Annotated in this window: 56 protein-coding genes and 1 other RNA gene (1 of these 57 only partly in view); 30 read left to right on the forward strand and 27 right to left on the reverse strand. The window is 66.1% G+C overall.

Annotated features, from left to right (window positions below):
* The 12 genes from lpxD to ssrA form a co-directional block, all read left to right on the forward strand.
* On the forward strand, positions 1 to 288 hold the final stretch of the coding sequence (gene lpxD, locus J7643_17860; GenBank protein ID MBO9542458.1) for a UDP-3-O-(3-hydroxymyristoyl)glucosamine N-acyltransferase. The gene continues 744 nt to the left of window position 1, outside the view; the window shows 288 of its 1,032 coding nt (coding positions 745-1,032); its start codon lies beyond the left edge, outside the window; it ends in the stop codon at positions 286 to 288.
* Positions 289 to 361: 73 nt separating this feature from the next.
* Complete coding sequence (locus J7643_17865) at positions 362 to 811, forward strand: hypothetical protein (protein ID MBO9542459.1); 450 nt, start codon at positions 362 to 364, stop codon at positions 809 to 811.
* 21 nt (positions 812 to 832) lie between these two features.
* Positions 833 to 1,717 (forward strand): UDP-3-O-[3-hydroxymyristoyl] N-acetylglucosamine deacetylase, encoded by an 885-nt coding sequence (gene lpxC / locus J7643_17870; GenBank protein ID MBO9542460.1) that lies wholly within the window; start codon positions 833 to 835, stop codon positions 1,715 to 1,717.
* Entirely contained in the window at positions 1,698 to 2,165 is a 468-nt protein-coding gene (gene fabZ, locus J7643_17875; GenBank protein ID MBO9542461.1) for a 3-hydroxyacyl-ACP dehydratase FabZ, read from the forward strand. Before lpxC ends, fabZ begins: the two co-directional genes overlap by 20 nt.
* Positions 2,149 to 2,973: an acyl-ACP--UDP-N-acetylglucosamine O-acyltransferase gene (gene lpxA / locus J7643_17880; GenBank protein MBO9542462.1), complete on the forward strand. Its 825-nt coding sequence runs from the start codon at positions 2,149 to 2,151 to the stop codon at positions 2,971 to 2,973. Before fabZ ends, lpxA begins: the two co-directional genes overlap by 17 nt.
* Before the next feature lies 1 nt (position 2,974).
* A complete protein-coding gene (gene lpxB / locus J7643_17885) occupies positions 2,975 to 4,156 on the forward strand; it encodes a lipid-A-disaccharide synthase (protein MBO9542463.1) in 1,182 nt (393 codons plus the stop codon).
* Entirely contained in the window at positions 4,153 to 5,094 is a 942-nt protein-coding gene (locus J7643_17890; protein MBO9542464.1) for an NAD(P)-dependent oxidoreductase, read from the forward strand. Before lpxB ends, J7643_17890 begins: the two co-directional genes overlap by 4 nt.
* Positions 5,091 to 5,693 (forward strand): dephospho-CoA kinase, encoded by a 603-nt coding sequence (locus J7643_17895; GenBank protein MBO9542465.1) that lies wholly within the window; start codon positions 5,091 to 5,093, stop codon positions 5,691 to 5,693. The genes J7643_17890 and J7643_17895 overlap by 4 nt, the downstream gene beginning before the upstream one ends.
* 20 nt (positions 5,694 to 5,713) lie before the next feature.
* Complete coding sequence (locus J7643_17900; protein MBO9542466.1) at positions 5,714 to 6,286, forward strand: transglycosylase SLT domain-containing protein; 573 nt, start codon at positions 5,714 to 5,716, stop codon at positions 6,284 to 6,286.
* The gene (locus J7643_17905; GenBank protein ID MBO9542467.1) at positions 6,286 to 6,855 is read left to right on the forward strand and encodes a DUF721 domain-containing protein; all 570 of its coding nucleotides are present in this window, start codon (positions 6,286 to 6,288) and stop codon (positions 6,853 to 6,855) included. Before J7643_17900 ends, J7643_17905 begins: the two co-directional genes overlap by 1 nt.
* A gap of 81 nt (positions 6,856 to 6,936) precedes the next feature.
* A complete protein-coding gene (locus J7643_17910; protein MBO9542468.1) occupies positions 6,937 to 7,839 on the forward strand; it encodes an FHIPEP family type III secretion protein in 903 nt (300 codons plus the stop codon).
* A gap of 171 nt (positions 7,840 to 8,010) precedes the next feature.
* Positions 8,011 to 8,402, forward strand: a transfer-messenger RNA (tmRNA) gene (gene ssrA, locus J7643_17915).
* Between the two features lie 86 nt (positions 8,403 to 8,488).
* Here the strand turns inward: ssrA and J7643_17920 are convergent.
* Together J7643_17920 and J7643_17925 are read right to left on the reverse strand one after the other, a co-directional pair.
* A complete protein-coding gene (locus J7643_17920) occupies positions 8,489 to 9,163 on the reverse strand; it encodes a hypothetical protein (GenBank protein MBO9542469.1) in 675 nt (224 codons plus the stop codon).
* A 103-nt stretch (positions 9,164 to 9,266) separates the two neighbouring features.
* On the reverse strand, positions 9,267 to 10,400 hold the full coding sequence (locus J7643_17925; GenBank protein MBO9542470.1) for a trypsin-like peptidase domain-containing protein: 1,134 nt from the start codon (positions 10,398 to 10,400) through the stop codon (positions 9,267 to 9,269).
* A 145-nt stretch (positions 10,401 to 10,545) separates the two neighbouring features.
* Between J7643_17925 and J7643_17930 the strand changes: the two genes are divergently transcribed.
* Positions 10,546 to 12,327, forward strand: a complete 1,782-nt coding sequence (locus J7643_17930; protein ID MBO9542471.1) for a tetratricopeptide repeat protein — start codon at positions 10,546 to 10,548, stop codon at positions 12,325 to 12,327.
* A 65-nt stretch (positions 12,328 to 12,392) separates the two neighbouring features.
* Here J7643_17930 and J7643_17935 read toward each other — a convergent pair whose 3' ends face one another.
* The 7 genes from J7643_17935 to J7643_17965 all read right to left on the reverse strand — a co-directional run bounded on the left by J7643_17935 (position 12,393) and on the right by J7643_17965 (position 18,744).
* Complete coding sequence (locus J7643_17935) at positions 12,393 to 12,698, reverse strand: HU family DNA-binding protein (protein ID MBO9542472.1); 306 nt, start codon at positions 12,696 to 12,698, stop codon at positions 12,393 to 12,395.
* 181 nt (positions 12,699 to 12,879) lie between these two features.
* On the reverse strand, positions 12,880 to 13,896 hold the full coding sequence (gene trpD / locus J7643_17940) for an anthranilate phosphoribosyltransferase (protein MBO9542473.1): 1,017 nt from the start codon (positions 13,894 to 13,896) through the stop codon (positions 12,880 to 12,882).
* A gap of 3 nt (positions 13,897 to 13,899) precedes the next feature.
* A complete protein-coding gene (locus tag J7643_17945) occupies positions 13,900 to 14,634 on the reverse strand; it encodes a sigma-70 family RNA polymerase sigma factor (GenBank protein ID MBO9542474.1) in 735 nt (244 codons plus the stop codon).
* Between the two features lie 167 nt (positions 14,635 to 14,801).
* Positions 14,802 to 15,716, reverse strand: a complete 915-nt coding sequence (locus J7643_17950) for an ABC transporter permease (GenBank protein ID MBO9542475.1) — start codon at positions 15,714 to 15,716, stop codon at positions 14,802 to 14,804.
* A 4-nt stretch (positions 15,717 to 15,720) separates the two neighbouring features.
* On the reverse strand, positions 15,721 to 17,316 hold the full coding sequence (locus J7643_17955; GenBank protein ID MBO9542476.1) for an ABC transporter substrate-binding protein: 1,596 nt from the start codon (positions 17,314 to 17,316) through the stop codon (positions 15,721 to 15,723).
* Positions 17,307 to 17,861, reverse strand: coding sequence for a DUF1997 domain-containing protein (locus J7643_17960; protein ID MBO9542477.1), 555 nt, complete (start codon positions 17,859 to 17,861; stop codon positions 17,307 to 17,309). Before J7643_17960 ends, J7643_17955 begins: the two co-directional genes overlap by 10 nt.
* 4 nt (positions 17,862 to 17,865) lie before the next feature.
* Positions 17,866 to 18,744: an ABC transporter permease gene (locus J7643_17965; protein MBO9542478.1), complete on the reverse strand. Its 879-nt coding sequence runs from the start codon at positions 18,742 to 18,744 to the stop codon at positions 17,866 to 17,868.
* A 207-nt stretch (positions 18,745 to 18,951) separates the two neighbouring features.
* Here J7643_17965 and J7643_17970 point away from each other — a divergent pair, with 207 nt between their 5' ends.
* Positions 18,952 to 19,812, forward strand: coding sequence for a D-alanyl-D-alanine carboxypeptidase (locus tag J7643_17970; GenBank protein ID MBO9542479.1), 861 nt, complete (start codon positions 18,952 to 18,954; stop codon positions 19,810 to 19,812).
* Positions 19,813 to 19,919: 107 nt separating this feature from the next.
* Here the strand turns inward: J7643_17970 and J7643_17975 are convergent, their stop codons facing one another.
* Positions 19,920 to 21,422 (reverse strand): alpha-amylase, encoded by a 1,503-nt coding sequence (locus J7643_17975; GenBank protein ID MBO9542480.1) that lies wholly within the window; start codon positions 21,420 to 21,422, stop codon positions 19,920 to 19,922.
* Positions 21,423 to 21,687: 265 nt separating this feature from the next.
* Here J7643_17975 and J7643_17980 point away from each other — a divergent pair, with 265 nt between their 5' ends.
* A complete protein-coding gene (locus tag J7643_17980) occupies positions 21,688 to 22,938 on the forward strand; it encodes an HlyC/CorC family transporter (protein ID MBO9542481.1) in 1,251 nt (416 codons plus the stop codon).
* Between the two features lie 91 nt (positions 22,939 to 23,029).
* Positions 23,030 to 24,025, forward strand: coding sequence for a tetratricopeptide repeat protein (locus J7643_17985; GenBank protein MBO9542482.1), 996 nt, complete (start codon positions 23,030 to 23,032; stop codon positions 24,023 to 24,025).
* A 59-nt stretch (positions 24,026 to 24,084) separates the two neighbouring features.
* Here J7643_17985 and J7643_17990 read toward each other — a convergent pair whose 3' ends face one another.
* The 5 genes from J7643_17990 to J7643_18010 form a co-directional block, all read right to left on the reverse strand.
* Positions 24,085 to 26,769, reverse strand: a complete 2,685-nt coding sequence (locus J7643_17990) for a pyruvate, phosphate dikinase (GenBank protein MBO9542483.1) — start codon at positions 26,767 to 26,769, stop codon at positions 24,085 to 24,087.
* 67 nt (positions 26,770 to 26,836) lie between these two features.
* On the reverse strand, positions 26,837 to 27,664 hold the full coding sequence (locus J7643_17995; protein ID MBO9542484.1) for a kinase/pyrophosphorylase: 828 nt from the start codon (positions 27,662 to 27,664) through the stop codon (positions 26,837 to 26,839).
* Between the two features lie 116 nt (positions 27,665 to 27,780).
* Positions 27,781 to 28,683: a hypothetical protein gene (locus J7643_18000; GenBank protein MBO9542485.1), complete on the reverse strand. Its 903-nt coding sequence runs from the start codon at positions 28,681 to 28,683 to the stop codon at positions 27,781 to 27,783.
* Positions 28,683 to 29,615, reverse strand: coding sequence for a hypothetical protein (locus tag J7643_18005; protein ID MBO9542486.1), 933 nt, complete (start codon positions 29,613 to 29,615; stop codon positions 28,683 to 28,685). The genes J7643_18000 and J7643_18005 overlap by 1 nt, the downstream gene beginning before the upstream one ends.
* A 23-nt stretch (positions 29,616 to 29,638) precedes the next feature.
* Positions 29,639 to 30,532 carry a hypothetical protein gene (locus J7643_18010; GenBank protein ID MBO9542487.1) on the reverse strand — a complete coding sequence of 298 codons (894 nt, stop codon included), beginning with the start codon at positions 30,530 to 30,532 and terminating at the stop codon, positions 29,639 to 29,641.
* A 222-nt stretch (positions 30,533 to 30,754) separates the two neighbouring features.
* On the opposite strand from J7643_18010, the gene J7643_18015 reads away from it, so the two are divergent.
* The 4 genes from J7643_18015 to J7643_18030 are packed head-to-tail and all read left to right on the forward strand — an operon-like array spanning position 30,755 to position 33,736.
* On the forward strand, positions 30,755 to 31,237 hold the full coding sequence (locus J7643_18015; GenBank protein ID MBO9542488.1) for a roadblock/LC7 domain-containing protein: 483 nt from the start codon (positions 30,755 to 30,757) through the stop codon (positions 31,235 to 31,237).
* Between the two features lie 4 nt (positions 31,238 to 31,241).
* On the forward strand, positions 31,242 to 31,823 hold the full coding sequence (locus tag J7643_18020; GenBank protein ID MBO9542489.1) for a GTPase domain-containing protein: 582 nt from the start codon (positions 31,242 to 31,244) through the stop codon (positions 31,821 to 31,823).
* A 10-nt stretch (positions 31,824 to 31,833) separates the two neighbouring features.
* Positions 31,834 to 33,426 (forward strand): sensor domain-containing diguanylate cyclase, encoded by a 1,593-nt coding sequence (locus tag J7643_18025; GenBank protein ID MBO9542490.1) that lies wholly within the window; start codon positions 31,834 to 31,836, stop codon positions 33,424 to 33,426.
* Positions 33,427 to 33,436: 10 nt separating this feature from the next.
* On the forward strand, positions 33,437 to 33,736 hold the full coding sequence (locus J7643_18030) for a DUF3817 domain-containing protein (protein ID MBO9542491.1): 300 nt from the start codon (positions 33,437 to 33,439) through the stop codon (positions 33,734 to 33,736).
* A 62-nt stretch (positions 33,737 to 33,798) separates the two neighbouring features.
* Here J7643_18030 and J7643_18035 read toward each other — a convergent pair whose 3' ends face one another.
* Positions 33,799 to 34,404, reverse strand: a complete 606-nt coding sequence (locus J7643_18035) for a helix-turn-helix transcriptional regulator (GenBank protein MBO9542492.1) — start codon at positions 34,402 to 34,404, stop codon at positions 33,799 to 33,801.
* A gap of 96 nt (positions 34,405 to 34,500) precedes the next feature.
* Positions 34,501 to 35,010 carry a hypothetical protein gene (locus J7643_18040; GenBank protein ID MBO9542493.1) on the reverse strand — a complete coding sequence of 170 codons (510 nt, stop codon included), beginning with the start codon at positions 35,008 to 35,010 and terminating at the stop codon, positions 34,501 to 34,503.
* Between J7643_18040 and J7643_18045 the strand changes: the two genes are divergently transcribed.
* The 4 genes from J7643_18045 (at position 34,991) to J7643_18060 (ending at position 38,924) form a co-directional block, all read left to right on the forward strand.
* Entirely contained in the window at positions 34,991 to 36,313 is a 1,323-nt protein-coding gene (locus J7643_18045; protein MBO9542494.1) for a hypothetical protein, read from the forward strand. The two genes, J7643_18040 and J7643_18045, sit on opposite strands and share 20 nt — an antisense overlap.
* Before the next feature lie 39 nt (positions 36,314 to 36,352).
* Entirely contained in the window at positions 36,353 to 37,567 is a 1,215-nt protein-coding gene (locus J7643_18050) for a hypothetical protein (GenBank protein ID MBO9542495.1), read from the forward strand.
* A gap of 286 nt (positions 37,568 to 37,853) precedes the next feature.
* Entirely contained in the window at positions 37,854 to 38,507 is a 654-nt protein-coding gene (locus tag J7643_18055; GenBank protein ID MBO9542496.1) for a hypothetical protein, read from the forward strand.
* Between the two features lie 75 nt (positions 38,508 to 38,582).
* Complete coding sequence (locus J7643_18060) at positions 38,583 to 38,924, forward strand: hypothetical protein (GenBank protein ID MBO9542497.1); 342 nt, start codon at positions 38,583 to 38,585, stop codon at positions 38,922 to 38,924.
* A gap of 46 nt (positions 38,925 to 38,970) precedes the next feature.
* Here the strand turns inward: J7643_18060 and J7643_18065 are convergent, their stop codons facing one another.
* The 3 genes from J7643_18065 to J7643_18075 are packed head-to-tail and all read right to left on the reverse strand — an operon-like array spanning position 38,971 to position 41,382.
* Positions 38,971 to 40,449 (reverse strand): glycine--tRNA ligase, encoded by a 1,479-nt coding sequence (locus J7643_18065; GenBank protein ID MBO9542498.1) that lies wholly within the window; start codon positions 40,447 to 40,449, stop codon positions 38,971 to 38,973.
* Positions 40,450 to 40,486: 37 nt separating this feature from the next.
* On the reverse strand, positions 40,487 to 40,741 hold the full coding sequence (locus J7643_18070) for a hypothetical protein (protein ID MBO9542499.1): 255 nt from the start codon (positions 40,739 to 40,741) through the stop codon (positions 40,487 to 40,489).
* 11 nt (positions 40,742 to 40,752) lie between these two features.
* Positions 40,753 to 41,382, reverse strand: coding sequence for an SPOR domain-containing protein (locus tag J7643_18075; protein MBO9542500.1), 630 nt, complete (start codon positions 41,380 to 41,382; stop codon positions 40,753 to 40,755).
* A 223-nt stretch (positions 41,383 to 41,605) separates the two neighbouring features.
* Here J7643_18075 and J7643_18080 point away from each other — a divergent pair, with 223 nt between their 5' ends.
* The gene (locus J7643_18080) at positions 41,606 to 42,643 is read left to right on the forward strand and encodes a hypothetical protein (GenBank protein MBO9542501.1); all 1,038 of its coding nucleotides are present in this window, start codon (positions 41,606 to 41,608) and stop codon (positions 42,641 to 42,643) included.
* Between the two features lie 53 nt (positions 42,644 to 42,696).
* Here the strand turns inward: J7643_18080 and gyrB are convergent, their stop codons facing one another.
* On the reverse strand, positions 42,697 to 44,664 hold the full coding sequence (gyrB, locus tag J7643_18085; protein ID MBO9542502.1) for a DNA topoisomerase (ATP-hydrolyzing) subunit B: 1,968 nt from the start codon (positions 44,662 to 44,664) through the stop codon (positions 42,697 to 42,699).
* Positions 44,665 to 44,776: 112 nt separating this feature from the next.
* Between gyrB and J7643_18090 the strand changes: the two genes are divergently transcribed.
* Together J7643_18090 and J7643_18095 are read left to right on the forward strand one after the other, a co-directional pair.
* Positions 44,777 to 45,925: an iron-containing alcohol dehydrogenase family protein gene (locus J7643_18090; protein MBO9542503.1), complete on the forward strand. Its 1,149-nt coding sequence runs from the start codon at positions 44,777 to 44,779 to the stop codon at positions 45,923 to 45,925.
* A gap of 127 nt (positions 45,926 to 46,052) precedes the next feature.
* Positions 46,053 to 47,228, forward strand: a complete 1,176-nt coding sequence (locus J7643_18095) for an LL-diaminopimelate aminotransferase (GenBank protein MBO9542504.1) — start codon at positions 46,053 to 46,055, stop codon at positions 47,226 to 47,228.
* Positions 47,229 to 47,331: 103 nt separating this feature from the next.
* Here the strand turns inward: J7643_18095 and J7643_18100 are convergent, their stop codons facing one another.
* The 3 genes from J7643_18100 to J7643_18110 form a co-directional block, all read right to left on the reverse strand.
* Positions 47,332 to 47,688, reverse strand: a complete 357-nt coding sequence (locus tag J7643_18100) for a single-stranded DNA-binding protein (protein MBO9542505.1) — start codon at positions 47,686 to 47,688, stop codon at positions 47,332 to 47,334.
* Between the two features lie 178 nt (positions 47,689 to 47,866).
* On the reverse strand, positions 47,867 to 48,616 hold the full coding sequence (locus J7643_18105) for a WbqC family protein (protein ID MBO9542506.1): 750 nt from the start codon (positions 48,614 to 48,616) through the stop codon (positions 47,867 to 47,869).
* A gap of 25 nt (positions 48,617 to 48,641) precedes the next feature.
* Complete coding sequence (locus J7643_18110) at positions 48,642 to 49,283, reverse strand: PIG-L family deacetylase (protein MBO9542507.1); 642 nt, start codon at positions 49,281 to 49,283, stop codon at positions 48,642 to 48,644.
* Between the two features lie 197 nt (positions 49,284 to 49,480).
* Between J7643_18110 and J7643_18115 the strand changes: the two genes are divergently transcribed.
* Genes J7643_18115 through J7643_18125 form a run of 3 tightly spaced genes read left to right on the forward strand, consistent with a single transcriptional unit; the run spans position 49,481 to position 52,276 of the window.
* On the forward strand, positions 49,481 to 50,230 hold the full coding sequence (locus J7643_18115) for a PHP domain-containing protein (protein ID MBO9542508.1): 750 nt from the start codon (positions 49,481 to 49,483) through the stop codon (positions 50,228 to 50,230).
* A complete protein-coding gene (locus J7643_18120) occupies positions 50,220 to 51,251 on the forward strand; it encodes an ATP-grasp domain-containing protein (protein MBO9542509.1) in 1,032 nt (343 codons plus the stop codon). Before J7643_18115 ends, J7643_18120 begins: the two co-directional genes overlap by 11 nt.
* Before the next feature lie 41 nt (positions 51,252 to 51,292).
* The gene (locus tag J7643_18125; GenBank protein MBO9542510.1) at positions 51,293 to 52,276 is read left to right on the forward strand and encodes a polysaccharide deacetylase family protein; all 984 of its coding nucleotides are present in this window, start codon (positions 51,293 to 51,295) and stop codon (positions 52,274 to 52,276) included.
* 105 nt (positions 52,277 to 52,381) lie between these two features.
* Here J7643_18125 and J7643_18130 read toward each other — a convergent pair whose 3' ends face one another.
* From J7643_18130 to J7643_18140, 3 genes are all read right to left on the reverse strand, one after another.
* A complete protein-coding gene (locus J7643_18130) occupies positions 52,382 to 53,590 on the reverse strand; it encodes a glycosyltransferase (GenBank protein ID MBO9542511.1) in 1,209 nt (402 codons plus the stop codon).
* Between the two features lie 65 nt (positions 53,591 to 53,655).
* Positions 53,656 to 54,777: a glycosyltransferase gene (locus tag J7643_18135; protein ID MBO9542512.1), complete on the reverse strand. Its 1,122-nt coding sequence runs from the start codon at positions 54,775 to 54,777 to the stop codon at positions 53,656 to 53,658.
* Positions 54,778 to 54,802: 25 nt separating this feature from the next.
* Positions 54,803 to 55,957, reverse strand: a complete 1,155-nt coding sequence (locus J7643_18140; protein ID MBO9542513.1) for a glycosyltransferase — start codon at positions 55,955 to 55,957, stop codon at positions 54,803 to 54,805.
* Between the last annotated feature and the right edge of the window lie 79 nt (positions 55,958 to 56,036).

Genomic DNA, 56,036 nt, shown 5'->3' on the forward strand with positions numbered 1-56,036 from the left:
TCTCAGGTGGGCATTTCCGGCTCGGTCACCGTCGGGGATCGGGTCACGATCGCTGGTCAAGCCGGCATCGCCGGGCACTTGACGATCGGCGCGGACACGGTGGTAGCGGCCAAGGCCGGTGTCACCAAGAGCCAGCCGTCGAGGGTCATGGTTTCGGGCTTTCCCGCGCGCCCTCACCGCGAGGAGCTGCGCCGCCAGGCGCAGATCGAGCGCCTGGGCGAGTTGGCGGATCAGGTCAAGGCCTTGCAGGCTGCGATTTCCGCCATCCAGGAGGGCCAGAGGGTCTAACAAAACAGCCGCCCACGGCGGCCAACGGTCGAAACATGCCTGGTTTTGTTAGATGCTCTGAAGGAGGGGCGACATGGCGTTCGGGCTCCGACAGGCGGCGATCCTCACCGGGCTTGCGCTCGCGCTCGGAGCCTTCTCCGTGCCGGTCCAGGCCGCGCCCATCCCCAACGGCGAGGTTCGCCTGCAGGAGGGGGGCTACGTCCGGGTGACGGCCATTGGTCTGCCTCCTTTGGGGGTCACCGAGCGCTCCGGCGCCCGCGAGGTCGCCCGGCAGAACGCCATGGCCCTGGCTCAGCGTCGCTTGCTCGCTGCTGTCCTGGACCTGCCGGTGGGACCGGGTAAGCCGACCGTGCGCGATCGCCTCGAGGCCAAGCCCAAGGCCCGTGAGCGCCTGCGCGACCTGATCGCGCGGGCCCGCGTCACCGGTCAGGAGCTCGCCGACGGCTCGGCCGAGGTCACGCTGGAGTTGCCCTACTCGGGCCCCGGTGGTCTTGCCGAGTTTTTCGCCGTCCTTTCGCCCTAGCGCCTCAGGAGACTCATGCCGTTGGACCGCACCCTACAGTGGACGCTCGCCCGTCCGGTCACCTTCGAGGGCGTTGGCCTGCACTCCGGCGCACGCGTCACCATGACCCTCCTGCCCGCCGATCCCCACAGCGGGATCCGCTTCCTGCGCACCGACCTGCCCGGTTCTGCCCCGATCCCGGCCCTGGCCGACCACGTGGTCGAGACCACCCTTTCGACCACCCTCGGCTTCGACGGGGTCCGGGTGGGCACCGTCGAGCACCTGATGGCCGCCCTCTACGTGATGGGGGTCTGCAACGTCGAGGTGCTGATCGACTCCCCCGAGCTGCCCATCATGGACGGTAGCTCGATCGCCTACATCGAGGCCATCCGGGAGGCCGGCCGCGTCGAGCAGAACGCTCCGCGCCGGATTCTCATGATCCAGGACAAGCTCGAGGTGCAGCGTGGCGATCGCTCCGTGATCTACCAACCCGCTGAGAGCGGCGAGGCCGAGCTGACCTGCATCGTGGACTACGGCCACCCCCACGCCGGTGCCCAGCTCTTCGAGGGGAACCTGAGCGAGGAGGGCTTCGCCTCGGAGCTCGCCTCGGCGCGCACCTTCTGCTTTTTGGCCGAAGTCGAGGCCATGCGCAAGGCGGGCCTCGCCAAGGGCGGCACCCCGGACAACGCGGTGGTGATCGCCGACGACGGCCCCATGACCACCCTGCGGTACGCCGACGAGTGCGTCCGCCACAAGACCCTGGATTTGATCGGGGATCTGGCCCTGTGCGGCTTCGAGTGGCGTGGCTCGGTCACGGCAGCCAAGGCCGGCCATCCCCTGCACGTCGCCCTCGCCCAGCAGCTGCAGCGTCTTGCCAGCCGCGATCGCGCCAAGGAGGAATCCGTCTATGCCCACCATGCTCGCTGAGGCTGCCGCTGTGCCCCCCAAGACCCTCGATATCAACGCGATCATGTCGATCCTGCCCCACCGCTACCCGTTCCTGCTGGTGGACCGGGTGCTCGAGGTCGTGCCCGGTGAGCGGGCGGTCGCCATCAAGAACGTGAGCGTCAACGAGCCGCAGTTCACGGGGCACTTCCCCGAGCGGCCCCTGATGCCCGGGGTGCTGATCGTCGAGGCCATGGCCCAGGTGGGCGGCATCGTCCTCTTGCAGCTCGAGGAGTATCACGGCAAGCTCGCGCTCTTCGCGGGCATCGACGGCGTTCGCTTCCGCCGCACCGTCCTGCCGGGCGACCAGCTCATCATGAAGGCGGAACTCATCAAGATTCGCGGCCAGGTCTGCCGGATCAAGGTCGAGGCGCGAGTCGGAGAGGCGCTCGTCACGGAAGGCGAGCTGATGTTTGCACTGGTCGATTGACGTGATTGAAATCCATCCTACCGCGGTTATCCACCCGGGCGCGCGCCTGGGCGACGGGGTCAAGGTCGGCCCCTACGCCGTCATCGGCGAGCACGTCTCGATCGGGGCGGGCACCGTCATCGGCGCCCATGCCGTGATCGAGCCCTACACCACCATGGGCGTCGATTGCCAGGTCTTCAGCGGCGCGATCATCGGCGGGGTCCCCCAGGACCTCAAGTTCGGCGGCGAGGAGTCCTACACCGTCATCGGCGATCGCAACATCATCCGCGAGTGCGTCACCATCAACCGCGCCACCGGCATGGGCGAGGAGACCCGCATCGGTGACGACAACATGTTCCAGGCCTACGTCCATGTGGCCCACAACTGCGTGATCGGCAGCCAGGTCATCATGTCCAACTGCGCCACCCTGGCCGGCCACGTCTCGGTCGAGGACTACGCCATCATCGGTGGGCTCGCGGGCATCCATCAGTTCTGCCGGATCGGCACCATGGCCATGGTCGGCGCCATGAGCCGAGTGACCCAGGACGTGCCCCCTTACATGCTGATCGAGGGCGCCCCCCCCAAGGTGCTGGGCCCCAACGTGATCGGCCTCAGGCGTCGGGGCCTCGGGCAGGAGGAGCGCACCCTCATCAAGCGCGCCTACAAGCTCATGTACCGCTCCGATCTCAACTTCGCCCAGGCGCTCGAAGCGATCGCCCAGCTCGAGGATTCCCCCTACCTGCGTCACCTGATCGCCTTCGTGGAGTCGTCGGAGCGCGGGGTGGTCGGTCGCTCGAATCGCGCCTCGGGAGCCGAGGCCAGCGCCTAGCATGGACCGCGTCCCCACCGTCTTCATCTCCGCGGGCGAGGTCTCCGGGGATCTGCACGCCGCGCGCCTGGTCGAAGCCCTCCTGACGCGTGTTCCCGCCCTGCAGGTCTGGGGCGTCGGATCCCACCGCATGCGCCAGGCAGGCGTCGAGGTGCGCTGGGACGTCACCCGCTACAGCGCGGTCGGCCTGCTCGAGCACTTGCCGGGCCTGCGCCCCATCGCCAAGACCCTTTCCGAGGTCCGCGAGGCGCTGGTGGCCACGCGGCCGGATGTGGTGGTCCTGGTGGACTACCAGGGCATGAACATGCAGATCGCGCGGGCGGCCAAGGCCCTCGGGATCCCCACCGTCTACTACATCTCGCCCCAGGAGTGGATCTGGGGCCTGCCGGGCGGCTGCCGCAAGGTCGCCGAGGTCTCGGACCTGATCCTCGCCATCTTCGAGAAGGAAGCCGCGGCGTACCGGAAAACCGGGGCCAACGTGGAGTTCATCGGCCATCCCCTGCTCGACATGGTGCCGCCGGACGAGCGCGGGGCCCTCGCCCATCGCCTGGGGGTGGACGTGGCGGAGCCCATCGTCGCCCTCTTCCCCGGTAGCCGCCGCATGGAGCTCAGCCGCCTGCTGCCGCCCATGCTCGAGGCCTGCGAGCAGATCCTCGCCGCCAACCCCCGGGTGCAGTTCCTGCTGCCGGTGGCGAGCCCCGATCTCGCCGAATTGGTGGCGAGCCTGCGCGCCAAGCGCCCGGGCGTGGGGGTGAAGCTCGTCTCGGACGTGAGCGGCATGGCCCTGATGCGCCTTTCGGACGTGGTGCTCGCCGCTTCCGGCACGGTGGTGCTCGAGGCCGCGGTGGTCGGCACCCCCGTGGTGGCCGCCTACAAGATTGGGGGCCTTGCGGCCTTCATCGCCAAGCGCTTGATGCGCGGAGCCCACGTGACCCTGCCCAACATCGTGATGGACGAGGGGATCGTCCCCGAGCTCTTGCAGGGCGAGGCGAACGGTGCGCGCATGGCCGAGGAGGTCCTCAGGCTCCTGCAGAACCCGGGCGATCGCGCCCGGATGGTCGCGCGGCTTGCGGCCGTCCGCGCCAAGCTGGGTACTCCGGGGGCCGTCGGGCGCGCCGCCGACCGGATCGTAGAGCGCCTGGGCGCCTCTCAGGACACGAAAGAAGCTAAAACCCTGGCATGACCGAACACGTCTTCATCACCGGGATCAGCGGCTGCGTCGGCCACTACCTCTTCGACGCCCTCGCCGACGATCCGCGCTACCACCTGCACCTCCTGGTCCGCGACGTCTCGCGCCTGCGCTTCAACTACCAGGATCGCCCCAACGTCTCGATCGTCACCGGGGACCTGATGGACATCGAGCGCCACGCGGAGCTGCTCGGCCGGATGGACCACATCATCCACGTGGCGGCCGCCTGGGGCGAGGCGGTGAGCTACGAGGTCAACCACCGCATCCCCTTCCGCATGTTCGAGCTGGCGGATCCTGCGCGGATCAAGCGCCTCGTCTACTTTGCGACCGCGAGCGTGCTGGACGAGCACAACCAGCTCCTGAAGGCGGCCGGCGACCACGGCACCGACTACATCCGCAGCAAGTACCAGGCCTGCGAGCAGCTCTCGGGCCATCCTTTGGCCGACAAGATCGTGGCGATCTTCCCGACCCTCATCTTCGGGGGTGGGAAACGGTACCCCGTCTCCCACCTCTCGTCTGGCCTCTCGGACGTGGACCGCTGGCTCTCGCTTGCCCGCTTCTTGACCCTGGAGGGGACCCTCCACTTCATCCACGCCCGCGACATCGCGCGGATCGTCAAGCACGTCCTGGCGCACGAGGTCGCGGATCGCTGGCTGGTACTGGGCAACCCCGAGCTGAGCGTGGACCAGATGATCGCTCAGATGTGCGAGGCCTTCGGCCGCCGCCGCCCGAGCTTCCCACGGCTCGATCTCACGCCGTTCCTCGGCCTGATCGATCGCCTCATGGGGCCCCGCTTCAACACCTGGGATCGTTACAGCCTGACGCACCGCCACTTCCGGTACCGGACGGTCAACGCCGAGACCTTCGGCCTGCCCGCTGACCTCTCCACCTTGGGCGCGGTGGTGCACGAGCAACTCGCGGCCACGCGATGAAGGTCATCGGCCTGACCGGGGGAATCGCCTCCGGCAAGACGACGGTGGCGAACCTCTTGGCTGAGCGGGGTGGTGCGGTGATCGACGCCGACCGCGTCGCCCGCGAGGTGGTCGAGCCCGGGACCCCCGCCCTCGAAGCGATCGCCGAGGCCTTCGGCCCCGAGGTGATCGATCCGGCCGGCCGCCTGGACCGCGCCGCCCTGGCCCGCCGCGTCTTCGGGAACGAGCCTGCGCGCGAGCGCCTCAACGCCATCGTCCACCCCGCGGTCAAGGACGCCATGACCCGGGCCCTCGACGCTCTCCGTCAGCGCCCCACCCCGCCATCCTTCGCGGTCTTGGTGGTCCCTCTGCTCTTCGAGACCGGGATGCAGACCATGGCCGACACGGTCTGGACGGTCAGCGTGCCGCCCGACATGCAGCGCGAGCGGCTGGTGGCACGCGACGCGCTGAGCGAGGACGAGGCCGACGCCCGCATCGCTTCTCAGTGGCCCCTCGAGCGTAAGCTCGCGCTGAGCGACCGGATCATCGACAACACCGGCATCCTCGAGGCGCTCGACGCCCAGATCGCGGCGGCCCTGCAGGCCGAGGGCCTGGGCTAGCGCGTGGTAGCATGACCCCCATGACCAGAGCTTCCGTCCGCCCTCGCGCGCGCTGGCGTCGCCTCGTCCTCGCCCTCGTCGTGGGCGCGGTTCTGCTTGCGAGCGCGCGCCCCTTGGCGGTCGCCGCCGGACGGCTCTTCTTCCCCTTCCCCTACCGCGAGGCCATCGAGCGCGAGGCCGAGCGCTACTCGCTCGATCCGCTCCTGGTGGTCGCCGTGATGCGGGTCGAGAGCGGCTTCGCCCCTCGGGCCCGCTCGCGGGTGGGGGCCCGGGGTCTCATGCAGCTGATGCCCTCGACCGCCGAGTGGGCCGCGCGCAAGGTCGCCATGCGCGACTTTGCGGTCGATTGGCTCGAGGACCCGGACACCAACATCCAGCTGGGGTGCTGGTACCTGAGCTACCTGCGCCGCCAGTTCCCCGGGGATCTCCACGCCATGCTCGCCGCCTACAACGGGGGCGAGGGCAACGTGGCGCGCTGGAAGCGCCAGCCCGAGGCCCTGGAGGCGGCTTTCCCCGAGACCCGCCGCTACGTCAAGCGCAGCATCCAGACCTACTGGATCTATCGGCTCCTCTATCGGGATTGGGCCTCCTGATGCAGCGGCTCCAACGCTTTCTGGCCAAGAGCCTCAAGGAGTGGAAGGCCGAGGACGCCGTCGCCGCCGGCCGCGTCTTCGCCCTTTGGCCGACGATCGTGGGCGAGGCGATCGCCGCGCGCACCCGGCCTCGCTTCCTGCGTGGCGGGGTCCTCTTCGTCGAGGCGGCCTCCTCGGCCTGGGCCAACGAGCTGACCATGCTCAAGCCCCGGATCCTCAAGGCGCTCGACCAGCACCTGGGCAAGGGCCTGATCCGCGACGTGCGCTACCAGGTGGCTCCCACCTGGCAGGAGCGCAAGGCCTACGAGGCCCCCGAGATCGAGCAGGTGCCGGTCCTGCCGAAAGAGCCCCTGAGCCCCGAAGAGGAGCAGGCGATCGCCGAGGAAGTGGCTTCTCGGGTGTCGGACCCCGACCTGGCCGAGGCGGCCCGCGACCTGCTTTCGGCCGTCGCCCGGCGCAGGGCGGCCAAGGAGAAGGCGGGGTATCGACCGTGCGCCTCCTGCGGGGCGCTGGTGCCGCCTACGAGCGACTCCTGCCCGATCTGCCGCCTGACCGGAAGCGAGCGCTAGAAAGCCTCGGAACGAAGCAAGCAAACAGCAATTTCGGGGTATAAACCAAGGGGCCGTCCCCCTTCAGGAGTTTTGACCCCTATGCCGAACCACCCCTTGCGCCGCACCTTCGCCAAGCTCTTCCCTTGGTTGGCTCCTGCTCATCGCGACGGTGTCGCCCAGGAGATGCCCTACGACGACCCGATCCGCGATCCCGAGGCGGTGCTCTTGGGCCTCAACGCCCCTCCCATCCGGGTGGAGGTCGGCTCCGAGCTGATCGGCCTGGTCGATGCGAGCTCGGGCGGCACCCTCATGGACGGCATCGTCATGCTCCGGGTCAAGCTCGCCGAAGAGATGGGGTGGGTCATCCCGGGGGTCCAGTTCCGCGACAACCCCGGCCTCACGCCGCTGGGCTACCGCCTCTTCGTCTGGGGCCAGGCCGTCGCCGAGGGCATCGTCATGCCCGGCATGATGGGGGTGGACCCCGAGTCCCTCTCGCCCGAGCAGGCCAAGGCCGCCCGCGTCGGTGAGCGTCCCGCCACCGGCCAGCTGGTCGCGTGGATCCCCCAGACCCTCGAGCAGGCGGCCCAGCAGGGCGTCTCGGCCGACGAGATGCTCCTGGAGCACCTGGAGGTGGTCCTGCGCAAGAACCTCTACCGCCTGGTGACCCCCGACAGCCTGAGCTTCGCCCTCGACCGCCGCTTGCGCCTCTACGGCCGCGAGCTGGCCGACGAGCTCTTGAGCCGCTTCGTCACCCGCGGCGAGTTCATGCTCTGCCTGCGCGAGCTCCTCAAGGCCGGGCGCTCGGTCCGCGACCTGCCCCAGATCGTCGAGGCTCTCTACACCTCGTGCCACGAGCGCTGCACCCGCGGCTCGACCCCGTCTGACGCCATGTTCGGCATGGCCCTGCAGGTGCCCCAGTTCACCCCCTACGATCTGGCCCAGTCCGTGTGCCGGCAGCTGGGGTGGCCTCCGCTGGACGAGCGCCTCCTGCGCTCCCACTAAGAGCGTCTAGCACAACCCGGCATGTGACGACCGTTGGCCGCCTGCGGCTCCTGGCAACAGGAGCCGTTTTGTTCGGCGCTCTACCCTCGGTTGCCTATTGCCACCCGGGGGGTGGCGGAGCTATACTTCACATGCTGTTACTGTCCAGTAACTGGTACGGTGACGCCTTACGGGGATGTCACGGTTTCGACCAGGAGTGCGATGGTAGGGGCTGCGAGCCGGGAGTGTCGTCCGATCCCGCTAAATCCGATGGCAAAAAAAACAAGTGCCAAAGCTAACGTCTTTGCGCTTCCCTCGGTTGGTGGCCGTCAGGCCGCTGCCCTCGCTGCGTAAGTAGCGAGTTAAGGGACACTCATCGTCCCCCGCCGGTCGGGATGATGGGTCACTTTGACCGGCTGCTGCCGACCGATTTGTTCGCTGAGTCGGCCTAAGCCTAGCGAACTATCCTGACACGGGCCGCGCCGAGGGGGCGCGTGGCAGGTGAAACGTACCCCAGGCTACGCTCGTAGACGCCGCTATGGTTGTCTTTTGGGACGTGGGTTCAATTCCCACCATCTCCACTGCCCGAGGAACCACTGGTTCCTCGGGCTTTCTTCATGCGGCAAGCGGCCCAGGACCCGCACTGGGTCCTGGGCCGCTTGCTTTGAGCCTACCTGGTGGGCTTGGGGCCCACCGACTGGGGGATGATCTCGTTGAAGGCCTTCGCGTATTCCCCCTGCTCCTTGAGGGGGTAATCGTCCATCGCCCGGACCCAGATATCCAGCGAGAAGTCGGGCTTCAGCTTTCCGGCGCCGCTCTTGATGAGCTCCGCCTCGATGAGCTGATTGGCTTTGGCGATCTTGGCGGGGTCGAGGGTGGTGATGGGGATCGAGCGGCTTGCCATGTCCTGGGAGATCTTCCAGGCGACCATGGTGCTCCCGGCGGAGATCTTGGAGCTCGTCTTCTCGCGATAGAAGGCGGCGAGCGGGACCGACATGGAGCCCACCCGGGTCATGAGAAAGCCCGCGCGCTCGGGCGACTGGATCGTGAACTTGCCCGCGGTGTCGGTCTTGACCGTGGGGCCATCCTTGAGGGGCTGGAGCTTGGCATCGGCAAGGTAGATCGTTTGGCCCGCCAAGGCCTCGGGCTTGAAGACGAGGATCTGGCCCACCTTCTCGGTGGTGCTGAGGAAGGCCTTTGGAGCCATCAGCTCGCCGCTGATCGGGAAGGTCACCCCCGGCTCGCGCAGGGGCGGCCCCGAGGAGCCCGGGTCGGGACCACCGGCGCCAGGGCAGCCGGCGAGCAGCAGGGCGGCGGCGAAGAGGCCGAAACGACGCTTTGGCATGGAGAGCACCTCGCAACTCGAAAAGGCTCCTCGATGCTAAAGCGAGCAAGGGAGGGTTGCCCCGGCCGAGGCGTCTGATCTTGTTGGTCGGTTTTGACGAGGGTTACTCTAAGCGCGGCTGCGCGGCCTCTTCGGGCAGGGCATCCAACTGGAGCTTCAGGGTCTTGCGCTGTCCGTTGCGGCTCACGCGCACCGACACCGTCTCGCCCACCTTCTTGTCGGAGAGGTACCGGATCAGGTCGGAGGGCTTCTCGAGCTTGCGCGAATCCACCTCGACCAGGACGTCGCCCGGTTGCAGGCCGCCGCGCGCGGCCGGCCCCCTCGGGATCACTTGCTGCACCAGGATGCCGGGCTCGACCGCGCGATCCAGCTGGGCGGCCCGCTCGGGGGTCAGCTCGGCGATGCTGACCCCGATCCAGGCCCGCTCGACCTTGCCCTTGGCGCGCAGCTGTTCGACGATGGCCCGGACGGTGTCGGCGGGGATGGCGAAGCCGATGCCCTGAGCCTGGGCGGCGATCGCCGTGTTGACGCCGATCACCCGGCCGTCCATGTCGATCAAGGGGCCGCCCGAGTTGCCCGGGTTGATGGCGGCGTCGGTCTGGATGAAGCTCACGCGCTCGCTGATCGAGACGTCGCGGTTGAGGGCGCTGATGATCCCGGCGGTGACCGTCTTGGAGAGGCCCAGGGGGCTGCCGATGGCGACCACCCACTCGCCGACGCGCAGGTGGTGGCTGTCGCCGAGCGAGAGGGTCGGGAGGTCCTTGCCCTCGATCTGGACCACGGCGATGTCGGTGGCCGGGTCCCGGCCGACGATGCGGCCCGGCAGCTTGCGGCCGTCGTTGAGGGTCACGGTCAGCCGGGTGGCGTTGCGCACCACGTGGTGGTTGGTGACGACGATCCCGCTGGGATCGACGATGAAGCCCGAGCCGACCCCCTTCTGGAGGGTCTCCTGGGGGCCGAAGATGTAATCCTCGAACGGGTCGCCGCTGCGGCGGCGCTGCCGGGTGAGGGTGTCGATGTTGACGACCGCGGGGGCCGCGCGCTCGGCCAGGTCCGCGATCCGCTCACTGCCGACCGGTAGCGCCCCCGAGATCGGCCGCGCGCTCGGTGCGACCGGTGCCTGGGAGTGGGCGGCGGAAGGGGCGCTGGTCTTCTGCTCGCGGCAAGAGGCGATCGCTGCGCCCGCGCCGGCGCCGATCACGAGCATCATCAGGTAGCCAACAAGCTTGCGTTGCACGATCGATCCTTTCGACGGTCCGGCGCCTCAGAAACCTTAGCATAACCCTTGCTGGCCTGGAAGGTTGCGCGATGGCGCGAGCGGGTATAATGCTGGTAAGCGCTCGTTCAGCGCAAGGCTGGCAACTTCAAGCAAGGGTCATCAGGTGAACGCTCAGGCGGAGATGGGCATCAAGGCGTTCAAGGAGGGTCGGATCGCCGAGGCGATCGTCTTTTTGGAGTTCGCCACCAAGTTCAACCCGGACAACCACCAGGTGTGGTTGATGCTGGCGCGCGCCTACCAGAAGGACGGCCAGGCCCTCAAGGCCGCCGAGACCTACAAGCTCGTCCTCGACAACACCCAAGACATGCAGCTGACGGGCTACGCCCGGGAGGGGCTCGGCTCGATCGAGGACCCCCGGGCGCTCGCGGCCGTGCGGGTCGAGGCGACGGCCCTGAACTGCCCCGAGTGCGGGGTGGCCATCCCGCCCAGCCGCCAGGAGCGGCCCTGGTGCACCTGCGGCTGGAACAACAAGGCTCTGTCGAGCGTCTCCAGCCGCCTTTTCATCAGCGACGTGCAGGGCTACTGCCGGCGCCGTTCGGTCAAGGTGAGCGTCATGTTCCGCGGGGACGTGATCGTCATCGGCGCGAGCGAGGTCCGCATCCAGGGCATCGGGACCCGGACCTACCCGGTCAACCCGCGCCTGCTCTTTCCCGCTTCGAGCGGGATGCTTTGCCTGGATCAGCGGGACCTGGGCCCGGTGATGGCCAAGGTGAACGACGAGGCCCTGTTCCGCGAGCGCGCCGCCTCCGCCGACGACCTCACCATGGGCAAGCTCTACACCTGGAGCCAGTTCATGGCGCGCCTCTCGGAGTTCCGCGGCTATGACGTGAGCACGCGCTCGCCCGACACCAGCCTCGCGGGACTGCTCGCTTCCTACAACGCCCTCGACCCCGAGCTGATCAACGACGCCCAGGAGCTGCGCGAGCCCCAGGAGACCCTCGGCCAGACCATCCTGCGCCTGGGCATCTCCAACTTCGAGGCGATGGTGACGGCGGTGGTCGGCGACTTTAGGATCGCCCAGCCCGGCGCGCGGACCTTCCACGAGCGGCTCGGCTCCCTCTTGGTCGCAAAAGGCTGCATCTCGCCGGTCCAGTTGCAGGAGGCCCTCGGACTGCAGCCCCGCCTGCGCAAGCCGCTTGGCGAGATCCTGGTGGGCCACCTCAAGGCCTGCTCGGCGGCTGACCTCCAGGGGGTGCTCAAGACTCAGCGCCCCCTCAACGTCATGCTGCCCGAGGCGGACATGCTCGGCGAGCTCCTGGTGGCGCGCAAGAAGCTGACCCGCACCGACATGCTCCAGGCCCTCGCCGATGAGCAGACCAAGCGCCGGGTGCCGCTGGGCGAGGTGCTGATCAACATGAGCCTCATCACCCACCAGGACCTGCAGGGGGTGCTCGCCTGGCAGACCCAGAAGAAGCGCCTGACCCAGATGGGGACCCCTCGCCTGGGCGAGTTGCTCATCGATCAGAAGGTCCTCACCGAAACGGCCCTCGCCGAGGCCCTGCGCCACCAGGTCGTCGACCAGCAGCCCCTCGGGCGGATCCTGGTCTCGCGCGGCCTCTGCACGCCGGAGCAGGTCCTCGCGGCGCTCGACGGCCAGATCGCTCGGCGCAACCAGCTGGCAGGCACCGAGGGCGGCGAGGACGAGGCGCCTCAGCCCGCTTCACGGCGGGTCACCACCCCGCTCAAGGTGCAGACCGGCAAGCTCGCGGGTCCCATCCCTACCAGCCGCAAGCCCTCCAAGCAGGCCCCGGCCGCTCGGTCGCGCAATCGCTGGATCGCGGTGGCGATCGCCGCCTGCGCGCTCGTGGGGGCCGTGGTTCTCGTTTTCTTCGTCAAGCCCGGAACGGCGCCGAGCCCCGACCAAACCCAGTCTCGCCCCAAGTAGGCTTCAAAGGAAGCGCCCCCCGGATCCATGGATCCGGGGGGCTTCAAGCGTGCGCGGGGCGCGGCTTACTTCTTCTTGGCAGCGGCCTTCTTCTTGGCGCCTTCGACGCGCTCCTTGAGGGTCTTGCCGGCGGTCCAGACGGGGCTCTTCTTGGCGGGGATCTTCAGGACGGCGCCGGTGCGGGGGTTGCGACCCTCGCGGGCGGCGCGCTCGCGGACCTGGAAGGTGCCGAAGCCGACGAGGGTGATCTTGTCGCCCTTGGCCAGCGCCGAGCTGATGGCTTCGATGGTGGCGTTCAGGCACTCACCGGCTTCCTTCTGGGAGACCTTGGCCTTCACGCTGATCTGCTTGATGAGTTCTTCTTTGTTCATCCCTCGAAATCCCTTCTGCCGAAAATGGCCTGGCGCGCGACTTTTCTACCGGGTCGAAACCGGGAAAGCCGCATCACGAGCCAGCTTCCGTTAACACAACCGCGATTATAGGGGCAAGCAATAGAAATGGCAAGACTTTTTCCGTTCTGATTGCCACTTTGTGATGAGGTTGCGTTCAGGGTCAGGAACGTCTGGTGGCGCGGCCGAACGCCTCGAGCTTCGCACTCGCCGCTCCCGAGTCGATCGCTTCGGCGGCGAGGGCAACCCCTGCGATCATGTCATGGGCGGCCCCGCCGATCCACAGGGCGGCAGCGGCGTTCCAGAGGACCACGTCACGGCAGGGGCCCCGATCCTCGCCCGAAAGCACCCCGCGGATGAGGCGGGCGTTGGTGGGGGCGTCGCCTCCCGCCAGGGCCGCGAGCGGGGCGGCTTGGAGGCCCGCGTCGCGCGGATCCAGCTGGAAGGTGCGGATGGTGCCGTCGGGCTTGAGCTCGGCCACTTCGGAAGGGCCTTCGAGCGAGAGCTCGTCGAGGCCGCCGTGGCCGTGGACGACCAGCGCCCGGCGGGTGCCCAGCTCGCGCAGGGTGCGAGCCATCAAAGGAACGTGCGCATGCCGGAAGACTCCGAGCACCTGGTGGCTTGGGCGCAGCGGGTTGCAGAGGGGGCCGAGCAGGTTGAAGGCGGTGGGGAAGCCGAGCTCGCGCCGCAGCGGGGCCACGTGCTTCATGGCCGGGTGGTAGCGCGGGGCGAAGAGGAAGGTGATGCCGTGCTGTTCGAGGCACTCGGCGGCATGTTCGGGTTCGAGGTCCACGTGGACGCCGAGGGCCTCCAGCACGTCGGCGCTGCCGCAGAGGCTCGAAGCCGAGCGGTTGCCGTGCTTGGCGACCTTGAGGCCGCAGCTTGCCGCGATGAAGGCGACGGTGGTCGAGATGTTGAAGGTGCCCGAGCGATCGCCCCCCGTGCCGCAGGTGTCGAGCAGCTCGGGCCAGGAGCCCGGCACCGGCACGGCGTGCGCGCGCATGGCTTCGGCGAGGCCCGCGATCTCGTCGGGGGTCTCGCCTTTCATGGTCAGGGCGGTGAGGAAGCTTGCGACCTGGACGGGGGCCGCCGGGGCGAAGATCGCCTCCATGGCGCCGCGCGCCTCGGAGCGCTCGAGCGAGCGGCCGGAGAGCAGGGCGCGCGTGGCTTCCTGGATCATGCCTTAGGCGTTCTTGGGCGTCAGGACGGTGCGCAGCTGCTTCTCGGCCTTCTTGAGCCGGCGGCAGACCTCCATCTGGGAGATCCCGAGCCGGCGCGAGAGTTCGGCCTGGGTGAGGTCCTGGAAGTAGCGCATCTCGAGCAGCTCGCGCTGGGCGCCGGGCAAGCGGCTCATGGCTTCGGTGAGGATCAGCTTCTCGTCGAGCTCGTCGCGGCTATCGTTGCTGGAGCGAGGGTCCGAGAGGCTCTCGAGCAGCGAGCGCTGCTCGTCGTCGTCGCCGTCGTGGCCCTCCTGGTCGAGCCACAGGACGGTGACGCGGCGGTCGTACTGCTTGACCTCGTCGACCTGCTCGGGGGTGACGGAGAGGGCGCTGGAGAGCTCATGGTTGGTCGGCTCGCGGCCGAACTCCTGCGTCAGCTTGGCGGTGACCTGCGAGAGGCGGTAGGAGAGCTCCTGCAGGACGCGGGGACCGCGCATGAGGTTCTGGCGATCGCGCAGGTAGTGGCGGATGTGGCCGGTGATGAAGTGGACGGCGTAGGTCTTGAACTCGGTGTTGTGACCGGTCTCGTAGCGCTCGATGGCCTCCAACAGGCCGATGGAGCCGACCTGGATCAGGTCTTCGACCGGATCCGTGCTGCGGCGGGCGAGACCCCGCGCGATCTTCTTGACCAGCGGCAGGTAGTCTTCGACGATCTTTTGTTTCTGCTGGGGGGTGGCTCCCTTGAAAGCCTTTTCCATCGCGCATCCTCCGCTTCGCCGAAGAGAGTACCAACGGTGGCCCGAGCCCTTTGATCCTTGCTGGACAAGGTAGCATAAAAGCAAGCGTGCGCCAAGATGGCGCGTGAGGCCCTCAGAGGTTGTAGATGGATCGAGAGGGAACTTGCTTTAAGTTTGGTTGAGGAAGCTTAAACACCCTTAAGGCGCGGATCTGCGAAGCCGTAGGCCAGATCGATCACCAGGTTGAACAGGACGATCACCGTGGCCGAGAAGAGGACCGTGCCCATGATGGTGGGCACGTCGAGGTTGGCGATCGCCTGCATGGCGTTGCTGCCGATGCCGGGCCAGGCGAAGATGCTCTCGGTGAGCACCGCCCCGCCCAAGAGATGAGCGAAGTCGAGCCCGAAGAGGGTCAAGGCCGGCAGGGCGGCGTTGGGCATGGCGTGACGGGCGACGATTCGCCCTTCGGGGAGGCCCTTGGCCCGGGCGGTGCGGACGTAGTCGCTGCCCATGGCTTCCAAAAGGGTGGTGCGCAACAGGCGTGCGTAGTAGGCGGCTCCGCCCACGCCCAGGGTGAGCGCGGGCAGGATCAGGTGCAGGGGGCTGCCGTAGCCGCCGAGCGGCAGGATGGGGGCCTTGTAGGCGAAGAGGTACAGGAGCACGAGCCCCAGCCAGAAGGTGGGCACCGACACCCCGCCCACGGCGACGAGGCGGCCCATGCGATCTCCGAGCGACCGTGGCTTCACGCCGCCGACGACCCCGAAGCCGACCCCCAAGAGCAGGTAGACGACGAGTGCTCCCACGGCGAGCTGGAGGGTGGCGGGGAAGCGCGCGAGCAGCGTCGGCAGCACCGGTTCGCCCGTGACGTAGGAGTGGCCGAAGTCCCCGCGCAGGGCGTTGCCGAGGTAGCGCAGGTACTGGGCCCCCAGGGGATCGTCGAGGCCCAGCTGGGTGCGGATGGCCGCGACCGTCTCGGGATCGGCCTGGGCCCCGGCCAGGGTCTGAGCGGGGTCGGCGGGGATCAGGTACATGAGCCCGAAGGTCAGGGTGGCGACCCCGAGCCAGACGGCGAGGGCCAACAGCAGGCGGCGAAGGACGGCCATGGGATCACCTCACGCTGATGCGCTCGGCGTCCACCGGCCAGACCGGGTGCAGCACGAGGCCCGAGACTTCGGGCCGCGCCAGGACGGAGCGCATGGGGTGGTAGAGGGGGACGACGGGCGCGAGCTTCATCACCCGGCGCTCGGCCTGCTGGTACAGCCCGAAGCGCGCGGTATCGTCCGGGGTGATGGCGGCCTGGTCCAGGAGCCGGTTGGTCAGGTCGTCCTCGAAGAAGGTGGTGTTGAGCGAGCGCACCGGACGGATGGCGTGCTTCGAGAAGATCGTCCCCAGGAAGTTGGAGGCGTCGGGGAAGTCCTGGGACCAGTTGCCCGAGAAGATCGGGGCCATCTTCTCGCGGCCGACGCCCGCGAGGAAGGTCGGGAAGGCGAGGGGCTTGAGCTTAAGGCGGATCCCGACCTTGGCTAGGTCGTGGTGGATGGCCTGGGCGGTCTTGAGCGAGGTCTGGGAGCTGGAGCACCAGTAGGTGCTCTCGAAGCCGTTGGGGTACCCGGCCTCGGCGAGCAGTTGCTTGGCGCGCGCGGGGTCGTAGGGGTAGGTCTTGCGATCGGGGGTGGCGCCCGGCAGCCCCGGGGGCAGGAAGCCCTGGGAAACCAGTCCCCGGCCGTTGACGAGCCGGACGATCTTGGCCTTGTCGATGGCCATGGCGACGGCCTCGCGCACCCGCGGGTCGTTGAAAGGGGTCATGCGGGTGTTCATCCCGACGTAGTAGGTCGCCATGTCCGGGCCGGTGATGAAGTGCTCCCGGTGCCTGGGATCGCGCGCGAGGCGGGCGTACTCGGCCGCGCCGATGCCACGCAGGAGGCCGATGGCGTCCAGCTCGCCGCGCTCGAAGCGCAGGGTCTCGACCTGCTCGTTGAGCCCCAGTTGCAGGGTGATGCCGTCGAGCTTGGGCAGCCCCGGCTTGAAGTAGTGGGGGTTGCGCGAAAACTCGATGCGCTCGCCGGTGACGGCCGTGCCGAACCGGAAGGGGCCCGTGCCGACGGGGGCTTGGGAAAAGCCCGGGCGCTCGCCCGCTCCCTGGGGGACGATCGCCGCGTAGTTGAGGCCCAGCACCTGCAAGAAGGTGGGCTGGGGCGCCGAGAGCCGGATGACGACCGTCTCGGCGTCCGGGGTGGAGATTCCCGAGAGGGTGCGGGTCGATCCCGCGAGCACTTCTTCGCTGCCAGCGATCGCACGGTAGAAGCTCGAGCCCGGGGACTTGGTCTCGGGCCAGAAGAGGCGGGTGAGCGAGTAGGCGACGTCCGCGGAGGTGAGGGGCTTGCCGTCGTGGAAGCGCACTCCCTTGCGCAAGGTGAACTCGAGGACCTTGCCGTCCTTGGAGACCTGGTAGCGCTCGGCGAGCTCCGGGACGATGCGGGCCTTGTCGTCGAAGGTGACCAGGCCGTTGTAGAGCCAGTGGCTCACGGCGATGGCCGGCACGTTGGAGGCAAGGGCCGGGTCCAGGGTGCTCGGCCGGTCCTGGAGGCCGAGGCGCAGGGTGCCGGGCTTGGCCCAGGCGCCGGGGGAAGCCACGGTCGAGAGCACGAGCGCAAGGGCGAGGATCCGGCTTGTGCGGAAAGAAGAGGAAGGCTTCAGGGGCATTTCGGCTCCTCGCTCAGTTGCTTGCGCTCTGCGGCCTGCCATGCGGCGAAGTCTTCGCGGATGAGGGGCACGAAGCGGGCGCTCAAGGCATCGAGGGTGTGCTGCATCAGGGACTGGAGAGCACCCTTGACCACCCCATGGGGCAAGAGGCCCATGGCGCGCGGCAGCCGGAGCGCGGCCTCGGCCTGGGTCCAGCAGAACAGGTTCGTCCCGCCCCCCTCTTCGAGGAACTGGGCCTCGCCCTCGAAGGAGGCCGAGAGGTCCAGCTCGCTGCCCGAGAGCAGGTGGCAGCCCTGGCTCTGCATGTGGGTGACGCCGGGGCGGTCGGTGAAGGCTACGTCGAAGCAGGGCGTCACCGAGAGCCCCAGGGCGGAGAAGCCGCGGGTGGCGACCCGGTAGAGGCCGGGGCCCTGGCAGGAGACCCGCTCATGGCCGATCAGCTTGCCGAGCAGCGCCTCGTTGGCCGAGAAGTAGCGCGCGACTTCCTCAGGCGTCCCTTCAAGGGTCACGGTGCGCTCGGTGTAGGCGTCGAGGGTGACCTCCATGGGCTCAGGCCTTCCCCTTCTGGCCCCAGCGATCGCCGAGCACGTTGGCGGCGAGCACCACCGCGAGGATCCCGAACCCCGGCATGGCGATGAGCCACGGGGCGGAGTAGAAGTAGGCTTGCCCGCCCTGCATCATGTTGCCCCAGCTGGGCTCGGGCAGCCGTACCCCCAGGCCGAGGAAGCTCAGGGCCGCCTCCAGCAAGAGCATGTCGGCGAGCTTGAGGGTCAAGAGCGAGGCGAGGATCGGCATGACGTTGGGGAGCACGTGCTTGGCGAGGATCCAAGCGTGCGAGGCGCCGGTCGCCTCGGCCGCACCGATGAACTCCTGCTCGCGTACCGAGAGGGCGCTCGCGCGTACCACCCGGGCGATCGCGGTCCAGCCCACCAGCCCCAGGGTCAAGACCACCATCCAGGGCGAGGAGGGCAGCACCGCCGCGAGGCCGATGGCCAAGAGCAGGGTCGGGAAGGCCATGACGATCTCGGTCAGGCGCATGAGTAGAAGATCCACCCAGCCTTTGAAGTAGCCCGAGAGGATGCCGACCGCCCCGCCGATGATTCCCGCGAGCGCCGTGGCCGAGAGGCCCACCCACAAGGAGGCCCGGGCGCCGACCAGCCAGCGCGCGAGCACGTCGCGGCCCAGGTCGTCGGTGCCCATGGGGTGCGCCCAGCTCGGCGGCAGGGGCATGCCGACCGCATCCAGGCCGTCTAAGAGCTGCGAGAGCGGGTCCCCGTGCCAGACCCAGGGGGCTGCGATCGCAAGCAAGGCGAAGGCAGCGAGGACTCCCAGGCTCAGGATGGTGGCCGGCGCCATGCGTCGGCGCGCAGCGCCGGGGGCTGCGCCGGCGGACGTGGCGGCATCGGAGGAGAGAGCGGGGGAGGCCATGCAAACTCTTTCAGCGAGGTGAGCGGGGCGCAAGGCTGCCAACGTAAGGGGTTTGCGGGGGCTTGTCAAGGATCGCCCGCAGCGCCATGGACGAGGCCGATTTAGCCGGGATTTTTCAGCTGGATCGGCCTAATGATCGGCTTGCTCGGTGGGTATAGTACCCGGGTGGCGATTACGCCCAGCGAGCGACTTTGGGGGTATTCGGGGATGGCCAAGCCGTATCGTCTCTCTGTCTTGATCGGGATATTGGCCCTCGGACTCTCGGCCCTTCCGGCGCGGGCCGAGACCGTGCTGTCGGCCAAATCGGCCCTGGTGCTCGATGCCATGGGCAACGTCCTCTACGAGCGCAACCCCACGGCCAAGCTGCCTCCCGCGAGCACCACCAAGGTCCTCACGGTGCTGGTCGCCCTCGAGAGCGCCCACCTGGACGACCCGGTCTCGATCTCGCGCAAGGCCGCCGCCGCCGAGCCCTCCAAGCTCGGCCTCAAGCCCGGCGAGACCTACACCGTTCGCGAGCTGTGCTACGCCGCCCTCATGAAGTCCGCCAACGACGCCTGCGTGGCGCTGGCCGAGCACATCGCGGGGTCCGAGGCCCAGTTCGCCGTTCTCATGAATCGTAAGGCACGCTTGCTCGGCGCGCGCGACTCCCACTTCGCCAACTCCAACGGCCTGCCCCACAAGAAGCACTACTCCACCGCCCGGGACCTGGCCATGATCTTGCAGGCGGCCCTTCAGAACCCGGTCTTCGTCCGGATCGCGACGACGACCTCCATCGAGCTGGAGTGGCCCGGCCATCACCCATCGGTGACGGTCCACAACAAGAATCGCCTCTTGACCCAGTACGCCTACCCGGTGCTCGGCAAGACGGGCTACACCCTGGCGGCGCGCCACTGCTACGTGGGCCAGGCCCAGAGCGAGAACCCGGTCACGGTGGTGCTGTTGGGCAGCCAGAAGCTCTGGCCCGAGGCCCGCAAGCTGCTCGATATCGGGACCCAGGCGGTCGAGCGCCAGATCGCCGCCGGCGGCGGCCAGGCCGCACGGACGGCGCTCACCCCCGCCTCGTACTGAGGCCGATCCGTTAACAAGGAAGAACTGAAGACGCCCACGCGGATGCGTGGGCGTCGATTCGGGATGGTCGTGAGAATCGAGTAGGCCAGAGGCTTTCCTCGGGCTGCTTACTTCCGGCGGGCGGGCTCCGGGCAGAAGATGCGTGCCTGCTTGCCGTCCAGGGAGACCTGGATCGCGCGGTTCGCAACCGTCACGCGCTCCCCGGTGAGCCGATCGACCAGGACCGTTCCGTCCTTGAGCGTGCTCTCGGCACGCAGGGGGATCTTTCGGTGCTGCGCGTGGGAGTCGTTGTTGAGGGCGACCACCGCCTCGTCGTCGGCCGCCTGGCGCAGGTAGGCGTAGACCTGGTCGTCCTGCCACATCTCGAGCTGGCGCCCGCGCCTGAGCGCCGTCGAGCCCTTGCGGATGCTGAGCAGCTGCTGGGTGTAGCGGCGCATGGCCTCGTTGGCCCCCCAGGTCATGTCGCGGCGGTTGTCGGGCTCGGCGCCGCCGCCGAGGGCCACCTCGGTGCCGTAGTAGAGGGTGGGCATCCCGCGCACCGTCAGCACGCACGCCAGGGCGAGCTTGAGCTTGCTCACGTCGCCGCCCGCCTGCGATAGGAAGCGGGGCACGTCGTGGTTGTCGAGGAACGGACTGAGCATGCTCGCGTCCGGGTAGAGGGAGTCCTGGGCGAAGCGATCGCCGAGCCGGCGCATGGAGGCGCCCTTGGCGAAGACGTCGGTCAGGGTGTAGTAGAGCGGGAAGTCGAAGAGGCTGTCGAACTTGCCCTCACGCTGGTAGCTTGCCATCACGTTGGGATCCCCGTGGAGGATCTCGCCGAGGGTCATGAAGCCCGCCCCCCTGTCATGGTGCGCGCTGGTGTTGAACTGCTTCCAGAAGCTCTTGGGGACGTGCTTGAGCGCGTCGATCCTAAAGCCGTCGAGGTCGAGGGTCTTGGCCCAGCCCAGGTAGGTGTCGATCAGGAACTTGGAGACCTCGGGCTTCTCCTGGGCGAAGTCGGGCAGGCCGAACAAAGAGCCGTTCTCGCACCACCAGGGATCGTCCCAGTTCTGGATGTCGCCGTGCTCATGGAAAAAGCCGCGATAGGCGGGAGCCTGCTTGGGGAAGGCGTAGCCCGCTTGGTTGCAGACCACGTCCAGGAGGACCTTCATCCCCTTCCGGTGGGCCTTGGTCGTCAGCTCCTTGGCCTTCTCGAGGGAGCCGAGGTGCTCGTCGATCTTGGCGAAGTCCTTGGTCCAGTAGCCGTGGTAGCCCCACAGGCCGGTCTTCTCGAGCTGGTCGTCGTCGTTGTCGAGCACCGGCGAGATCCAGAGGGTGGTGACGCCCAGGTCCGCCAGGTAGTCGAGCTTGTCGATCAGGCCCTGCAGGTCGCCGCCGTGGTAGGCGGTCGGGTTCGAGCGGTCCACGTTGAAGTCGTTGGTGCGATCGCCGTTGTTGAAGCGATCGAGAAAGGCGAAGTAGACGACCTCGTCCTTCCAGGGCTGGATCGCGCGCTGCTGGGCCTGCACCTCGCTCCCGGCGCGCTGGGCGTTCGGGATGCCGACGCCGGGCAGGGCGCAGCCCACCAGCGTGGCGCAGGTCATGAGGCTCAGCAGGAGGCGGTGCTTCAACGCGGGATCCTCGTCGATTCGGCAAGGGGATCTAAGAGTGGTTGATCGTTTTATCGGATCGAGAAGAGGGATCTTGCTTAGGCCGAGGTGGTGCTGGGTTGAAGGCGGGCTCCACTCCCAGGGGCTTTCAGGGGCCATGCTATAATACGTCGCACGGTCGGATCGTCTCGTTTTCTGACCGTGGGAAAGGAATCTCGCGGGAGAACAGAGTCCCGCAAGGAGGATCCTGATTTTAACGCCTGCTCTAGCGGGGTTGGTCCTCGCAGTGGCGCTGCTCTTCTCCGGGCTCTTCTCGGCCGCCGAGACGGCCCTGATGTCGTTGAACCGCGCCAGGCTCCGCTCTCGCCTGGACGAGGGTGATCCCGGTGCCAAGCTCGTCTCGGCCCTGATCAAGCAGCCTCGTTACCTGCTCTCCACCATTCTCTTGGGCAACACCCTCGCCATCATCACGGGGACGGTCTTTGGGACCATCCTCGTCGCCGAGTGGGTGCAGGAGTTCGGGGGCCGCTCGGCGGCGCTCTCCATCGTCGCGTTGACCCTGCTCATCGTCGTGGTCGGCGAGATCATCCCCAAGTCCATCGCCGCGGCCAAGCCCGAGCAGGTGGCCTTCGCGATCGCCGCCCCCATCCGCCTGGCGGTTTTGCTGTTGCGGCCGGTGATCACGGCCCTGCTCTACATCACCACTCCCCTCATTCGCTTGCTCGGTGCCCACGAGGCCCTGGCGGCGCCCCGCTACACCGAGGACGAGCTGCGGATGCTGCTCGAGATCGGCCACGAGCAGGGCGTCATCGAGGAGGACGAGTCGGATCTGGTCTCGTCGGCCCTGGCCTTCGACGACACCCGGGTCAGCGCCATCCTCACCCCGCGCGTCGACATGGTGGCGGTCCACGAGCAGATGCCCCTTTCCGAGCTCGTGGCGCTCATCGCCGAAGAGGGCTACTCGCGCATGCCCGTCTACCGGGAGTCGGTCGACGACATCGTGGGGGTGCTCCACGCCCGCGACGCCCTCTTGGCCGCGGCGCGCCAGGAGCCCTTCATCATCTCCGAGCGCATGCACCCGGCCTACTTCGTGCCCGAGAGCCGGCCCCTCAACGAGCTCTTACGCGAGATGCAGCACGAGGAGATCCAGCTGGCCGTCGTCAACGACGAGTACGGCGGCACCGCCGGCCTCGTCACGGTCGAGGACATCCTCGAGCAGATCGTCGGCGAGATCCGCGACGAGTACGACGAAGAGCTCGCCCCGGTCCGACCGGTCTCCCCCGGCCTCGCGGTGGTCGACTCCATGGCCGGCATCGAGGAGGTCAACGAGACCCTCGGCATCGATTTGCCCATGGACGGCTATCAGACCATCGGGGGATTGGTCATCAACAAGCTGGGACGCGTGGCCAAGGTGGGCGACGTGATCCGGCTGCCGGGCATCTCGATCACCGTCAAGGCCGTGAAGGGAATCCGGATCCAGCAGGTGCTGATCGAGCATCCCATCGACCTGCCGCTGGCCGTCGAAGAAGAGGTCTAGCTCCGTCGCGCGAGGGAACCTTTCGTTTGCCCGCTTCGTCAGACGGGTATACCAGAGGCACAGACCGCTTTGACGTGAGGAGCCCGGGGAAGTGAACAAGCTGCGTAACACCTTTGTTGCTATCGGCGTCGCCTGCGGCGTCCTGGCGGCCCTCCCCGCATGGGCCGGCCAGCTCAAGGACGGGATCTCGGCGGTCGAGCGCAAGGACTTTGGCCGCGCCCGCGACCTGCTCGAAAGCTACACCAAGCGTTTCCCCAACGATCCGCGCCCCTACTACTACCTGGCCAAGTGCTACGAGAGCTGGTTCCAGATCACCAAGGTCGACGAGTCCCTGCGCACCTACCGGGTCCTCAACGAGAAGCGCACCCGCATCCTCTTGACCCTCGAGGGGGCCGATTCGGTGCCGGTCTACCGCGCCATGCTCCAGGACGACCCTTCCGACGTCTCGGCGCGCATGCTGCTCATCGTCTCCCTCTTGCAGAACAACGTCGGGATGATGGCCATGGCCGAGTTGCAGGCCCTGCCCCGTGAGTCGGTGCCCGCGGGCCTCGAGGACGTGTATCAGGCCATGTGGGGGGCCCTGTACCAGATGCAGGGCAACTACGAGCAGGCCCGGGCCGCCTTCAAGGAGGCCTGGCGCCTCAACATCAACCACCCCCTGCCCGCGGTCAAGCTCGCCGAGATCGATCGCCAGGAGCGCGACCAGTTCCAGAAGCAGACCACCACGGTGGTCTTCGACCAGTCCGAGAAGGCCGATCGCCGCAGCTTCGACTTGACCTTCAAGCTCGGCAAGGACCTGCTCGACGAGGGCAACTTCAGCGGCGCCATCGAGGCCTTGGGCCAGGCGCTCGCCCTCAAGGCCGATCACCCCGAGACCAAGCGCCTGATGGGAGTCGCCAAGCAGAAGGGCGCCGAGGACAGCTACCAGAAGGGCCTCGCCTTCCTCAAGGAGCAGAAGTACGCGGCGGCCTACGACTCCTTCCAGGAGGCGCTCAAGTTCGACCCGCAGTTCGCCAAGGCCCAGTTCGCGGCTCAGGACGCCAAGCTCAAGGCCGACGCCCAGGAGCGCGAGGCCGGAAACCAGTAACGCCATCCTTTCAAGCCCGAGGGCCCCGGCGGTTTACCGCCGGGGCCCTCGTCTTGTTTCTACTTGTCGCGCTCGGTCGTCGAGGCGAGGACCGCATGAGCGGCCGCCAGGCGCGCGATGGGCACGCGGTAGGGCGAGCAGCTCACGTAGTCGAGGCCGATCCGGTCGGCGAACTCGACCGAGCTGGGGTCGCCGCCGTGCTCGCCGCAGATGCCGAGCTTGAGGCCGGGCCGGACCCGGCGCCCCTTGGTCACGGCGACCTTCATCAGCTCGCCGACCCCCTCCCGGTCGAGGGTCTCGAAGGGGTTGTCCGCGAGGATCTTGCGCTCCAGGTAGGTGGTGAGGAACTTGCCCTCGGCGTCGTCGCGCGAGTAGCCGAAGGTCATCTGCGTCAGGTCGTTGGTCCCGAACGAGAAGAACTCGGCGTGCTCGGCGATCTGGTCGGCCGTCAGCGCCGCGCGGGGGATCTCGATCATGGTCCCGAACATGTACGCCACGTGGACGCCCATTCGGGTCATGGTGGCCTGGGCGATGCCCTCCAGGTCGGCCTTGGCGGTCTTGAGCTCGTTCACGTGCCCGACCAAGGGGATCATGATCTCGGGGTAGACCTCGATTCCCTCCTTGGCGAGCAGGCAGGCGGCTTCCACGATGGCCTGGACCTGCATCTCGTAGATCTCGGGGAAGGTCAGCCCCAACCGGCAGCCTCTGAGGCCCATCATGGGATTGGCCTCGTGGAGGTTGTTCACCTTCTTGAGCAGGGCCTCCTTGCCCGGAAGCTCGGGGCTCTGGGGCTGGGTGGCCTTCAGGACCGCGACCTCGCAGGCGAGCGCGACCTGGTTGGGCAGGAACTCGTGCAGGGGGGGATCCAGCAGGCGGATGGTGACCGGGCAGCCGGCCATGGCCTTGAAGATGCCGTGGAAGTCGTCGCGTTGGAAGGGCAGCAGCTCGGCGAGGGCCGCACGGCGCTCGGTCTCGGTCTCGGCGAGGATCATCCGCTGCATGACCGGCAGCCGCTCGCTCTGCATGAACATGTGCTCGGTGCGGCACAGGCCGATGCCCTGGGCGCCGAACTCGCGGGCCTTGGCGGCGTCCTCGGGGGTGTCGGCGTTGGTGCGGACCTTGAGGCGGCGCACGGCGTCGGCCCACTCCATCAGCTGGCGGAACTCGGCGGTCAACTCGGGCTCGATCATGGGCACCTCGCCCGCGATCACCTCGCCGGTCGAGCCGTTGATCGAGACGATGTCGCCCTCGACGAAGCGGCGGCCCGAGGCCTCGAAGACCTTGGCCTCGAGGTCCACCTTGAGGCTCTCGCAGCCAGCGACGCAGGGCTTGCCCATGCCGCGGGCGACCACCGCGGCGTGGCTGGTCATGCCGCCTCGGCTGGTGAGCACGCCCTGGGCCTGGATCATGCCGTGGATGTCGTCGGGGCAGGTCTCGACCCGCACCAGGATGACCTTTTCGCCCTCTTTCCCGAGGCGATCGGCGTCGTCGGCGTCGAAGACCACATGGCCGGTGGCGGCGCCGGGGCTTGCGGGCAGGCCCTTGGCGAGCACGTCGAGCGAGACCGAGGGGTCGATCCGGCGGTGCAGGAGCTCGTTGAGCTTGCAGGCCTCCACCCGGGTGACGGCCTCCTCGCGCGAGATGAGGCCCTCTTCGGCCAGGTCCACCGCGATCTTGACCGAGGCCTGGGCGGTGCGCTTGCCGTTGCGGGTCTGGAGCATGTAGAGCTTGCCGCGCTCGATGGTGAATTCCAGGTCCTGCATGTCGCGGTAGTGGCGCTCCAGGCGGCTGGCGATCGCGACGAACTGGGCGTAGACCTCGGGCAGGCTGGCGGCGAGGGTCTTGATGGGCTGCGGGGTGCGCAGGCCCGCCACCACGTCCTCGCCCTGGGCGTTGAGGAGGTACTCGCCGTAGAGGACCTTCTCGCCGGTGCTGGGGTTGCGGGTGAAGGCGACGCCCGTTCCCGAGTCCTCGCCCATGTTGCCGAAGACCATGGACTGGACGTTCACCGCGGTGCCCAGGTCGTGCGGGATCTGGTGGTGGTTGCGGTAGGTGATGGCGCGGGGGTTGCCCCACGAGCGGAAGACCGCCTCGATCGCCATGATGAGCTGGGTGTGAGGATCCTCGGGGAAGGGGCGGCCCAGCTCCTTGAGGACCATGGCCTTGTAGGAGGCGACCACCTCTTTGAGGATGTCGGCGGTCAGCGCCGTGTCCTCGGTGACCCCTTCGCGGTGCTTGAACTGCTCGAGTTTGCTCTCGAAGTGGTGGAGCTTGAGGTCGAGCACCACGTTGGAGAACATGGCGATGAAGCGGCGGTAGGCGTCGAAGGCGAAGCGCTCGTTGCCGGTCTGGGAAATGACGCCCTGCACGGTCTGGTCGTTGAGGCCCAGGTTGAGGATGGTGTCCATCATCCCCGGCATGGAGAACTTGGCACCCGAGCGAACCGAGACCAAGAGCGGGTTCTCGGGATCGCCGAAGCGCTTGCCGACCTTCTCCTCGACGGTCGCAAGCGCCTTCTTCACCCCTTCGACGAGGCCGTCGGGCAGCTTTTCACCGGCTTCGACGTACTGGTTGCAGACGCGGGTGGTGATGGTGAAGCCGGGCGGGACGGGGAGGCCGGCGCGGGTCATCTCGGCGAGGTTCGCGCCCTTGCCGCCCAAGAGGTCGCGCATGGTCGCGTCGCCCTCTTCGAAGAGGTAGATGCTTTTGGTCGCGGGGTGGGCGGCCAGGTCCTTGGTCGTCATGGCGTGGGTTGTCTCCTTTGTCAAACGTCGCGGCCGTCTCCATTGACGGCCGCGACGCGGTGGTGCTCTAGACGTAGGTTTCCTTGCGCTGGGTGAGCTCGAGGATCTCGCTGGCGGTCTCCTCGATGGCCTTGTTGGTGACGTCTACCACCGGGCAGCGCAGGCGGCGGAAGATCTGGTGGGCGTAGTCGATCTCTTGCGAGATGCGCTCTTCGCTGGCGTACGAGGCGCTCGACGTGAGCCCGAGGCTCGTCAGACGGGCGGTGCGGATCTCGTGCAGGACCTCGGCGTTGAGGTTGAGCCCGATGACCTTGCCCGGCGGCAGTTCGAACAGCTCCTTGGGCGGGGCGACGTTGAAGACGAGGGGGACGTTGGAGGCCTTGATCCCCCGGTTCTGGGCCAGGTACATGCAGGTGGGGGTCTTGGAGGTGCGCGAGACGCCGACCAGGACGAGATCCGCCAGCATCAGGCCCTTGGGGTCCTTGCCGTCGTCGTACTTGATGGCGAAGTCGATGGCCTCCATCCGGTTGAAGTACTTTTCGTCGCGCAGCTGCAGCAGGCCCGTCTCGAAGCGCGGCGCCACCTTGAGGACCTCGGAGAGGGTCCCGATGAGGCTGCCGAGCAGATCGACGGTGGGGATGGCGTGGCGCAGGGCCTCGGCCTCGAGGGCCTCGCGCAGGGCCGGCTCGACCAGGGTGTAGGCGATGATGCTGGGGCTCTGGACGGCCAGCTTGAAGACGTCCTCGAGCTGCGCCAGGTCGCGCACCCGGGGCAGGCGGGTCAGCTTGAGGTTCTGGCCCTTGAACTGGAGCGCGGCCGCGCGGGCGACGTGCTCGGCCGTCTCGCCGCTGGCGTCCGAAACCGTGTAGACCGTGAGCGTCGTCGAGTCGCTGATGGGGAGGCCCTCCTCTTGGTTGACCGGCGCACGGCGCGTCGTTGTCGCCGTCAGGGGAATTATAACACCGCGCTTGCGCGATGGGGGAAGCGGCCTTTGCTGAGCCCGCCCTTCCCTTATTGCCGGAAGAGGGAGGCCTTGATGGTGGCCGGGGCATTGACGATGTTGAGCTTGACGCGCAGGGAACCGGTCGCCTGGAAAGGGCTGAAAGGAGCGGTGATCAGGTAGTTCCCCTCGCGCAGGTCCTGGAAGGTGTCGATGGGGGTCTCGCCGAAGGGGCGATCGTAGTTGGCCGAGGTCTTGGCGTAGAGGGTGAGTTCGAAGTTGTCCTTTTGAAGGCCGGCCACCCCCTTGCCGTCGGGCGTGGTGACCTTGAACCGGAGGGTGGCGATTGTCGGGGTGTCGAACGTGAGCTTATCGGTCTCCACCTGGGGCAGCAGCGTCAAGGTATGCGGCTGAGATTCGCTCCGCTGCTTGACCATGCAGCCGGGAAAGACGTTCGGGTCCCGGCTTGTCACTTTGAGGCTGCCGGTCGCGCCGATCGGAAAGTGGAACTCGAGCCATCCTTGGGCCATGGTGATCCGGGTCGCCGGGGTCGAGCCGAGGCTTGCGTTCAGCAAAGGGAGCAAGCTCTCGGTGTCGTTGTACAGGACGTGGGTGGCTTCGGCCCAGGGGGTCAGGACGTACGCGTTCGCCGCTCCGTTCTCGGCGGCCTTGACGCTGCCGTGCCGCTCGCTCGAGGCGGGGAGGCTTGCCGATGCGGCGGCGGCGAGGAGCTTGAAGGGCTCCAGCACCAAGGAGGGGTCGCCTTCCTCGAAGGCCTGCTGCACGGCGAGGTAGGCGGCCGGCGTGAGCGTGAGATCGCCGAGCGTGGCGTTGAGGGCGCCCTGGACCGCGCGCGAGGAGGCTTCGGGGGCCTGGGCGGGCCCCGTTCCGCTCGGCGGCGGCGACTGGCAGCCTGCGAGGGCGGCTACAGCGAGCAATCCGAGCAGGGTGGGGGAGTATCGATGGGCGCGCATCATGGTTCGACCTCCAGCTCGATCGGGGCGTTGTGGATCTGGATGCTGAGCTTGCGGGAGCGAGGGTTCGTTCCGGGCAGATCGTCGAAGGTGCCGAGCACCGTATAACGGCCAGCCGAAGTCTCTTGCACCGAGAGGATCCGGGCCGGCTCTCGGTTGTAAGGGACGGTGGGGTCCAAGTAGAGGGAGGGGTGAAGGATGAGGGCGAAGTTTTCTTTCTTCAGGCCCGTCACCGCTTTGCCGTCCAGCTCTTGCACGACCACCGTCAGCTCGGCGTTCGTGGCATGGGTGGCGTACTCCTCGGCTTCCTCGGGCGCGAGCGCGAAGGTCGCTTCGGCCTGATAGTAGTGAGTCTGGGAGGCGGCGTCCCACCGGTCTCTCATGTTGGCGATGAGCGTCTCGTGGTCCGCCTTGGGTCGGATGACGAGTTGGCCGCTCGCGCTGCGAGGGAAGGTGAATACGTACTCGCGCCGGCTGTTGAGCGAGATGCGCGTGGCGGGTGTTTGGCCCAGCGAGGCTTCGAGGTACGGGATGATCTGGCTCTCCGGGTTCGTGACCACGTAGAGGATGGCGGTGGCCTCCGCTTCGGTCTCGACCTCGACGTAATGGGTGGGGTTGTCGCCGCCTCGGGGCTTGAGCAGCCAAAAGTAGCCCGAGATCGGCGATGCGCCAGGAGCGAGCAGGTAGGCAGGATCGAAGGCCCAGTTCCGCAAGACGTAGGAGACTTCGTCACCCATCGTGAAGCGACTCTGCTCGATCTGGGTGCGGACCGCACCGAGGGCGCTGAGGACGGGGGGCGTTTCCTCGAGGGGCTGCTGTTGTTGTGGTTGTTGTGGTTTGTCGGTTTGATCGGGCTTGTCGCCGCTGACGGGGGTCTGGGGACAGCCGGTCAAGGTGATGACCGCGGCGATGAGCGCCAGTCGAAGTTTCATGGGCGGATCCCTTTCAGCTGTCGTCAGTAAGCGTGATCGAAGACCAGGGCTTTGTTCTTGAGCTGGATGGAGACGGCGTACGAGTGCGTGGCGTCTGCGTCGAGGGTCATCGAGGAGGCGAGCGAGTATTCACCCTTGCCGAGTTCGCGCAGCTGGTCGAGCCCCCCCTGAACCTCACCGTCGATTTGTTGCACGTTCAACGCGAAGTTTTCCGCCGTCAGGCCAGAGAGCGCTTGATTGTCAGTGGTCTTGACCTCCACCACGATCGACGCGGTGGCGTCGCACCGAAACTTCTTGGTGAGGTAGCTCGCGGGATAGGTCATCTCCTTGACGCTGCTGAAGGTGGGGCCGCTTTCGGTGTCGAAGGCGAAGTTGTTCAACCTCAGGTTGCTCCCGGCCTGGGCTGTGATCGTCAGGTCACCCGTGGCGCTTCGCGGGAAGTGGAAGCGAAGGCTCTTGCCATCGGGAGCGCGAGCGATGCGGGTGGCGGTGCTCGCGCCCAGCTTCGCCTGCATCTGGCCCATGGCGGTCCCGAGGATGGTGTCTGCACTCAAGGTATAGAAGACGTGGGTGGCGCCGGTCGCATTGCTGAGCCGTTTGTAGTAGAGGCCGTTTTCCACGGTGGCTAAGAGGTACTGGACTTGCTGGGCGCCGACAGGTAGCTGGGCCGTTATTGGGACGACATAGCCCAGGTTGTCCTGCTCGAAGTCATACGACCAGTACTTGGTGCCGCCCTTGTCGAGGGTGGCGGAGACCAGGCTTGCTTGCGCGACGCCCTGGGCGTGGAAGGTGAAGCGGTCCTGCTCGGTCTCAGGGGGTGTCGCCAGGGCCTCGGTCCGAGGGGTGATGCCGGCCGAGCAGCCCGTGAGAGTCGTCGCCAGGGCCGCCAGGGCGAAAAGACGAGAGAGCGATGGCATGGTGCGGTCCTTCCTGCGGTGCGCGTGAGCGGGACGGATCGAGCGTGGCCTGAAAGATGATGTCAATGTATGATGAAGATTTATAGCACAATTTATTCTGTCAGCTAAGCACTCCCCAAAGAAGGCGCGTTTTCCAAAATTGCGGAATTGGCGCCCGGATGATCTTTTGCTCCCCTGCCGGCTAGGGTATGATTTCCTTTGAATGGCCGGAAGGAGGCGCATGTGGACGATTCCAGGCAGGTACTGACCCAGATCGTGATTTCCGAGGCGCAGCAGAAGGAAATCGACGCGCGCCTCGAGCAGCTCAAGGGTGCCGTGAGCGCCTCTTCGGTCTTGCTCATCGAGCGCAGCGGCCTTTTGCTCGGTAGCTGCGGCGAGGGCTCCATCAACGACCTGTCCATCTCCTCGCTGATCGCGGGCATCTTCAAGAGCATCTCGGCCTTGACCTCGCTGTTGGGTGAGCCGGAGGTGCGCACCTTCCAGCACCGCGGGAACCGCAGCACCCTGATCCTGGTCTTGATGGAGAGCAAGGACATGCTCGGCGTGATGGTGCCCCCCGACGCGACCCAGGAGAGCTTCGAGGGCCCCGTCGAGGAGGCCGTTCAGCACCTGACCCCCCTCTTGATCGCCGCGCGCGAGTCCACGCGCAACACCCCCTTCTCCTTCAGCAAGGACGCGATCTCGGTCTTCTTGGGCCGTCTGTAACGCCATGTCGACGATCAACTTCGGAAAACGCGAGATTCTCTGCAAGCTCGTTTATTACGGCCCTGGGCTGTGCGGCAAGACGACCAACCTGGTCACGCTGCACCGCACCCTCGGCGATGACCTCAAGGGCGACCTCCTGACGCTCGCCACCGAGACCGAGCGGACCATCTTCTTCGACATGATGCCGCTCGATCTGGGCGAGATTCAGGGCTTCAAGATCAAGTTCTCGCTTTACACCGTCCCGGGGCAGGTCCAGTACGTCAACTCGCGCAAGGCGATCTTGAGCGGCGTCGACGGCGTGGTGTTCGTGGCCGACTCGAGCCCCGATCGCCTGGGGGCCAACCTCGAGAGCCTGCAGGACTTGCAGGCCAACCTCGCCGAGTACGGCCTCTCCTTGCAGACGGTGCCGTGGGTCATGCAGTACAACAAGCGGGATCTGCCGGACGCGCTGCCGGTGCCCCTGCTCGAGACCGAGTTGAACCGCGACGGAGTCCCCAGCTTCGAGGCGGTGGCCAGCGACGGCACCGGGGTCAACGAGACCCTGCGCGCCGTCAGTCAGCTGGTGATGGAGTCGTTCAACCGGTAGGAGGTCCCTCGTGTCCGACGATCTGGACTTACGGCAGAAACATGAAGAGAACGAGCGCCAGCTCGCGCAGCTGACGCGCAAGCTGCGCGCGCTCCAGCAGGTTTCCTACCAGATCAACAACTCCTACGATTTGCAGGAGCTGTCCTCCTCCATCTGCACCCTGGCGACCCAGGCGCTGGGGGCCCAGTACGCGGGCCTCTATCACCTGGACGGCGAGGGCCTCAAGGTCATCGAGGACCTGGCCGTCGTCAAGCCCAAGGGCATGAGCCTGCTCAAGATGTTGCAGGAGGCGAGTAATCGCGAGGCTTCCCAGGCCATGTCCCTGAAGGAGGCGGGCTTCCTCGCGCAGGTGGTCGCGACGGGCAAGTCGATCGCCATCGAGGACCTGCTCGCTGCACCCGAGAGCTGCCCCGAGGCCATCCGCGAGCATGCCCTGGCCTCGGTCATGGCCACCCCGCTCGTGACCCAGCGCGAGATCCTGGGGGTGTTCCTGGTGGGCACCCAGGAGGCGCACGCTTTTTCGAGCGACGAGCAGGAGCTCTTGGCGGATCTGGCCCAGCAGGCGACAGGCGCTTTCATCACGAGCAAGCTTTACGCCCAGACCCTCGAGGAGAAGGAGCGCGCCGACCGCATGGTCGAGGGCCTCAAGAACCTGAACGAGGCCATGGCGGCGATCGCGACGCACCTGAGCGTCGGCGGCGCCTGCGAGGCCCTGATTGAGCGCCTGCCCACCTTCTTGCCTATCGAGGAGGCGGCGCTCTTCTTGCGGCGCGGCGACGGCTGGCCCTTCATGGCGGGTCAGCGTCGCTTCTTCGACGAGCTGCCCTTCCAGTGGCGGGTCGCCATGAGCGCCCAGGGGGTCGCCAAGAGCCTGAGCCTCTCGCCTGCCTCCCTCGTGGGCACCCCGTACGAGGCCTTCGGCCGCGTGATGGCCTTCCCGCTCATCGTTCAGCAGGAGGTGCAGGGGGTGGTCGTCTGCGCGACCTCGCCCCAGCTGGATCCCACGGCCGTGGAGCTGGTCGAGACCCTGGTGGGCCACACGGCCCTGACGGTCTCCAACGCCGCCATGGTCGAGAAGGTCGAGCGCCAGGCCATCACCGACGGTCTGACGGGCGTGTACAACCGCCGCTACTTCAACGATCGCCTGCTTAGCGAGATGCAGCGATCGCAGCGCTACGGCCACCAGCTGAGCCTCATCATCATGGACATCGACTTCTTCAAGATGGCCAACGACGTGCTGGGTCACCTGGGGGGCGATACGGTCCTCAAGCAGCTGGCGACCTTGCTCAAGGACAAGGTGCGCAAGGTGGACATCGTCGCGCGCTACGGCGGCGAGGAGTTCGCGATTATCCTGCCCGAGACCGGGTACGACTCGGGTCTGCACGTGGCCGAGCGGATCCGGGGCTGGATCGAGGAGTTCCCGTTCACCGACCAGGAGAAGCTCCCTCACAAGGTCATCACGGCGAGCCTCGGGGTGGCGACCTACCCCGTCCACGCCATGACCATGGACGAGTTGATCCATACGGCCGACGAGGCCCTCTATCAGGCAAAGCAGGCCGGGCGCAACCGCGTCGGCCGTATCCCCAGCGCTCAGAAGGCTTAGGTTTTTCCCTATGAACAATAACTCTCCCGTCATCCGCGGCTTCCGCGCCGTCGCCTTCGCCGAAGGCATCAGCTTCCTCTTGCTGCTCGGCGTCGCCATGCCCCTCAAGTACATGGCGGGCATGCCCATGGCCGTGAAGATCGCAGGCTCGCTCCACGGCTTCCTCTTCCTCGCCTACATGGTGGCGGCCTATCTGCTGTTCACCGAGCTGAAGTGGCCCATGAAGCGTGCGCCCGGCGTCTTTCTGGCGGCGGTGCTGCCCTTCGGCACCTTCGTGCTCGAGCGGAAGTGGCTCAAGCAGGCGAGCTAAGCGCATCATTCAAAAACGCAGAAGAGGCGTCCCAATTGGGACGCCTCTTCTGCGTTGAGGATTCAGCTTGGCGGGCGGGGTGGCGCCTCGCTCAGGAGCTGGAGGGCCTCTTGGCGAGTCTTGACCCCGAGCTTCTGGTAGATGTGCTTGCGGTGCGAGCGAAAGGTCTCATGGCTGATGCAGAGCCGCGAGAGGATCTCGGGGGTCGGCAGGTGCAGGAGGCTGAGCACCCGTTCTTCGCTTGGGGTGAGCGTGGCGAGCTTGCTTTTCGTGGCGAGGGCGCTCGCTGCGAGCTTGGCGAGGCTTTTCAGTGCGAACTGAGCGGTCGTTACGTCCGAGAGCGCGACAGGCTTCTGATGCAGCCCGAAGAAGAGCTGCAGGTGGCCGATCGGGGTGTGCTCGACGAGGAGCGGGTAGCTGATCGATCGTAGCTGGGACGGCTCGCAAGGGGCGAGGGCCTCTGGAAACCGGACGGAATGCGGCACGATTTCCTTCGGCAGCTCCAGCAGGGCGCTGCGTGCTCCGAGCATCAGACACAAGAGTTCGGCAACGAAGCGCGAGGCTTCTTCCAAGTCTTTCTTCTCACCGATGCGGTCGTTGATGGCCTGGGCGAGGAGGAATGTGCCGGCGATGGCGAGTTGTCCAGTGTTTTGCTGTGTCGTCGTCAACTGCTCAACCTGTTCCCTGGTTCAGTTCGAGTCCCGAATAAGAATCGCAGGATTTGATTATAACTAAAAGGTTATCATTTTTTGTTAGAGGGCCAATCAGGGTTTTCCACTCATGCTACGGGCTTTTTTGAGAGGAGGGCGGCTCTGTCCTGTTCGCTCGGGGACGGTATGGCCTGCGACGGCGGACATCTCCAGAAAGATCACCCTCTTCTCACCCTTCTCAGATGATGATTGGTTGGTTAACTTTCTATAGGTTGGCATTTTACCGAGATTTAAAGAGAAATCGAGTGAAACAGGAGTCGCGATCATGAGTTCGACCAGCGCTATCAGCTTGCCTAGAATCACCCTCACGACGGGGACTACCCCTCTATCAACTTCTAGCTCGACGTCGCTGAGCACGTCTGGAAGCCCTTCTGCTGGTGCGCCCCTTTCCGACTCCGTTGTTGCCGGGGCGGATCGCTTGGAGTCGATCGCCGCTTCGCTCAGTCTTTCGGCAGCCTTACCCACTGTTTTTGGAACTCCGATTCCCGCAGAATCCTTTGACAGGCTCTTCAAGCTTGCAAGTAGCCTGAAGAAGGGTGACTTATTGTTCATCGGTGCGGACACGCCCGTCGCCTCGTTGACCGATAGCAAGTGGACCCATGTGGCCATGTGCATAGATCCTGGCGATATTACCAAGGGGATTCTTCCGAAGTTCGTCGAGGCGGAGGCGGCCTTAGGTGGCGTCGTCGAATCGCCTCTCGATAGCGTATTGGCTCGATATGCTTCTCTTCAGGCGGGGAAATCGATCAGCTACAAGCTGCTTCGGCCGAGCACGGATGAGTTGCTCATCGACAAGGCGGTCGATTTTGCCAGGAGTAAGCTAGGCGCAAAGTACGACTTCGGTTTCAACCAGATGGAAGATGCCCAGAATGGGAAGTATTACTGCAGCGAGTTGGTCTTTGATGCCTACCAGGCCGTCGGCGTTACCTTGAAAACTGAATCCGGTTTTTATCACCCGAGCAAGAGCAATGCGATCATCAGCACCTTAAAGGCCCTTGGGGCCACTCCTGCCTTGGTTGATGAGGTGATCAAGTTTGGGACGATCGATATGCACCTTGGCGCGACACCAGGGCAGGTTCGAGATCTGGTCGAGAGAATCAAACAGCTGCCAGGGCTCAAGGGAATTCAGATGCTCGGCCAGTTTGCGGTCGATCTCGTTAATCAGGTGGCGAACGCGATCGTGGAGGGTGCTTCCGGCGGTGATATCTCCAAGCTTAAGGCAGCGTTGAATACCTTCAGTGCGGAAAATTTGCCGAAGATCATGAACAACTTCAATCTTGAAAAAATCGATGGTTTCATGAAATATCCTACGCCGCCATCTTACAATCCCCCTCAATTCAAACCGCCCTCGTACAATCCACCTGTCTATAACCCGCCTCAGATCGGTATGTTGACCGGGTCTTATCCGAGTGTTGAGACCATTTGGCACTGGGAGTGGTGGGGTGGGTGGCCCGAATTTAGAACGCATTGGCATACGTTCCAGTATCCTAACCCGGTGGATGTTGCTAATAAGGCCGCCTATGATGTCGGCTATGGGGCTTCGAGAGCCGCCTACGAGGTGAGTTACAACGCGCAGAAAGCGTACTACACGGCGATCGAGTTCCCCGCGCAGGTAGCCGCCTACAATCTTGATCATGCGCAGAAGATGCTTGCACACAGCGTGGCATACGGAATTGCTGCCACGGCTAATGGTGCGTTGCTTGCCACTGTTACGGCTCAACTCGCTGCTGCCGCCGTGGCGGTCGGTGCTGCCTTCTTGGTCCCCGGTGCGCAGGTCAACGGTCAACGTCTTGTTTCGCCGGGTGCTCTTGCCGATTCGAACGCCGCTTTCCTGAGTGTCGATATCCCGGTCCCACCTAAGGGCTAGGCGGCTCTACTAAGTGGTATCTGGTATTTCGATGCGGGATTGGCGCCAATCTTCTACCAAGGTTTTTTCAAGATGAGATTCTCTTTCATCGTTCAAATGATGCTGTCCTTGGCTTTCGTCGCGATTGCCGGTTGTTTCAATCTTGGCCAATCCCCCGTCATACCATCACCCGTCACAGTGGCAACACCAGAGCCCCCGCAGAAGATCATGGATAAGGCGCGGGTGAGGGTGACAACGATCCTGAAGACGGATGGTGGCCCGCCCGTGGAACGAAACGTGTACTACCCAGGGGGGATTGCTATCGGCACGCAGGGTAACTTGTATGTCTCGGATGGCACGTCACGTGTGTTGAGTATTGATGCTGCTGGCCACCTTCAGGAAGTCGCGGGCATGGCCTTCAGGCTGCCTTGGCGGCCCTGGGAGGGCGGTTTTGCCGATGGGACGGGCAAGGATGCGCGCTTCAACTATCCAGCCGGGCTGGTGGTCGATGCGAGTGGTGATGTGATTGTCGCAGATGCGGGAAACCATCGCATTCGGAAGGTCACGCCGGAGGGACGGGTGACGACCCTCGCAGGTTCAGGCGTGCAGGGGGCTCAGGACGGCGTGGGACTTGCTGCGCAGTTCAATCGCCCTTCTCAGTTGATCATCGACGCAAGCGGCTCGATCTTCGTGAGCGAGTGGCATGGGCACCGGATACGACGCCTCGACCTCGATGGCACCGTTACGACCATCGCGGGGACGGGTGAGCAGGGCTTTGCCGATGGGCCCGTTCGCCAGGCGAAATTCAATCGACCGCAGGGGCTTGCGCTAGGCCTGGATGGCAGCATCTACGTGGCGGATTCCGATAACTATCGGATACGACGGATTTTTGGCGGGATGGTCACGACGGTCGCGGGAGATGGTACCCGGGGATTCAACGATGGGTCTGCGCTGAAGGCGAAGTTCGGCTCCCTGGGTGGATTGATCCGTATGCGGGATGGCGATTTGATCGTCGCGGATAGCGATTACGATTGCATCCGGCGGGTGAGCGCCGCGGGGCAGGTCACGACGATCGTCGGCGGCGGGACGTATCGGAAGCCACGGATCGGGGCCGATGAGTTCGACGGCTTCAACGAGTCCGGTTACGTCGATGGCGACGAGAGGACTGCCAGGTTCTACGTGCCACTCGCGATGGCGGTCGATTCTTCTGAGAAAAACATCTATGTGTGCGATAGCGCCAATGACGCGATTCGACAGATTACCTTCTTGCGCTGAGAGGAGAAGCAGTGGCCTTGAAAAAGCTTTCAATCTTGGTTCTCCGTCGACGCCTCGCATTCTTCGTGGCCAACCTGCTACTTGGCAGGGAGGCGAAGAGAGACCTCACTGAGCGACTCCAGGCCAATTCTGGAGAGGTGGCGAGGTGGAGGTCTGTGGTCCTGATGCCTGCCTTGAGGCGTCTCAAGCAGCAAGGTCGCTCGGACGAGTTGCTGAAAAAATTACGGAAACCCCTTGCGCAGTTGCAAGAGCTGGCAATCCTTGAAGAAGGGCGAGGTGGTAGGCGGTGAGCACCACGCGAGCCAATCTTTCTTTCCAGAATCAGAGACCGCCACTTGGTGCTAAGCCCTCTCACTCGAAGCGACCGCCAGTTCAGCAAGAACTGGACCAGGAAGCAGGTCGCAAGGAAAGAGAGCATTATACCGATGTGTTCCTGCGCTCGGAGAGCTTGCTGAGCCTTTCCTCTGACGGGCGTGCGCCCATGATTCCTCGTGCGCGCATGCATTCCTATCTTGGGATTGCCGCAGAGAAGATTCGCAGCGCCGAGCAGGTTGTGGCGGCCGTTACAGCACCAATTTCGCTGCTTCAAGCTGCGCTTGAACCGGCTGGCGCGTCGGAGGCAGCAAGAAACGTGGCGACTCTACGGGCATGCATCCAGGAAACTCCTGCGCTCGAAAGGGAAATCCGTATCGCGCTTCAACGCTTTGGCGATACGAAGGCTTCACTTCAGGATGCGGCCGGGCATGTCGAGCGCCTTACGCTTGCTTTTCAAGATGACGCTGTTCAAGAGTTCGAGGCATTCTCGCTGAATAGGCTACAGGGGAAGGTTTTTCTGCTTTGCAACCTCCATGAATCCTTCAAGCCTTACCAGGAAATTGCACGTCTCTTTATCAATTTCCATGTGCTTTCGAAAAGTGGACTCATCAGGGCGATTGCTTGAGGAATGAAGATGGTTAGGGGAAAATTCGCGTTTTTTGCACTCCTTCTTGTCGCAGTTTGCTTGTCGGGATGCGCTTTGTTCACCAACTTTGCGCAAGCCGACGGCGTGACCTTTGCGCCACCGTCTTGGTTGCACGGCACGTGGAGCGACAGCGTGGGGGTGAATACCTTCACCATCACCAGCGACAATCTCGTGCTCGAGGTGAGGGCGGGCAGCACTCGCGATACGATCGACTATCAGAAGACGATGGCCAGGGTCTCGACCCAAGAAGCCTCATCGACGGCTTACGTCGTCAGGACCAATGGCGCCAGCGTGCAGTCGGTCCTGACCTTCGCCAAGATCGATGACAAGTCCCTGGATTATTCGGTGACACAGAATGGCAAGCTCATCGGACCTCTTAGGTTGACGAAGCATTAAACGGCGGGGGCTCCCAACGTGGGAGCCCCCGCCGTTTGTTCGGTCCTTAGAAGACGCTCGCGCTCAGGCCTTCGGGGGCCGGGTTGAGGCGGGTCTCCAGGTAGGGGATCAGCTCCTCGATCTTGAGGCGGACCTGGCTCATGCTGTCGCGCTCACGGACGGTGACCGACTTGTCTTCGAGGCTGTCGAAGTCGATGGTCACGCAGAAGGGGGTGCCGATCTCGTCCTGGCGACGGTAGCGCTTGCCGATCGAGCCGGTCTCGTCGTACTCGACCGACCAGCGCTTGGCGAGGGCCTCGTGGATCTTCTTGGAGGGACCCTTGAGCTCGGGCTTCTTGGAGAGGGGCAGCACCGCGACCTTGATGGGCGCGAGCGCCGGGTGGAAGCGCAGGACCACGCGGGTCTCGCCCTTCTCGTCGGTCTCCTCGTCGTAGGCGTCGACCAGGAAGGCCAGGGTGGCGCGGTCGGCACCCGCCGAGGGCTCGATCACGTAGGGGACGAAGCTCTCGCGGCTCTCCTCGTCGAAGTGCTTGAGGTCCTTGCCGCTGAACTCTTCGTGGCGCTTGAGGTCGTAGTCGGTGCGGTTGGCGATGCCCTCGAGCTCCGACCAGCCGAAGGGGAAGCGGTACTCGAAGTCGAAGCAGCCCTTGGAGTAGTGGGCGAGCTCGTCGGGGCCTTGGCTGCGCTTGCGGAGGTTCTCGGCCTTCATGCCGAACTGGGTGTACCAGCTCCAGCGGGCCTCGACCCAGTGCTCGAACCACTTGTCGGCCTCGTCGGGCGGGCAGAAGTACTCGATCTCCATCTGCTCGAACTCGCGGGTCCGGAAGGTGAAGTTGCCGGGGGTGATCTCGTTGCGGAAGCTCTTGCCAATCTGGGCGATGCCGAAGGGCGGCTTGCGACGGGTCGCGGTCTGGACGTTCTTGAAGTTCACGAAGATGCCCTGCGCGGTCTCGGGGCGCAGGTAAACCACCGCGGCCGAGTCCTCGACCGGGCCCATGAAGGTCTTGAACATCAGGTTGAAGTTGCGCGGCTCGGTCAGCTCGTTGCTGCCGCAGTTGGGGCAGACCATGTTGGAGAGGGCCCACTGGACCTTGTCCTTGTCCTTGAGCATTTCCTCGATGGGGTGAGCCTCGAGGTAGGTGGCGAGCTCGCCGGCGAAGGTGTCGGCGCCCTTCTTGACCAGCTTGGAGACCTTCTCGCCCGACTTCGCGGTCTTGGCGACGGCCTCGATCAGGTGGTCGGCGCGGAAGCGCTGCTTGCAGCTCTTGCAGTCGACGAGGGGGTCATGGAAGGTCTCGAGGTGGCCGCTCGCCTTCCATGCCTCGGGGGCCATGAGGATGGCGGCGTCCAGGCCGACCACGTCGTCGCGCTCTTGCACGACGGCGCGCCACCAGGCGCCCTTGACGTTGTTCTTGAGCAGCACGCCCAGGGGGCCGTAGTCCCAGGTGCTGGCGAGGCCGCCGTAGATCTCGGAACTCTGGAAGATGAAGCCCCGACGCTTGCTCAGGGAGACGATCTTGTCCATGACGTCGGTTTGAGTCGCTTGTGCCATTTCTACCCCTTTAGGCTGCTTGGATGGAATCCTGGTTCATGCCGGAGGCATGCTGCCCGGAAGCCTCATGATAACACGCTCCGGCGGCGTCGGCTCTCGTTTGGGCGGCACGCGCGACGAGGCCTTGGATCCAGGTGGTGACGAGGCGGAGGAACCAGATGAGACCGACGGTCGCAAGGCCCAGCACCAGGCAAGCCAAGGCCATCAGCGCGATGCCGGCGATGGCGAGCTTCACGACGGGTGGCAGATCGAGGAGCGCGGACATGGAAACCTCGTTTACTGGCGGATGGTGACCGAGTAGCCCTTGGCGTTGACTTCGTCGGCGACGGCCAGGGCGCGATCGCGCTTGGAGTAGGCGCCGATCTGGGCGTGGTACTGGCCGTTGGAGTCCTGGACGACCTTGGCGGTGATGCCTGCGGCCGAGAGCTCGTCGACCATGGACTGGGCCGAGTCGCGGCTGTCGTAGTTGCCCACCTGGACCCGGAAGGTCTTGGCGCCCTCGTCGAGGCGCGGGGCCGGGGTGGCCTGGGCGAAGGGATCGGCGGCGGGGGGCTCGGTCGGCGGCAGGGCGGTGTCGACGGTCCCGGAGGGCATGACGCTCGCCAAGGGGGCCGGGGTGGCCTCGGGGGCCGTCGCGAACGGATCGACCGGGGCCGGGGTGACGAGCGGCGTGGGGGCCGAGCCGGGCATGCTGGACGGATCCGCGCTCTCGACCGGCAGGGGCTGCATGGAGGGGCCGATGGCCGGCTCCTTGATCGAGACCTGGGTGCCCCGGTAGGTGATCCAGAAGCCGCCGCCGAAGGAGGCGAGGGTGCAGACGACGAAGACCAGCCAGTACGTCCCGGCTTTGGGGCCGCGCTTGCGCTTGGGAGGGGTGGCGGTGGGTTTGTTGAGCGGTTTAGCCAAGGGGGATCGGGACCTCCGGAAGCCGCATAGATGAAGGGTCTGCAACCGCTCGATTATATCATGCGCGGGCCTTTTTGCTCGGTGCGCGGGAGCACGTTCGAGATGCTGTTAAGGGTCGGTTAATTCGGCGGTAAGTTACGGTATTTCGCCTTGAAGGGCCTCTTGCTTGGTGTTACGGTGGGGAAATACTCGCTTCCCCCCTTGCGTCGAGAGGACGGCCGGCATGTTCAAACGCCCTATGCGCCTGCTCTCGGGTCTCGTGCTCGGCCTTGCGATCGCAGGTTGCAGCCTCGGCCCTTTCGCAGCGGGCGAGGGTGTCGAGTCGCGCCTTGCGGCCCAGTCGTCGCGCGCGACCTACCAGCTCTTCGTCGAGCCCGACGAGGGCCAGGCCCCGGTCCTCACCGCCATCCAGAAGGCCAAGGCTTCGGTGGACGTGGTGGTCTACATGCTCTCGTCGCCGGAGATCATCCAGGCTCTCTGCGAGGCCCACGGCCGTGGGGTCAAGGTCCGGGTGCTCCTGGAGCAGCGGCCCTTCAATCCTTCCAACCCCAACGTCCCGCTGCCGATCAACAAGAAGACTTTCGAGACCCTGGAGGCCGCGGGGGTGCCGGTTCGCTACGCCGATCGGCGTTTCGTCTACACCCACCAGAAGACCATGATCGTGGATCAGAAGGCCGCCTACATCCTGACGGCGAACCTGTCGCGCGCGGCCTTCGAGAAGAACCGCGAGTACGGGCTCATCAATCGCTCCGAGTCGGACGTGGCCGAGATCCAGGCCATGTTCGAGGCGGACTGGGAGCACAAGGCCTTCACGCCGATGGATCCCGACCTGGTGGTCAGCCCCGACAACTCCCGTTCGCGTCTGGTTTCCTTCATCCGCAGCGCCAAGCGCTCGGTGATGGTCCAGGACGAGGTGATGGGCGATCAGGAGGTGGCGGATGCCCTGGGTGAGCGCGTCCGCGCTGGGGTGGACGTCAAGGTGCAGGCGGCCAAGTTCGAGCCCAATGCCCTGGGGGACACCAACGCCAAGCTCCTCAAGCAGCTCAACGACGTGGGGGTGAGCCAGGTTCGCTTCCAGGTCAAGCCGATGCTGCATGCCAAGCTGATCGTGGTGGACGGCGAGGCCGCCTACGTGGGTTCGATCAATCTGACGACCAACTCCTTGAACAACAACCGAGAGCTCGGGGTGATCGTGCGGGAGCGGGCCATCGTGAACCGGCTCGTGACCTTCTCGAGTGCCGACTGGAAAGCGGCGATGTAGCCTTCAAAAACAAACGCCCCCGCCGAGACCGGCGGGGGCGTTTGTTTTGGGGCTTAGACGTCGAGGTTCTTGACCTCGCGTGCGTGCGTCTGGATGAACTCGCGGCGCGGCTCGACCTTGTCGCCCATCAGGATGGTGAAGAGGTGGTCCGCCTGAGCGGCGTCCTCGATGTCCACCTGCAACAGGGTGCGGTTCTCCGGGTTCATGGTGGTGTCCCAGAGCTGCTGGGGCATCATCTCGCCCAGACCCTTGAATCGGCTGATGGTGAGGCCGTCCGAGCCGATGCGGCCCTTGAGGGCCTCCAGGTCGCGGTCGGTGTAGCAGTAGTGGACCTGCTTGCCCTTCTCGACCTTGTAGAGGGGCGGCTGGGCGATGTAGACGTAGCCGCCCTCGACCATGGGCTTGGCGAACCGGTAGAAGAAGGTCAACAGGAGGGTGCGGATGTGGGCGCCGTCCACGTCCGCGTCGGTCATGATGACGATCTTGTGGTAGCGGAGCTTGGCGACGTCGAAGTCGTCGGCGACCCCGGTGCCGATGGCGATGGTGAGGTTGCGGATCTCTTCGTTGCCGTAGATCTTGTCGAGGCGCGCGCGCTCGGTGTTGAGGATCTTGCCGCGCAGGGGCAGGATGGCCTGGAAGTTGCGGTCGCGGCCCTGCTTGGCCGAGCCGCCGGCCGAGTCGCCCTCGACGATGTACAGCTCGCACTTCTCGGGGTCGCGCTCGGAGCAGTCGGCGAGCTTGCCGGGCAGGGTCGAGCCTTCGAGGGCGCTCTTGCGGCGGGTCAGTTCGCGGGCCTTGCGGGCCGCTTCGCGGGCGCGCAGGGCGTCGATCGCCTTGGAGATGATGGCCTTGCCCACCCCGGGGCTGGACTCGAGGAAGTGGTTGAGGGTCTCGGTGAAGACCGAGGTGACGATGCCCGTGACCTCGGGGTTGCCGAGCTTGGTCTTGGTCTGGCCCTCGAACTGGGGCTCGGGGATCTTGACCGAGATGACGGCCGTGATGCCCTCGCGGACGTCCTCGCCCGAGAGGTTCTGGTCGTTCTCCTTGATGGTGCCGGCTTTGCGGCCGTACTCGTTGAGCAGGCGCGTCAGCACGTTGCGGAAGCCCGTGACGTGGGTGCCGCCCTCGTGGGTGTTGATGTTGTTGGCGAAGGCGAGCACCGACTCGGAGTAGCCCGTCGTGTACTGCATGGCGATCTCGACGCTGACCTCGTCCTTGACGCCCGAGACGTAGATCACGCTGGGGTGCAGCGTGTCCTTGTTCTCGTTGAGGTACTCGACCATCTGGATGATGCCGCCCTCGTAGTGGTACAGCTCGTCGCGATCGCCGCCGTCCGCGCCCAGGCCCTTGCCGATGAAGCGGATCTTGACCCCGCGGTTGAGGTAGGCGAGCTCGCGGAAGCGGCCCGCGAGGGTCTCGTACGAGAAGATGATGGTCTCGAAGATGGTGGCGTCGGGCTTGAAGCTGACCTTGGTGCCGGTGCCCTCGGCCTCGCCGAGGACCTGGAGGCCGCCGATGGGCACGCCGCGCTCGAAGCGCTGGAGGTTGAGCTTGCCGTCGCGCTTGACCTCGACCTCGCACCAGTCGGAGAGGGCGTTGACGACCGAGACGCCGACGCCGTGCAGACCGCCCGAGACCTTGTAGCCGCCCGTGCCGAACTTGCCGCCGGCGTGCAGGACGGTCATGACCGTCTCGAGGGTGCTCTTGCCGGTCTTGGGGTGGATCTCGACGGGGATGCCGCGGCCGTTGTCGTCGACCGACACGACGCTGTCGGCGCCGAGCACGACGGTGATGTCGGTGCAGTGGCCGGCGAGCGCTTCGTCGATCGCGTTGTCGATGACTTCGTAGACCAGGTGGTGCAGGCCGCGCTCGCCGGTGCTGCCGATGTACATGCCGGGGCGCTTGCGGACGGGCTCCAGGCCTTCGAGAACCTGGATCTGGGCGGCGCCGTAGTCCTGCGTCACGACCGTCGCGCTCTGGGCGTCGGTTCCGGTCAGGATTTCATCGGTGTTGGTGGGCATTCGATCCTCCAAGATGACAAGCCCTTCTTTAGATGAAGAGGCACCCCTGATTATACCACGGTCCCGGTATGGCGCCAATTTGCGCCCCTTTCTACCGTGCTAGAATGGGCGTATGCAAGAACAGACGCTCAAAGAGGATTTCATGGCCGCGGGCGACCCCGTCCGGCAGCTCGTCGTTTCCCCCACGGTGGTGATCAACGGCGAGGGAGCCCTTTCGAAGGTGGGGGAAGTGGCCCGTCAAATCGGCGCCAAGGCCCTCGTGATCGGCGGGCCCGTCAGCTACCCCGCGGTGAAGGAGGGGCTCGAGGCGAGCCTGAAGGCGGTGGGGGTCTCTTTCGAGGTCACGACCTACGGCCGGGATTGCTGCGAGATCGACCAGGAGCTGTTGGCCGAGCTCATCCGGGTCTGCGGGGCCGAGGTGATCGTCGGGGCGGGCGGCGGCAAGGCCATGGACGCGGCCAAGCTTGCGGCCTACCGGGCGGGCCTGCCCGTGATCAACGTGCCGACGAGCGCTGCGACCTGCGCGGCGTGGACCGCGCTTTCCAACGTGTATTCGAGCGAGGGGACCTGGCTGTACGGGGTGGCGCTGCCGACCAATCCCTACGCGGTCGTGGTGGACCACGCGGTGGTCGCGACGGCGCCTGCGCGCCTTCTGGCCTCGGGCATCGCCGACACCCTCGCCAAGTGGGTCGAGAGCTCGGCCTCGGTGGACGTGTCCCAGGCGGATGCCATGACCCTCTCGGCGGTCGAGATGGCGCGCTTCCTCTACGAACGCCTCATGACGGTGGGCGAGGCCGCCTTCGACCAGGCCCAGCGCCACGCGCCCGGCCCCGAGCTGCGCGCGGCCATCGACGCCAACATCCAGCTCGCAGGCACGGTGGGCGGCCTGGGCGGGGCGCGCTGCCGCTCGGTGGCGGCCCATGCGGTCTGCAACGCCCTGACGGCCATGCCGGGCCACGGCGTCTCCTGGCACGGCGAGAAGGTCGCCTTCGGGATCGTCGTCCAGCGCATCCTCCAGGCCTTCCCCATCGACGAGATCACCCGGCTCATCGCCTACTTTGCCGCCATCCAGGTGCCCGTCACCCTGAAGGAGCTGGGGGTCGCCGACGATCCGCAGGCGATCGAGGCGATCGCCCAGGGCACCGTCCGAGAGGGATCGAGCGCCCATCTCCTGCCCGGAGGGGTCGATGCCGCGCGGGTCGCAGCGGCCATCTCCCAGGCCGATGCGCTCGGCAAGGCCCAGCGGGCCATGGGGGCCTGAGGCCTCGCTTCGAATCGCTTTTGCCCCCGGCGAAAAGGCGCTAGAATGGCTCGGGAAAGCCCCGGGCTTTTCATGCGTCCCACGCTTCGATCAGGAGATGACGATGATCACCACGTCCAACCAGACGATGTTCCAGGAATCCGACCGTCTCAAGAAGATTCCCCCCTACGCGACCGCCCAGCTCGAAGTGCTGCGCGCCGCGGCGGAGAAGAAGGGGATGTCGGTCATCGATCTGGGGATCGGCTCGCCCGACCTGCCCACCCCGCAGCCGGTCGTCGACGCGGCCATCGCCGCCGTCAAGAATCCCGCGAACCACGGCTACCCGACCTTCCGCGGCAAGAAGGCCTTCCGCGAGGCGATCGCCGCCTGGTACCAGCGCCGCTACGGGGTCGAGCTCAACCCCGAGACCGAGGTGCTGCCCCTCATCGGCTCCAAGGAAGGCCTCGCCAAGCTGCCCTTGGCCTTCATCAACCCCGGCGACAAGACCATCGTGCCCCAGCCCGCCTACCCGGTCCACACCCGCGGCACCGTCCTCGCGGGCGGCGAGATCGTCGAGGTTCCCTGCCTGCCGCACGCGGGCTTCCTGCCCGAGTGGAACACCGTGAGCGCCGAGGACGCGGACGCCGCCAAGCTGCTCATCTTCAACTTCCCCAGCAACCCGACCGCGGCGGTCGCGCCCCGCTCGTTCTACGAGGACACCCTGGAGTTCGCCAAGCGCCACAAGATCATGCTGGTGCATGACCTGGCCTACGCGGATCTGGCCTTCGACGGCTTCAAGCCGACCAGCCTGCTCGAGATCCCCGGCGCCAAGGAGCACGGCGCCCTCGAGTTCCACACCATGAGCAAGACCTACAACATGGCCGGCTGGCGCTGCGGCTTCGTGGTGGGCAACGCCGAGATGATCAACGGCCTCTACCGGGTCAAGACCAACATGGACTACGGCGTGCCCAACTTCATCCAGGACGCGGCGATCGCGGCCCTCAACCTGCCCGATAGCCACGTTGCGGAGCTGGTCGAGGTCTACCGCCGCCGCCGCGACGTGGTGGTCGAGGGCCTGAACAAGCTCGGCTGGAAGCTCGAGAAGCCCCAGGCGACCATGTACGTCTGGGCCCCGGTTCCCAAGGGCGAGGCCGCTTACGACTTCGTGGCGCGGGTGATCGACACCGCGGGCGTCGTCTTCACCCCCGGCACCGGCTTCGGCGCCCTGGGCGAGGGCTACTTCCGCGTCTCCTTGGTCAAGCCCGAAGCGGAGCTTCAGGCGGCCATCGACCGTCTTGAGAAGGCCGGCATTCGCTTCGCCTAGGTCGTTCGGGGGGGACGCATCGCCCGGTGCTTTCTCCCAGCGCCGCTTCGAGAAGCCAAAGGGGCCCGACGCATCGCGTCGGGCCCCTTTGCGTTTGGTGGCTTCAGAAGGGGAGGGCCTCGGCCTCCTTATCCGCCTCCGGGACGCTGCTGACGGCCTTGGCGCCGGCAAAGCCCCAGTCGGCGTCCCGGACGTCCACGTAGTAGCCGCCGGTCTCGGCCTTGCGGAGCTCGACGCGCCCCGTGGCCCAGAGGTGGGTGCCTTTGGAGACATGGTTGACCAGGCTCTCGCCGCGCGGCCCCCACACCTCGATCCGAAAGACGTCGGATTCGGGGTAGGTCGCTTCCTTGCGCTTGTAGGGGCGGTTGACCGAGATGGGGATCGTGGCGACCAGGCGTTCGCCGACGGTCCTGATCTCAGGGTCGGCGATGGCGCGGCCTACGATGGCTAGGCGGTTCATGCGGTGCCTCCTCTGACGCGTTCATGCGGATGATCGATATTGAAATAATAACGATAAATATTATTTATTTCAATACGCCGACGTCACCCGCATGGAGGGCGTGAGGCGGGAAACCAGGAACATGCGCGCGAGCAAGGCGTTGCGAAGCCCAAGGCACGCGTGTGCTCTCGCGTGAAGGCTATCGCAGGGTGGCGAGGGGCGAGGCGGCAGCCTCCACCAGGCTTCGACGGATGTCTTGAAGGGCGTCGAGCCCGAGGACCTCTCGGCTCTGCGGCCCGCAGTTCATCAGGAGATCGAGGGTGGAGAGCTGGGGGGTGAACTGCTTCTTGCCGTGTTGCGGATAGCTCGGGTGCTTGAAGTCGTGGTAGCACACCCCGATCCCGGATTGCCGCAGGGGAGCTTCTTGCAGGTAGTCGCGCCCAGACGGCCCCGAGAGGTAGACGCTCGCCTTGGCCTTGAGGCAGATGTCGTGGATCAGGTCGGTCTTGAAGCCCGTGGCGCCGAGCGCCGATGCGCGCAGCAGGGGGGTCGTGATCCCCAGGGCCGTGCGGAAGAAGTCGATGAGCGCGTAGTTGAGCTCGACCAGCTTGGTGTGCGGGGCCATGAGGATGCGCTCGAGGGCCTCCGCGTAGTGCGCGAAGTAGGGGTGGCGGGCGTAGTGGTAGGCGATCGATTTCCAGTACTTGTGCTGCCAGGGCGTCTCGTCGTCGATGGCGACCTCCAAGAGGGGGCCGTAGCGCGAGCACTGCTTGCGGACCGGGACCGTGAGCCACTGGGCCTCCCGGATTCCCAGGATCTGGTTGCGGTTCTGGAAGTAGCGGTGCCGGTACTGGCTGGTGTCCATGAAGACGTAGCAGTCGGCGAGCGCCATCTTGTGGAAGTAGCCGAGCCAGGGCAGGTGCTCGGGCTGGTGGGCGGTGACGATCATCGGGGGCCTCCTCCTTTCAAGGACTTCAGAGCGAAAGCCCCATGCGCAGGATCTCGAACGACTCGGCGTAGCGGTAGCCGCCCTCGAAGCCCCGGTGACGGGCCCGGGCCTCGACGGCCTCGATCCAGGAGTGGCCGTACTTGCGGTACTCGCCCACGTGGGCCATGAGCGAGGAGAGCTTCTTGTCGATGCTGCAGGAGATGTCGATGTAGAGCTGGGGCCTGAAGCCGACGTAGGAGCGCCCCGACGGCGAGATGGGCTCGTACATCAGGATGGAGGGGTGGCGCCGGGCGGCGGAGATGCTGGAGAGGGCCACCCCCTGGTGAGCCTGATGGGTGTCGAACGCCCAGTGGGTGAAGACGAGATCCGGCTGGAAGTCGTCGATCTGCCCCTCGATCTGCTCGACGACGCTCGAGTGGTAGGGGATGTCCTTGGTGGGGTTGTTCATGACGACCAGATCGTCGACTCCCAGGATCTGGGCGGCGTTGTGCCCCTCTTTGAGGGCCGTCTCCCGCGTGCGCAGGACGTCGCCTTTGTAGTTGGTGTACTCGGAGGAGCTGAGGACGACCATGCGGACGTCATGGCCCTTGGCGATCGCCTTGGCCAGGGTCCCGCCGCAGGCGAGCTCGATGTCATCCAGGTGAGCGCCGATTGCGATGATCTTCATGAAAAATCTCCGATCGGTGGTGCGTCAGGGATACGTCGGGTGGTTCGGTGAAATCGCTTGCTAGCTTAGTTCCGGGCCCCGGTGACGCCAAGGGCGGAGAGGATCGAAGAACTTTGGTCATTTTGTCCAAAGGCTGCTTTCATCGGACCTGTTAAAACTGGCGAGGGTTTTTGCCAGTTTCTTACAAGGAGAAGTCGATGCTTGAAACTGCGAGACTGTCCAGCTTCGCGGGTCGCTTGGTCATGCCCGCTCGTCGCCTCGATCACAGCATTCTTCGATCCGATCTCCACCTTCACACCACCTTCACTGATGGCCGCTCGACGGTCTTGGAGATGCTCCAGGCCGCCGCGCGCCAGGGCTTGCAGACCGTGGCGTTCACCGAGCACGTGCGGCGCGGGATCACCTGGTTTGAGGGCTTTCGCGAGCAGGTCCAACGCGACCGGCTCGGCTTCCCCGATTTGGAGGTCCTGGTCGGCATCGAGGCCAAAGCCTTCGATTGCCATGGGGGCCTGGATGCGGATCCCGCGCTCATCGCGCAGGCGGATCTGGTCCTCGGGGCCTTCCACAACTACCCGGATCGCCGGGGGGGCTTCGTGCCCGCCACCGCCCTGAGCGCCGAAGAGGCCGCCGAGCTCGAGTTCGAGGCCTCTTGGGCTTTGCTCGACCACCCGGAGGTCGATGTCCTCGCGCATCCGGGCGCCCTCACCCGCAAGTTCTTCGGGGAGTTCCCCGAGCCCTACCTGCGCGAGCTCGTGGAGAAGGCGGCGGCCCGGGGCCGTGCCATCGAACTGAACGGCGAGTACAACAGCCCTGAGCAGCTGGGGCGCCTGATCACCTGGTGCCGCGAGGCGGACGCCTGGGTCACCCTCGGCTCGAACGCCCATCACGCCAGCGAAGTCGGGCGGATTGCCGCCCTCGTCACGGAGGTTGAAGGCTATGTCCATTAGAGTCCTCGTCACGGGCGCGAACTCCACCGTCGCCCAGTCGATCATCAAGGCGCTCAAGGCCTCCCCGCTGGACGTGGCGATCGCCGCGTGCGACATCAACCCCTACAGCGCGGGCTTGTACCGGGGCCACCAGGCCTTCCTCGTGAAGCCCTACACCGATCCCGGCTACGAGGCTCAGATGCTCGAGCTGCTCAAGACCCAGCGGGTCGACGTGCTCCTGCCCGGGGTCGAGGGCGAGCTGCAGCTGCTCGCCGAGCGGCGCGCGCGCTGGGAGGCTGAAACCGGCTGCCGGATCATCGTGAACTCCCGCTCCTTGCTCGATATCACCCAGGACAAGTACCTGACGGCACGCTTCTTGCGCGCCAACGGCTGTTCGGCGCCCGAGAGCACGATCGAGACCGACCCGGCGTCGCTTGCGGCCTTCATCGCCCGGGTGGGCTTCCCCTTGATCGTCAAGCCGCGGCGCGGGGCGACCTCTCGCCACGTCCACCTGGTCCACGACGAGGCGGAGCTGCGGGCCTGCCTGGAGCAGGTGCCGGGCCCCGTGATCCAGGAGTACCTGGATTCCGAGGAGTACACCTGCGGGGTCTTCGTGGATGCCGAGGGCACCCTCAAGGGGGTCGCCACCATGCAGCGCATGATGGCCAACGGCATCACCGGGACGGCGATCGCAGGCTCCTTCCCCGACGTGGAGGCCGAGGTGCGGCGCGTCGTCCAGGCCCTCGGCCTGCGCGCGTCCGGCAACATCCAGATGCGCCGTAATCGCTCGGGCCGCCCGACCACCTTCGAGGTGAATGCCCGCTTCTCGAGCTCCGTGGCCATCCGGGCCCACTTCGGCTTCAACGAGGCCGAAGCGACCCTTCGCTCGTTTTATCTGGGGGAACCGGTCCCCGAGCTGCGCTGCCGGCCCGGCATCGCCATGCGCTACGTCAACGAGATCTACGCCGAGGCGAGCGAGATCCAGGCCTTGCTCGCAGACGGCGCGCATCGCCCCGCCTCGGTGGTGGAGGCGAACTTCTAAGCCGAGAGGCGCATCGCAAGGTTCGAGAGGAGGAGGTGTCGATGCCCGCAGGACCCGTCTTGATTACTTCGGAGCCCTCGACCAAGAAATTCCAGGCGCGGGCCAAGCGCCTGGGCTTTCGCTGCGCCCGGGCGCTGAGCCATCGCTCGGGACGCGTGCCCGTGCTGATGTACCACCGGATCCACGAGGAGCCCGATGTCCTCAACATTTCGCCCGAGCGCTTCGCGGCCCAGATGCGCCTCTTGCGGGAGTGCTTTTCCCCAATCTCCCTCTCGGAGCTCGTCGCGCACCTGCACTGGGGGCGTCCTTTGCCGCCCGATGCCGTCGTCGTCACCTTCGACGACGGCTATCGCGACAACTACACCCATGCCTTTCCCATCCTGAAGGCCTACGACATCCCGGCGACCTTCTTCGTGACGACCGGCATGATCGGCGAGCGGCGGCACTTCTGGTGGGATCGGGTCCGGCGAGGGCTCAAGCCGGTGGCCGAGGTGACGGCCGTGTGGCCGGAGCTCGGCCATCGCCTGCAGGGGCGATCGCATGACGAGCAGGTCAGGCTCGTGTGCGCGGCGCTCAAGACCCTCGATACCGCCACGGCGCGCGAGCGTCTCGAGCGCCTGTGCGATCCGGTCGTCCCCGACGTCCGTCAGACCATGACCTGGGAGGAGCTTCGGGAGATGGCCGCCGAGGGCATGGAGATCGGCAGCCACACGGTGACGCACCCGATCCTCGCGAACCAGGACCCCGAGGAGGCCGCCTGGGAGATCCAGCACTCCAAGGAAACCCTGGAGCGCGAGCTGGATCGGCCGGTGCGGCACTTCGCCTACCCCAATGGTCGCATGGTGGATTTCTCGCCAACCTTGATGGCGCTCATCGAGGGGGTGGGGTACCAGTCGGCCTGCTCCACCGTCACGGGCTACGCCTCGCTACGCTCGTCGCGCTTCGCCCTGGAGCGGATCGGCGTCTGCGGCGGCGAGTCCTTCCGGCGCTTCTTGATCCAGGTGTCGGGCTTCCAGGGCGCCTGAGCGCGCCACGCGCGACGCCCGCCTCGAATCCGAGGCGGGCGTCGCGTTGTGAGCCCTTTTGCGAGGCGGAAGGGGGAATGCAAAAGTGCTTTCCCCCCTTCGCCCTTAGGCATGGATGGGAACCAGGCTCGGGTGCAGGGTCGCGAGGCTGCGGAGCGTCTGCTCGCTGATCGAACGGGAGTCGAAGTGCCGCTCGATCCAGCTGCGGGCGTTGGCTCCGAGCTGCGCGCGCAGGCTGCTGTCCCCCAGGCAGCGCAGCACCGACGAGGCGAGGGTCTCGGAGGTGTCTGCGACCAGGTACTCTCGCCCGTCCGTGCCCCCGATCCCCTCCTGGCCGATGGTGGAGGTCACCACCGCCTTGCGCAGCGCCATGCCTTCGAGCACCTTGTTCTTGAGCCCCGCCCCGAAGCGGATGGGGGCGACGACCACCTTGGCGCGTTCGAGGTAAAGGCTGGGGTCCTCGACGAAGCCCGTGACCTCGACGCCGGGAAGGTTCGCGAGCGCCTGGACCTCTTTGGGGGGCTCGGCTCCCACCACGTAGAGCTTGCAGTGCGGCATGCGCGCGCGGATCTGGGGGAAGACGTCGTGGGCGAAGTACAGGGCCGCATCCTTGTTGGGGTGGTAGGCCATGTTGCCGAGCAGGGCGATCGCGTCCTCTTCGGGGCCCGTGAAGGGGGACCGCTGGATCACGTGGTCCTGGATCGCGACCGGCAGGGTCACGAGCCGTTCGGGATCGGCGCCATGCTGGACGAGGTGCTGCCGGTCGAGCTCCGAGACGACGAAGGATCGCGGGAACCGATTGACCGTCTCGACCTCGTATCGGATGAGCCGCTCTTTCTCGATGGCGTAGATCAGGCGCCAGGGGCCTTTCGCCTGCTCGGCGGCACGGGCGTAGTTCAGGGAGATGGCGTCGACCAGGTCGATGGCGACGGGGGTCTCCAGGTCGCGGAGCATCTCGGCCACCCGCACGTGCTGGCCCAGGATGGCCTGGTATTCGTGCTGGTGCGCCTGAATCCAGGCGCGCACCTCCCGGAAGGTGAAGTAGCGGACCTGGATCGGCCCCCTTGAGGCCAACCCTCGAAGGGCGTTGAGCGCGTAGGACGAGGGGGAGTAGGAGAAGCACATGATGCGCTTGAAGATGCCCTCGAAGGCCCTGAGATCCAGCTGCTGGAAGCCCCCTTTGTCGAGGAACAACAGATCGACGTCGTACTGGGATGCCAGGTACCTGGCCGAGTTCAGGATCCGGATCCCGTAGCCGGCCACCGTGGGGAAGGGCAGCTTTCTCGAGCAGACCAGCAAGATTCTGGGCTTCATATCGGTCTCCTTTGCGGTGGGCGTTGGAAGCTGAGATGAGTGCGGTGGGTGTTGAAAGGTGAGGCTTAGTAGGGCTGTGGCTGTGCGCTGAGTCGTAAACGGTGCGTATGCAGGCGCTCGTAGAGGGCCTCGAACTTCGATGCCATCTGTGCCAGGGTCAGGTGCGCGGCGAAGTGGGCTTGGCCTGCGGTCCCGAACCGCTGGCGGCCGGCCGGATCCGCCAACAGGGCCGCCAGGCGCTCAGCCAGGGCTGCGGGGTCTCTCGGCGGGACCAGGTACCCGGTGACGCCGTCCTGGATGATCTCGGGCACGCCGCCCACGCGGGTCGCCACGATCGGGAGGCGGGCCGCCATGGCCTCGGCGGCCGAGAGCGGCAGGCCTTCCAGCAAAGAGGGGAGGCAGAAGACGTCCGCGGCGAGCAGCAACCGGCTGACGTCATCCCGGTAGCCGAGAAACTGCACGCTCCGGGTAAGGCCGAGCTTTTGCACCTGCGCTTCGAGCTCGGCGCGGCAGGGCCCGTCCCCGGCGAGTAGCAGCTGGGCGTCTGGCTGAGCCGCTAGCAGGCGTGGCATCGCCTCGATCAAGTAGCGCTGCCCCTTCTCCGGGGAGAGGCGCGCCACGTTGAGGATGATCGCTTGCTCGGCCGGCAGTCCGAGTTCGGCCCGCACCTGCGCCCGAGCAGGGGGGCTCGCCGCCGGTCGAGGAATGCCGTTAAGGATGGTCTCGGCCTTGCCGGAAGGGAGGCCATGCTTGACCAGATCGCGGGTCAGGGCGGCGGAGACCCCGACCACCCGGTCCGAGCCGGCCGAAAAGAGACGGGCGACGGTGGGCTTGGTCCATTCTCGCCAAGAGCCATGGGCCGAGGTGACGATGGGGATCGCGCGGTTGCCGCGGGCGAGGCGCGCGGCGATGGCGGTGGTGGGTGAGTTGGCGTGGATCACCTCGATCTCTTGCGCGTCGATGACGACGCGCAGGCGACGGGCCAGGGCCCAAAGCCCCCAGGGCGACTTGGCGCGTGCGGGGGCCATGACGGGCCGGACGGACGGATCGAGGAGCTTGGTGAGCATGCCGCCTTCCGAGACCACCGTGATCCGGTGACGGCGCTCGGAAAGCTCGTTGGCGAGACGGACGACGAACTGCTCGGCGCCGCCCATCTCCAGCTGATTCGTGATGATCAGGATGCGCATCGGCATGGGCCTCTTTTCTTGGCGATTAGGCGGGACGGTGCAGCAGGGAGGCGAAGAGTCGTTCGTAGGCGGCGACGGTGCGCGGGAACGTGAAGTTGGCCGCTCGACGATGCCCGCCCGCGACGAGCCGGGAGGCGAGCTCGGGGTCGCCGAGGACTTGAAGAATTCCCTCGGCCAGCGCTGTCGGGTCCTCGGGCGGCACCAGCTGGCCGTCCTGACCCGGGGTGATAATCTCGCGCGGCCCTCTAGGGCAATCGAAGGAAACCACGGGCGTACCGACGGCCATCGCCTCGATGAGCACGGTGGGGAAGCTCTCGACGACCGAGGAGAGCACGAAGAGGTCGCTATTGCGCAGCCAGGGGTAGATGTTGCCTTGAAAGCCGGGGAAGTGGACGTGCTGGGCGATTCCGAGCTCGGCGGCAAGGGCGATGAGGCGCGGTTGCTCGGGCCCGCTGCCCACGATGGCCAGGCGTGCGGGCCTTCGTTCGAGCACGCGCACGAAGGCTTGCAAGAGCATGTCGAAGCCCTTCTCGGGGCTCAAGCGCCCGGCCGCCACGATCAATGGCGTCCCATCGGCTCGCCAGGGGAGCGTCAAAGGCTCCTGGGAGAGGGCTTCCACGCCTGCGGGGACGATGGGGTTATAGAGGACCCGGACCTTGCCCGCAGGGAGTCCGAGGATTTGCTCGAGCTCGGCGGCAACCCCTTTGGAGACCCCGACCAGGGCATCGGCGACCTGGTAGAGCGCGGGCATCATCCCTTGAAGGACGCGATCGATGGGCCTTTTCGGGGCGCGGTCGTTCTGCTGGCTCTGCACGAGCAGGCTGTGCTCCGTGAGCACCAGGCGAGGCTTACGGCCGCTGAGGAGGCGGGCCAGGACGACGATCACGTTGAGATAGCCGCGCTGGGAGAGGATGAGGGCGGGGCGCTCGCGTCGAATCTTGCGGGCGAGCGTGAGGATGGCGCCGACGAAGCTCTCCACCTTGAGATCGCAGATGGGGACCGAGGGCGGCACATCCGCGAGAAGGGCCCCCTTTGCCTGGTTGAGCACGAGGGTCGGCGCCCACGCGGAGGTGGTCAGCCCCGTGAGGAGATTCAGGACGATGCGTTCGGCACCGCCGACTTCGAGCCTGTCCAGGTAGAACCAAACGCGCGCGGGCGCGGGCGGAGGAGGGGTCGGCATATCTTGCTCCTTGTCCAACGAGTGGGGGCTGCGTCGGGGCGATGATAGTTCCGGGCAAGCGAGCAAAATACGTGCAAGA

The organism is bacterium (genome assembly GCA_017744355.1).
In the GTDB taxonomy this organism is placed as follows: Bacteria; Cyanobacteriota; Sericytochromatia; order S15B-MN24; family UBA4093; genus JAGIBK01.

Coding starts and splice junctions, on each gene's coding strand:
- J7643_17865 (MBO9542459.1), top strand. CDS start 362: ATGGCGTTCGGGCTCCGACAGGCGGCGATCCTCACCGGGCTTGCGCTC.
- fabZ (MBO9542461.1), top strand. CDS start 1,698: ATGCCCACCATGCTCGCTGAGGCTGCCGCTGTGCCCCCCAAGACCCTC.
- lpxB (MBO9542463.1), top strand. CDS start 2,975: ATGGACCGCGTCCCCACCGTCTTCATCTCCGCGGGCGAGGTCTCCGGG.
- J7643_17890 (MBO9542464.1), top strand. CDS start 4,153: ATGACCGAACACGTCTTCATCACCGGGATCAGCGGCTGCGTCGGCCAC.
- J7643_17895 (MBO9542465.1), top strand. CDS start 5,091: ATGAAGGTCATCGGCCTGACCGGGGGAATCGCCTCCGGCAAGACGACG.
- J7643_17900 (MBO9542466.1), top strand. CDS start 5,714: ATGACCAGAGCTTCCGTCCGCCCTCGCGCGCGCTGGCGTCGCCTCGTC.
- J7643_17905 (MBO9542467.1), top strand. CDS start 6,286: ATGCAGCGGCTCCAACGCTTTCTGGCCAAGAGCCTCAAGGAGTGGAAG.
- J7643_17910 (MBO9542468.1), top strand. CDS start 6,937: ATGCCGAACCACCCCTTGCGCCGCACCTTCGCCAAGCTCTTCCCTTGG.
- J7643_17920 (MBO9542469.1), bottom strand. CDS start 9,163: ATGCCAAAGCGTCGTTTCGGCCTCTTCGCCGCCGCCCTGCTGCTCGCC.
- J7643_17935 (MBO9542472.1), bottom strand. CDS start 12,698: ATGAACAAAGAAGAACTCATCAAGCAGATCAGCGTGAAGGCCAAGGTC.
- trpD (MBO9542473.1), bottom strand. CDS start 13,896: ATGATCCAGGAAGCCACGCGCGCCCTGCTCTCCGGCCGCTCGCTCGAG.
- J7643_17945 (MBO9542474.1), bottom strand. CDS start 14,634: ATGGAAAAGGCTTTCAAGGGAGCCACCCCCCAGCAGAAACAAAAGATC.
- J7643_17950 (MBO9542475.1), bottom strand. CDS start 15,716: ATGGCCGTCCTTCGCCGCCTGCTGTTGGCCCTCGCCGTCTGGCTCGGG.
- J7643_17955 (MBO9542476.1), bottom strand. CDS start 17,316: ATGCCCCTGAAGCCTTCCTCTTCTTTCCGCACAAGCCGGATCCTCGCC.
- J7643_17960 (MBO9542477.1), bottom strand. CDS start 17,861: ATGGAGGTCACCCTCGACGCCTACACCGAGCGCACCGTGACCCTTGAA.
- J7643_17965 (MBO9542478.1), bottom strand. CDS start 18,744: ATGGCCTCCCCCGCTCTCTCCTCCGATGCCGCCACGTCCGCCGGCGCA.
- J7643_17970 (MBO9542479.1), top strand. CDS start 18,952: ATGGCCAAGCCGTATCGTCTCTCTGTCTTGATCGGGATATTGGCCCTC.
- J7643_17990 (MBO9542483.1), bottom strand. CDS start 26,769: ATGACGACCAAGGACCTGGCCGCCCACCCCGCGACCAAAAGCATCTAC.
- J7643_18000 (MBO9542485.1), bottom strand. CDS start 28,683: ATGCGCGCCCATCGATACTCCCCCACCCTGCTCGGATTGCTCGCTGTA.
- J7643_18005 (MBO9542486.1), bottom strand. CDS start 29,615: ATGAAACTTCGACTGGCGCTCATCGCCGCGGTCATCACCTTGACCGGC.
- J7643_18010 (MBO9542487.1), bottom strand. CDS start 30,532: ATGCCATCGCTCTCTCGTCTTTTCGCCCTGGCGGCCCTGGCGACGACT.
- J7643_18020 (MBO9542489.1), top strand. CDS start 31,242: ATGTCGACGATCAACTTCGGAAAACGCGAGATTCTCTGCAAGCTCGTT.
- J7643_18030 (MBO9542491.1), top strand. CDS start 33,437: ATGAACAATAACTCTCCCGTCATCCGCGGCTTCCGCGCCGTCGCCTTC.
- J7643_18065 (MBO9542498.1), bottom strand. CDS start 40,449: ATGGACAAGATCGTCTCCCTGAGCAAGCGTCGGGGCTTCATCTTCCAG.
- J7643_18070 (MBO9542499.1), bottom strand. CDS start 40,741: ATGTCCGCGCTCCTCGATCTGCCACCCGTCGTGAAGCTCGCCATCGCC.
- J7643_18080 (MBO9542501.1), top strand. CDS start 41,606: ATGTTCAAACGCCCTATGCGCCTGCTCTCGGGTCTCGTGCTCGGCCTT.
- gyrB (MBO9542502.1), bottom strand. CDS start 44,664: ATGCCCACCAACACCGATGAAATCCTGACCGGAACCGACGCCCAGAGC.
- J7643_18090 (MBO9542503.1), top strand. CDS start 44,777: ATGCAAGAACAGACGCTCAAAGAGGATTTCATGGCCGCGGGCGACCCC.
- J7643_18095 (MBO9542504.1), top strand. CDS start 46,053: ATGTTCCAGGAATCCGACCGTCTCAAGAAGATTCCCCCCTACGCGACC.
- J7643_18100 (MBO9542505.1), bottom strand. CDS start 47,688: ATGAACCGCCTAGCCATCGTAGGCCGCGCCATCGCCGACCCTGAGATC.
- J7643_18105 (MBO9542506.1), bottom strand. CDS start 48,616: ATGATCGTCACCGCCCACCAGCCCGAGCACCTGCCCTGGCTCGGCTAC.
- J7643_18110 (MBO9542507.1), bottom strand. CDS start 49,283: ATGAAGATCATCGCAATCGGCGCTCACCTGGATGACATCGAGCTCGCC.
- J7643_18115 (MBO9542508.1), top strand. CDS start 49,481: ATGCTTGAAACTGCGAGACTGTCCAGCTTCGCGGGTCGCTTGGTCATG.
- J7643_18120 (MBO9542509.1), top strand. CDS start 50,220: ATGTCCATTAGAGTCCTCGTCACGGGCGCGAACTCCACCGTCGCCCAG.
- J7643_18125 (MBO9542510.1), top strand. CDS start 51,293: ATGCCCGCAGGACCCGTCTTGATTACTTCGGAGCCCTCGACCAAGAAA.
- J7643_18130 (MBO9542511.1), bottom strand. CDS start 53,590: ATGAAGCCCAGAATCTTGCTGGTCTGCTCGAGAAAGCTGCCCTTCCCC.
- J7643_18135 (MBO9542512.1), bottom strand. CDS start 54,777: ATGCGCATCCTGATCATCACGAATCAGCTGGAGATGGGCGGCGCCGAG.
- J7643_18140 (MBO9542513.1), bottom strand. CDS start 55,957: ATGCCGACCCCTCCTCCGCCCGCGCCCGCGCGCGTTTGGTTCTACCTG.